Source organism: Halopseudomonas laoshanensis (assembly GCF_008365385.1).
GTDB lineage: Bacteria > Pseudomonadota > Gammaproteobacteria > Pseudomonadales > Pseudomonadaceae > Halopseudomonas > Halopseudomonas laoshanensis.
Map to the genome: position 1 here is coordinate 1 of NZ_QOVF01000001.1, position 57,671 is coordinate 57,671.

Consider the following 57,671-nt stretch of genomic DNA (forward strand, 5'->3'; position numbering starts at 1 on the left):
CCCCTGTGTGTGGCCGTCAGAGCACAGGGATGTGCGATGACGAGCCCCATGGACGGCTTGGAGCGTGCCACGCACAGGGGCAGGGGCGCTGAAACCATGCACGCCGATCCAGAATCACAAGCCACAAGCCACAAGCTACATAGCCAGCCGCATAGACAGGTCCACAGCCTTGATGTCTTTGGTCAGCGTGCCAATGGAGATAAAGTCCACCCCGGTCTCGGCCACGCTGCGCAGGGTCTTTTCGGTAATGCCGCCGGATGCTTCGAGTGACGCACGGCCCGCCGTCTGTGCCACGGCTTCACGCATGTCATCGTGGCTCAGTTCGTCGAGCATGATGATGTCTGCTCCGGCAGAGAGAGCCTGCTGCATTTCATCCAGGCTTTCCACTTCCACTTCTACCGGCTTGCCCGGCGCCATTGAGCGTGCCTGAGCGATGGCCTCGGCGATGCCGCCACAGGCAGCGATATGATTCTCCTTGATCAGGAAAGCGTCAAACAGACCGATGCGATGGTTATGGCAGCCACCGCAGGTGACGGCGTATTTCTGTGCCATGCGCAGGCCGGGCAAGGTTTTGCGGGTGTCCAGCAGCCGCACTGACGTACCTTCCACCAACGATGCGAAGTATTGGCTGCGAGTGGCCGTGGCTGACAATGTCTGAATGAAATTCATGGCGCTGCGTTCGGCCGTAAGCAAGCCGCGGGCGGGGCCACTGAGCTTGCAGAATACCTGGTCGGGTTGCATCTGCTCGCCATCCTTGACCAGCCATTGGGCTGTGATCGCCGGATCCACCTGACGGAACACTTCATCGGCCCAGGCGGTGCCACACAGGGTAGCGGCTTCGCGGGTAAGGATAGTGGCGGTAGCCAGACGGTCTGCAGGGATCAGCGAAGCGGTAATATCACCAGAGCCAACATCTTCTGCCAGTGCTCGGCGCACATCGTCGATGATGGTCTGCTGCAGGGTGTCGAGGGTCAGGTTGGGCATACGGGCTCCGTCGCGGATCGGCATCAGCCGGCGAGTATACCCGATAAGAGAAGAAATACCCGCCCAGGGAGGGCGGGTATCACAGCGTTGGCTTAGTTGTTTTTCAACAGATTGGCCGGGTTGTTGAAGTAGTCCTTGGTCAGCTTGAAGACCACAGGGCTAAGCAACAAGAGTGCAACCAGGTTGGGAATCGCCATCATCGCATTCAGCGTATCGGCGACCAGCCACAGACTGCCCAGATCAATGATCGGCAGCGTGCCTAATGGGATGGCCAGGATCCAGAGTACCCGGAAAGGGATGTTGGATTTCTCGCCAAACAGGAACTGGGTGCATTTTTCACCGTAGAAGCTCCAGCCGATGATGGTGGTGAAAGCAAACACCGCCAGGCCGATACTGACAATATACTGACCCCATCCGCCCGGCAGGCCTTCATTGAACGCCAATGCAGACATGGACGCGCCATTCTCACCGCTCTGCCATGCGCCGGTAACCATAATCACCAGGCCGGTGATGGAGCAGATGATGATGGTGTCGATAAAGGTACCCAGCATCGCGACGGTACCCTGGCGGATCGGGTCCTTGGTTTGCGCGGCGGCGTGGGCGATAGGAGCGCTACCCAGGCCTGCTTCGTTGGAGAACACGCCGCGGGCGATACCAAAACGCATGGCCGCCCAGATGGTTGCGCCGGCAAAGCCGCCAGCGGCCGCGATCGGGTTGAACGCGTGGTAGAAGATCAGGCTGAAAGCTTCCGGCAGGCGATCAGCGTGCATGATCAGAATGATCAGGCCGCCACCCACGTAGAAAATCGCCATGATCGGCACCAGTTTGCCCGCCACGTCACCAATACGCTTGATGCCGCCAATCAGCACCAGTGCAACCAGCACGGCAATAACGATACCGGTTACCAGCGGCTGAATGCCGAAAGTGCTCTGCAGCGCATCGGCTACCGAATTGGACTGGATGGTATTACCGATACCAAACCCGGCGAGCATGCCGAAGATGGCGAAAAGTACACCCAGCCACTTCCATTTAATGCCCAAGCCATTCTTGATGTAATACATGGGGCCGCCAACATGATTGCCGTTGGCGTCTTTTTCGCGGTAATGAACGGCCAGCGTGGCTTCGCAGAACTTGGTGGCCATACCCACCAATGCGATAACCCACATCCAGAACAAAGCGCCCGGTCCACCGAAGAATACGGCGGTGGCAACGCCGGCAATGTTACCGGTCCCGACGGTGGCAGAAAGCGCCGTCATCAACGCGTTAAACGGGCTGATGTCACCTTCTTCGGTGCTTTTCCGGCCACGCCACAGCATCTTGAAGCCGTAGATGAGCTTGCGTTGCGGCGTCAGTTTAAGGCCCAGCGTGAGGTAGAGGCCTGTACCAGCCAGCAGTATCAGCATGGCTGGCCCCCACACCACGCCGTTAATGGCGCTGATTATTCCTATGAGTGATTCCATTTTATTCGGCTCTCCAGCGATTTGTTATAGTCTTGGTTTTTACGGCTGTTGGGTCTGGCGCAAATAGTGAGTCCCAAGATCAGGGTAAACCAGTATTGGCAATTCTGCCTTGATCGGGCTGCGACAGCATGGCGTTCTTGAGCGTTTCTGGCCTGTCTGGGATCGTCTAATTGTTACAGGAATGCGTCTAGGTAAGGATCTTGGCGCCCGATAAGAATGTGAACTTGGTCAAGGAATGAGCGCATAGGAATGTCGGGACGCTAAATGGCTGTATACTGATTTTAAAATTGACGCCATATTCATGACGTGCGGAAGGCAACATCACAGGATGTGAAAGGTGACAGCGTAAAGCCTTGGGAAATACTTTTGAGCTGAGTCCTGTTGGCGTTTTCAAGGCAGTGCCACACTGCCCGGGGAGTATGTATGGCCCGCGATCCTAAAATTGTTCCCATCACCTCCGCCGGTGACATCGGTGCGGGCGGCTTTGATCCGAACAGGCCGTCCAACCTTCCGTCTCCCTTGATGCCGGTGCGCAAGCAGGCGGTCGACTTTCTCAAGTTGAGCCTGACCACCCTGTTTGATAACGCCGATGACAGCCTGTTTGAAATGGCTGATCGTGCTGGTAGCAATAATGAACAAACGCTGTTTTTTGAAGCCATGCGAGCGGTGCGTCTGCAGCGGCACAAGATCACCAAGGATTGTTGCCATGGTTTGATGCGCGAGCTCGAAGCGCTCAATCAGGATGCCGACAAGCCTGTCATTACCTCCATTCATAACTTCGAACTCGACAGCTTGTCGTTGGTACAGCCAGATGAGCTGGAGGAAACGGTTGCGCTCGACAGCATGATTGGCCGTGCGGTAACGCGCAACAAGGCCTCGCTCTCGCATCTGTCAATTCGCTTTAACAGCCTGGTCAAGCGCCGGGTCGATGACCGTGATTTGCCTATCGGTCCAACCATGTTGTCGCAGGTTTTCGTCGAGGCGTTGTCCGAGATGGAGCTCGACATCAAGGTGCGGTTGATTATTTTCAAGCTGTTTGAGCGCTATGTGTTCAATCAGGTGGATGGATTTTATGATGAGGTCAATAAGCAGCTGATCCTTTCCGGCGTGTTGCCGGATCTGAAAAATACTGCGGGTCGTCAGGCTGCTGCACGCATGACGGGGTCAGCCCCTGTGGCGGGCCAGGCTTATCGTCAAGCAGAAGGCGGCCAGCAGGATTTCGCCGAGCATCAGCAAGTGCTCTCCATGTTCAGCGAGCTGATTGGCAACTGGCGCCACGCCAGCGGCGATGCGGCCTTATCTTCCATGGGTTCGCCATCTACCCAAACGCTGCGCAGTAACGAGTTGCTCGGCATGCTGGCTGACCTGTCGAGCCTGGATTTTGCCGATGACGCCAGTCAGCGGCTGGACATGCGCTCGCAGATCAATCAACTGCTGCGGCGCCAACGCGATCAGCATGGCCAATCCCGCTCACTGGAACGGGTGGATGATGACGTCATCAGCCTGGTTTCCATGTTGTTTGATTTCATCCTTGATGACCCCGAGTTGCCTGCTGCAGTCAAAGCGATGATTGGTCGTCTGCAGTTGCCTATCCTGCGCGTGGCCATCGCCGACAAGCGTTTCTTCAGCCAGTCCAGTCATCCAGCGCGGCGTCTACTCAATGAGTTGGCCCGCTCCACCATGGGCTGGAGTGACCAGGACGATTTGCGCCGCGATCAATTGCACGCACTGCTGGAAAGCATCGTGCAACGGCTGCTCGATCAGCCAGAGCCGGATCCCGAGCTATTTGCCTCCCTGCACACTGAGCTGGCGGGCTTCATCAACGTCGAGAAACGTCGCTCGGAACGATTGGAACAGCGCACCCGTGATGCCGAAGAGGGCAGAGCACGCATTGAGTCAGCGCGAACCCAGGTAGCCTTGAGCTTGAATGAGCTGCTGATGGGCAGGACGCTTCCGGTGTTCGCGGTGGATCTGTTGCGCGATACCTGGAGCCAGGTAATGCAGATGACCTGTCTGCGTGAGGGCCATGACTCTGCGGCCTGGCGTGAGGTCAAGCGGACTGCGGAACAGATGCTGGAAAGTATCGAGCCGCTGGGTGACAGCGCACCCGCTGCGCGGGAGGCGCTTAATGCGCGGGTCAGGCAGTCGATTGCTGACGGTTTGCAGTTGATCGGTTTGCGCGCGGAACAAGGCGCGCCTCTGCTGGTAAAAGTGCAGCAGCTGCAACAGTCGCGTTTGACGCCACCCACCCCTGCAGCGCAGCAAACTGCGCCCAGGGTCAGCGCAGCGCCGCAGCCTGAGTTGAATGAAGGTGAGCCCTTGATGGCCGCCGAGGCGCGGCCAGCGCCCTACGATGCCGGGAATGCCCAAGGTGACCATCAACCCGATACTGCGGAGCCGGTTGCCGATATTGCTTCAGTGAATTCTTCGCCGGAGCTGGAGCCATTGCCGGAGGTGCCCACCGTCCGAGTGGAGGCGCCAATTATGCCGGCTGAGGCTTTACCAACCGAGCCCGAGCTGGTTGGCGATCTGCCGGACATAAAAGCGGCTGCCTGGGTTGACGCGCTGCACACCGGGAGTTGGTTTGAATTGATGACCACCGTCGATGCGCCGGCGCAACGCTGCAAGCTGGCGGCTATCATCAGCTTCAGCGGCAAGTACATTTTCGTTAATCGTAGTGGCGTGAAAGTCGTCGAGTACAGTGCTACCAGCCTGGCTCAACAGTACGAGCAGGGGCTGGTGCGCTTGCTGGACGATAACCAGTTGTTTGACCGGGCGCTCGAATCGGTGATCGGCAATCTGCGTCGGCTTCAAGCCAGCAAAAACTGATTCAGCGAGGCTATTCCCCGCAGGGGTGGCCTGCTAGCATAGGGTCTTTCGCGAATCACGAGTCCTATGCAGATTAACGAGCACGATGGCTGGTGCAGTGAGGTCAACCACTGTCCTTCCCCGCATCACAACGACCGGCCCGTGGGCGAGGCGGTTTCGTTGTTGGTGATTCATAACATCAGCTTGCCGCCCGGCGAGTTTGGCGGCGGGCATGTACAGTCTTTCTTCCAGGGGCATCTCGACCCCACAGCGCATCCGTATTTCGCAGAAATCGCTCCGCTGAAAGTGTCCGCGCACTTTCTGATCGAGCGCGACGGTGTTGTCACCCAGTTTGTCTCGTGCTTCAAACGGGCCTGGCACGCCGGGCGCTCGCGTTACGCCGGGCGCGAGGAGTGCAATGACTATTCCATTGGTATCGAACTTGAAGGCACCGATGAGCTTCCCTACACCGCACGTCAGTACGATGCGCTGCAGGCCTTGACCAAGGTGCTGCAGCACGCTTTCCCTGCCATTACGCTTCACCGAATCACCGGCCATGAATTCATCGCGCCCGGACGCAAGACAGACCCGGGTCCGGCGTTTGACTGGCAGCGCTATCTTTGTAGCGTGATCGACGCACCCGGCGCGCCTGGGGGGAGACGAGTATGAATTTTCTGGTATTGCTGCTGGTCGCGCTGATCCTGAAATTTACCCCATGGCGCAAGGGTTTCCCGTTGGACTTGCTGGGTAACTGGGCGCGCCGAGTGGCCGCTGCGCCCGCCCGCCCGAAATGGCAAGCGCTGGGCATGTTGGCTCTGCCGCTTTTACTGGTCGGGTTGCTGCTCTGGCTGGTTGAAGGAATTGGCTATGGGGTGCTGACGCTGCTGGTGCATACCTTTGTGCTGCTGTTATGCGTCGGTCGCAATGATCCCTTGCAGGCGATGACGGCACAGTTCGAGCAGGCCTGGGAGCGCGGCGATCGGGAGGCGGCCAGCCTGGTTGCCGAGCGCGATATGAGCATTCGCGCCGAGAATTCTGTTGAGCTGCTTGTCAGTGTGCGTAAACGCGTAGTCTGGGAGGTCTGCGAGGGTTATCTGGTGCCGGCCTTCTGGTATCTGCTACTGGGTCCGCTCGGTGCTATGGCATATCGGATGCTGCAGCAGTTGAAAAAGCCGGCTGAGCATCCCCTGCGCGCCCTGGCGGTCTCGGTGGTCCATGCTCTGGAATGGCTGCCGGCGCGTTTGATGGTATTGAGTATGGCGCTGGTCGGGCATTTTGAACGCACGCTCGCGGCGCTCGGCGAGGTGCTGCGGAGTTGGGAGGTGTCCGCGGAGCAGGTGACGGGGCAGGGTGCAGAAGCCGCCCTGGACGCCCCGGATACCGAAGTAGAGCACCGGTCCGTGATGCCACCTTTACGCAGATTATTGCAGCGCTGTCTGTTCGTCTGGGCGGTGGCCATTGCTTTTCTCAGCGTGCTCGCCTGAGCGGACGTGCGGATTGGCTTAAAGAACTGCGAAGGTTTGCCGATAGAGTCACTGTGAGACAGTTACTGACGCGATTGGCGGTAGAATGCCAAAGCCCATTACTGGCTAATAAAAATAAATGTATCTGGGTCAGGTCTGCCTTGGCCGTTATGGCCCCGGTACGCGGTTGTGCATGAGGAGAGTCTTGAGTGAATAGTCTGATGGCTCCAGCCATAGCGTTGATGAACCGACTTGGTTACGGCATGAAATTCTGCCTGATCAGTGTGTTGTTTTTTATTCCCCTGGGGATTGTCAGCAGCATGTTGGTGCAGCAGGCTTATGACCGCGTGGAGCTGACCCAGCATGCCTTGGACAGCATGGCTTTGCTGCGCCAGAACACTGCGATTCTGCGCGATGCAGAAGCCTTGCGTGATCTGGACATGATCTACGTGCAGTTGGGCCAGGGCGAGTACGCCCAGGATCTGGAGCAGCGTACTCAAGTTCTGCGCAAGAGTGTGATCGATGGCCTCAACGGTTTGGCTCTTGATGCCGATGATCCTGAAGCCGCCGACCTGCTGGCCAAACGCGACGAGTTGGTTAACGTTTACCAGGGTATCGCTGGCGAATCCGTGCGCAACCGCGGCGCCATGTCTACTCAGGCGTTGGGCGAAGTCAGCTCATTGCTGAGCTTCAGCGCCGCCTATGCCGGGCTCCCTCAGGATTACGACCGCAATATCCGCCAGCTGAGCGATCTGCTGATCAATGTCACGCCGAACATCACCTCGTCACTGGGTAACGGACGCTCGGTGGGTGCTTATTCGATTGGCCTGGGTTATCTGAACTCCGACGCCAGCCGCGACATGGATGATCTGTTCGAAGCCATGCAGCGCCTGCGCAGTGACTATGAGCAGGTGCTTGCGCTGGTTCTGGCAGACAGCAGTCTGACGGGCCTGCAATCCTACTCCCAGGCCAGTCTTGAGAGTCTGGATGAAGCCATCCGCATCTTTGAAGATGACATTATCCTGGCCAACAGTCTGTCTGGAACCTGGTCGGACTATTTCGCTCAGCTCACCAGCGAAATCGACAAAACCTACGCGTTCAATCAGGAGATGCTTGACACCCTGGCCCAGGTGCTTGAGCAGCGTATGGCCGAGAATTTCCGCTCCATGATGGTGTTGATCGTATCGCTGTCGCTGGTCGGGCTGTTGATCATTTATCTGTACGCCGGCTTCTATATGGCCACGCGGCGCACGCTCAAGCGCTTGTCCGTGCTGATGGGCCAGGTGGCCGGTGGCGACATGACCGTGCAGGTCGAAGTTGATAGTCGTGATGAGCTGGGCGCATTGGCCAGTGAGTTCAACGACACCGTTGAGCGTATTCGCGAGCTGATACGTCAGGTCAGCCAGACAGCCGGTGAAGTGCACCAGCAATCCCAGCAGGTAGAAAGTATCTCCAGCGAAAGCAGTCATGCTGTTGCGTCCCAGCGCTCCCAGATCGAGCAAGTGGCCACGGCGATGAACGAAATGTCCGCGACCTCTCAGGAAGTGGCGCGCAGCGCTGCATTGGCAGTGACCAGCGCCGAACAGGTGAATACCGAGACGCTGAATGGTCGCAAGCTGGTGGAAAGCTCAGTGGAAGGTATTGGCAAGCTGGCTGGTGAGATCGAGAATTCGGTCAAGGTGATCAACAAGCTGGCAGATGACAGCAGCTCCATCAGCCGGGTACTGGAAGTGATCAAGGGCGTGGCCGAGCAGACCAATCTGCTGGCGCTGAATGCGGCTATCGAAGCCGCTCGCGCCGGGGAGCAGGGTCGTGGCTTTGCTGTGGTCGCCGACGAAGTGCGCACACTGGCGCGACGTACCCAGCAATCCACCGAAGAAATCGAGCAGATGATTGCCCGCTTGCAGGAAGGTGTCAGTGGTGCGGTCAAGGCCATGGGCGCGAGTCACGGCATGACGGGCTCGACCGTGGAGGCGTCGCTTAAGGTCCAGGAGGCCTTGGGTAACATCCTCAAGTCGGTAACGCAGATTGTTGACCAGAGTCAGCAGATCGCCGCAGCGGCTGAAGAGCAGACGGCCGTCAGCCATGATATTGACCACAATATTGTGCAGATCAACCAGACCGGTGAAAGAACCGCCGAAGGCGCCCGTCAGGCCGAGCAGTCAAGCAACCGTATGGGGCAACTGGTCAAGGATCTGCAGCACATCATCAGCGCATTCCGCGTGTAGCCCTGTACCGGTGCGATCCCCGCGCACCGGTGCTTTCATGCAGATGTAGTATTCACTCAGACGCTTCAGGTGCGGGCTTGGGCTTTGGCGCCCACAGCACCTCGGGGGTTTGCTCCTGGCGGGCAATTGTTCGAGCCATGACGAACAGCAAGTCCGACAGCCGATTCAAATAGATAGGTGCCTGCTCGTTGACGGCCTCATGGTTGGCCAGCGTCAGGTAGCGGCGCTCTGCTCGGCGGCAGACGCTGCGTGCCAGATGCGCGGCGGCAACGCAGCGTGAACCCCCAGGCAGAATAAAGTTTTTCAGTGGTTCGAGGTCGGCATTGAAATGGTCGATCAACTCTTCCAGCGCCAGCACATCTGCCGCATCAATGATTTCGTAGCCGGGCACAGCCAGTTCACCGCCCAGATCGAATAGCCGGTGCTGTATCGGCCCGAGTACTTCGCCGAGCGCGATCAGATGTTGGCCCAGCAGGTCCGCAATCAGCATTCCCAGTTGGCTATTGAGTTCATCCACGCTGCCCATGGCTTCAATACGCGGATGGTCCTTGCCGATGCGACGGCCATCGGCCAGGCCGGTGTCACCGTCGTCGCCGGTCCGGGTATAAAGTTTGCTCAAGCGGTAACCCATGATGGTCTGGTCTCGTTGCGGTAGAGGATAAAGACCCAAATGCTAGCGTGAATGAGCCTGGCGGCATAGCTCGCGCTCAGTCGGGGGGCAGGCCAAGCGTTGCCAGATGTGTTTTTAGCGCGCCATGTAGTTGATCCAGTACCGGCGTGACAAGGCCGGCTTGGCGCGCTACCTCGCAGGCGTAGCCGGTGATGTAGCTGATCTCGGTGCGCCTGCGCGCGTGGATGTCCTGGCGCATGGAGGAGCTGTTCGCTGCAGTTCGGGTGATGACCTGGTCAATGTATTTGCCGAGGTCTGCTCGCGTCCCGCCCGCACCCTGGCGTTCGAGCAGGCTGTGCAGTTCGTCGATCAAGCGAAGGAATTGCGCGCCGGCACGAGTTGGTACCTGGCCATTGTCGCAGTCATACAGCGCCGTGTATGGGTTGATCGCGCAGTTGACCGCCAGCTTTTGCCAGAGGACCGCGAGGATATCGGTTTGCCATTGCCAATTGATATTTTGCTGATCGATGTGTGCTAGCCACTGTGGGCAGTCAGCGCCACGGGGGTCACCGATCTGGGTCTGGCCCTGGCCGGCCCAGATAACATGCTGTGGGGCTGGCATCCAGGCACCGTCGGTTACGCTTGCATAGAGTACTTGTTGCTGCGCGAAAGCCCTCGAGGCCGCTTGCTGGCTGCCCATACCATTTTGCAGAAGGAGGATCGACGCGTTTTGCTGCAAGCGCTGCGTGACGCTTTGCAGCGCGCTCTGAGCAGAATAAGCCTTGGTTGCCAGAATCAAAATATCGATGGGTTCAGTGGGGTCGTCGGCCAGTTGCGCTTGCAGCGCAATGCGCCTGCGTTTACCTGCCTGTTCAAACAGAATACTGCTGCCCGCCGCCTTCCAGGCTCGCAGCGCTTGAGCATCACGCAGAATCAGCCGTACATCGGCGCCGGCCTCGGCAAGCCTGGCAGCCCAGAGCAATCCCAGGCTGCCACCGCCCAACACGTGCAACATGCTCAAGCCTCGGCTGCGGCCCAGCGTACTTCGGTAATCAAATTGGTTTCGTAAGCGCTGCCCAGCTCCGTTTCTACCGTGGCGAGCAGTTCTTCGGCGCTCGGCAGCGGTTGCTTGTTATCAACGGCACAAAGGGCCATGCCTGCGCGCACGCTGAGATAGCCTTCGCTGGTCTTGAACGCCTTGAGATTCAGCCCGTCGTGTAGCCGTTTGAAGCTGTTGGGTTTACAGTCCTGAGGGTCTTCAGCCAGGGTGACAATGGCAAAGTTGGCGTTACCTACACGCGCAATGACGTCGGTGGGGCGCACCAATTGCTGCAAGCGACGGGCAATCCCGCGCAGCAGTTCCTGCTGTACGCTTTCGCCCAACTTGCGACCCAGCTCTTCAAGATTCTGTACGCCGAGTAACAATACACAGCAGATCCCGCCTCGTGAGTCGACATTGCGCAGCACATCGTTCAGCCGTTGCAAGGCGTAGCGGCGGTTGCCAAGTGCAGTGAGGTTGTCTACCAGATTATGTTCTTCCAGCTGCGAATTGTTGTCCGCGAGCATGCGGTTTTCGTCGAGCAGGCGATTGATCAGCTGGGAAATCCGGTCAGCGGCGTAGATGCGCGGGAGCAGTTGTTCGTTCATCGCCGACTTGCTGATGAAGTCATCCACGCCGCGATCAAATGCCTCGCTCAATACGTTGTCCCCCTCGCGCGCGGTCAACAGCACCACATAGGTATAGTGGCCGCTCTGTTCGTCGGCCTGACGAATGCGTGTGGTCAACTGCAGCCCGTCCATTTCGGGCATCAGCCAGTCAGCCACCATGACGCTGGCCGGGCGTTCTTCATGCAATGCCAAGGCGTCCATGGCTGAATTGGCAAAGCGGATATCGGCATAACCAGCGCGCGTCAGGTTATGGCCTATTACCGCACTGCTGAACTTGGTGTCATCCACCACCATGATGCTCAGTTGCGGGTTGGGCATGGCAAGGCTCCAGGTCAGTTGATCAATTACGTTATAATGCCACGAGGATATACTGTTGTTTTGCAATGTATGTCATAAAAATGATGTTTATTTGAGGTATATACATGCCATCTTTTGACGTGGTCTCCGAACTAGACAAGCATGAAGTGACCAACGCGGTCGATAACGCGATGAAAGACCTTGAGCGCCGCTATGACTTGCGCGGCAAGGGTCATTTCGAGTTCAAAGACAAGGAACAGACGGTCCATATGACCGGCGATGCCGAGTTTCAACTGGAACAGATGCTTGAAATTCTCAAGCTCAGTCTGGTCAAGCGCAAGATAGATATCCAGTGTCTGGAAATCAAACCGGCCTTTGCATCAGGCAAGCAGGTCAAGCAGGATGTTGTATTGAAAGAAGGGATCGACAAAGAACTCGCGAAGAAGATCGTTTCTTTGATCAAGGATTCCAAGGCCAAGGTACAGGCCGCTATTCAGGGTGAGCAGGTGCGGGTAACCGGCAAGAAGCGTGATGATTTGCAGGAAGTCATGGCGGTATTACGTGGCGCTGAATTGGACATGCCTCTGCAGTTCAATAATTTTCGCGATTGATATACAAGAGGTTTAGCGGATGGATGATGTGATGGTGCAGTTGGAGGGATTGTCGGAAGCTTGGTTGCCTTTAGTATTGCAATACGGCAGTCAGGTGTTGTTGGCACTGGTGACCTTTGCCATTGGCTGGTGGGTTGTCGGGCGCATTACCTCCGGGGTTCATGTGCTGCTGGAAAAGCGCAATGTGGACCGCACCCTGCACAGCTTTATCGGCACTCTGGTAGGTGTCGGCCTGAAGATTCTGTTGTTGATCAGCGTTGCCGGCATGATCGGTATCGAAACCACCTCCTTCATCGCGTTGATCGGTGCGGCGGGTCTGGCAGTGGGCCTGGCGCTGCAGGGCAGCCTGGCCAACTTCGCGGGCGGCATGCTGATTCTTATCCTCAGGCCGTTCAAGGCCGGCGAGTATATCGAAGCCCAGGGCGTCGGCGGTACGGTGGACAGCATCCAGATCTTTTTCACCATACTCAAGACCGCTGATAACAAGACCATCGTGGTGCCCAACGGCAGCCTGTCCAATGGCAATATCATCAACTACTCGCGTCAGCCGACCCGCCGTGTGGATATCAATATCGGTATCGATTATGGCGATGATGTAAGACAAGCCAGACGCATTCTGCTTGGTCTGGCCGAGGCCGACGAGCGGGTGTTTACCGATCCGGCACCGGTGGTCTGGTTGACCGGTCTGGGTGAAAGCTCAGTCGATCTGTCGCTGCGCATGTGGACCAAGACTGATGACTTCTGGGGTGTATTCTGGGAGCTTCAGGAGCTGGCCAAGGAAGAGTTCGACAAGGCCGGTATTTCCATTCCTTTCCCCCAGCGTACGCTGCATATGGTGGCAGATCCGGCACCGCGGGAAACCGAGAAGCAACCCCAGGCCTAATACCCCGTAGGCAGTTTAAGAAAGCCCGGCATATGCCGGGCTTTTTCGTTTATACGTTGGATAACGCGGCGGATCAGTCGATACCCGGGCGCCGCAGGCGGTCCGGATGCGCCATGCGCAGTAGCATGAACGCCAGCGCAATGGCGGGCAGCCCGGTCAGTGCGGTCAGCATGAAAAAGCCGATCCAGCCTACGTTGGCGGCGAGCAAACCGGTAAAGCCCGCGGCGAACTGGCCGGGCAGGGTCATCAGTGAACTGAACAGCGCATACTGCGTAGCCGTATAGGCGGTATTGGTCAGGCTCGACAGGTAAGCAATGAACACCGAGATGGCCAATCCGCCGGTAATGTTGTCGGCGATGATGGCGACGATCAGGCCGTAGTCCTGCGGGCCGATGTAGGCCAGCCAGGCGAAGGCCAGGTTGGTGAGCGGCGCCATAAAGGCTGTAGCGAGCAGAATCGGCGCGATGCCGAAACGCGCGACCAGCACCCCGCCCATGGCAGCGCCAAACAAGGTCATACCGAGCCCGAAAGCCGCAGCAATATTGGCAATCTGTGCCTTGCTGAAGCCCAGATCCAGGTAGAAGGGGTTAGCCATCACGCCCATAAAGATGTCGCTGATGCGGAAGGTGGCAATAAACGCCAGAATAACCAGCGCTGCCTTGCCATAGCGCTGAAAGAACTCGGCGAAGGGGCAGACCATCGCGCCGATAAACCAGGCTGTCAGGCTCCGGCGCCATCCCGCGTGGCTGGTATGTGCCAGATACTGGCTGACGCGTTCTTCGAACAGCGCGGTGGAGTGGGTCACCTGCACCTTGGGTTCAGCGATCATAAAGGTGGTGATGAAACCCACCCCCATCAGTACCGCCATTACCGCGTAAGCGGTACTCCAGTTTTCCAGCGATGCCAGGTGCAGCGCGCCGGCCCCGGCGGCGAGAATGGCTACGCGGTAACCGGTCACGTAGGTAGCGGCCATCGCGCCTTGCCGGTGTTTGGCCTCGGCCTCGACGCGATAGGCGTCTATCGCCACATCCTGGGAAGCCGAACCAAAGGCGGCCAGCACCGCCCAGAGCGCTACCAAACCCAGATTTTCCCGGGGATCGGTAAAGGCCATGCCCAGCAGCGCGATAGCGATCACAACCTGCGCCAACAGCATCCAGGAGCGTCGACGCCCCAGCCAACGGCTCAGCAGCGGGATGGGTGCGCGGTCGATCAAGGGCGCCCAGAGCACCTTGATCGAATGCGCAATCCCCACCCAGCTCAAAAAGCCGATGGCGGTCAGCTCCACGCCCAGATCACGTAGCCAGGCACTGAAGGTGCCGCCTACCAGCAGCAACGGCAAGCCGGCTGAGAATCCCAGAAACAGCATGCCGATAACACGCGGGTTGAGATAGACGCGTAAACCTTCACGTTCGGACGCTTGAACCGGAGACTGGGATAGAGTCGACGAGGATGCCTGCTCGGCGGGCTGATTGTCGTTCATGCTGCTCCTGTAGGATTGGTCAATCCGGCCACCCGAACCTTTTCATGTCCACACGGCGATTATTGATGATGACACCTTCCGCCATCAGGCGTTGATATTGTTCCTGACCTGAGGGGCTGTCGGCGGAGAGCGACAATTGCCCGACGCTATTGAGAACCCGATGCCAAGGCAGCTCGGTGTCGGCCGGCAACTGACCGAGCCAGCGGCCGGCAAGCCGGGCGCCGCGTCCCATGCCCGCCAACTTCGCCAGTTGGCCATAGCTGGTCACTCTGCCAGGGGGGATGCTCGCCAGCACCTGCCAGAAAACCTCGCGTGTAGCGAGCTTGACCTCTGGTATTCGTTTCTCAGACATGGATAATGTCGCCTTTGTTGTCCAGCCCCTAGTCAAAGGTTTTTTGCGATGTATTGTTTCCGTTTGATTCCCGTTGTGGTCGCTTCGCTGTGCCTGTCCGCCAACGTCCTGGCAGACACCCTCTGGCTCAAGAACGGTGATCGTATCACTGGCACGATCGAGTTGCTCGAAGGCGGCAAGCTGATCATGAAGACCGCCATGGCTGGCAACATCAATGTCGACGTGAAGAATATCAAGACATTTGAATCGGAAAACCCTTTGCTGATCAAGTCCGTGGGTGAGGCTGAGCGGGCGCTGGCGGTAACGGCCGCAGAAGAGGGCGCGATCATGGTCGTTAACGGTGAGCCGGAACCAGTCAGGATGGAGATCAGCTCTATTCAGCAGATGCTTGAGCCGCAGCCGCTGATCGAAGACTGGGTCTGGGAAGGCAACGCCACGGCTGCGCTTGATATCAAGGACACGGATACCGAGCAACGTGATCTGGACATGGCCTTTGACACGCGAGCGCGTCACGGCGACTGGCGCCATGTGCTGGGTGGCGAATTCGAGCGCGATTACCGCGACGATGTGAAAAGCCGTCATCTCTGGCAGACCGACTACGATCTGAGCTGGTTTTTCGACGAAAAGTGGTTCTGGCAAACCAGCGCCAGCTATCAGCGCGATCATGTCAGTGAAGTAAAACGCCGCAAACAGCTGGGTATGGGTCCTGGTTACGAGTGGTGGAATAACGCTCTGGGCCGCTTTGAAACCTCGACACGGATCGACCATGTACGCCTGGAGAATCGTGACGGTACCGAAGACATATTCAACGCCCTGGGCGTCGAATGGGATCTGCGTCGCTTTCTCTACGGCAAGCGCTTCGAATTCCTGCATAACGCTGAAACGCTGATTCCGGATGATCCATCAATCAATTTCGTAGTGGATGCCGAGGTTGGAGTGCGCTACCTGCTGAACAGCTGGGCATCGCTGAGCCTGTTGGCCGAGTGGGACTATCTGGATGGCAACAACGATCAGAGCATCAACGACAAGCGCTATCGCTTTGGTCTGGGGGTTAGCTGGTAAGAAGCAGTCTGATAGATCGGCAGGTAAGAAGGCATCAGCTTCTTACCTGTCGGGGAGTGCGCCGGCTCAGAGACGAATGCCGCCGTCCAGTTCCAGAATCCGACCAGTGTAATAGTCGTTTTCAAACAGATAAGCGGCCGAATGAGCAATCTCTTCTGGCTTGCCCATACGTTTTAGTGGAATACCCGAGGTCATCTTTTCCAGCGCCTCGGGCTTCATTCCGGCCGTCATTTCCGTTTCGATAAAGCCCGGTGCAATTCCCGCTACACGAATGCCGTGGCGTGCCAGCTCCTTGCCCCACACTACGGTCATTGCGGCAACGCCAGCCTTGGCCGCCGAGTAGTTGGACTGGCCGATGTTGCCGGCCCGAGAGATCGAGGAAATATTGATGATCAGGCCTTTGTTGCCCAGCTCGATCATTTTCGCTGCGACTTCACGGGTACCCAGGAACACGCCGGTCAGATTGACATCAATCACCGACTGCCACTGCGCCAGGCTCATTTTCTGTATCTGGCCATCTTTGGCTTTGACCAGCAGCCCATCACGCAGAATCCCGGCGTTGTTGATCAAGCCGTTGATTGCGCCGAAGTCCTCGGCGACCCGGCTGACCATGCTTTCTACCTGCTCCTCATTGGCGACGTTGCAGATATACGAGCGGGCATCACCACCTGCGCTTTTGCATGCCGCGACGGCTTCGTCCAGGCGTTCCTGGTTGAGGTCGACCAGGGCCAGCCGGGCACCTTTGGCTGCCAGGTACTCGGCCATAGAGCGCCCCAGGCCCTGACCGCCGCCGGTAATGATGATCACACTGTCTTTTACTTGCATGCTTGGCACTCCTCGAAGCCAATGGGAAAAATAATCCGGCGCAAGCATGCCCGAGTCATGCGCATTTTAGAATACCCGGTAAGTCGTTCTGGTCATTTTTTGAGCGTAAGGCTTGAACAGAGCCGTGAAACCAACCCTGAACCTTAATCAAAGCTGAAGACCGACATGATGGGTTGAAACCGAACCATGTCGGACCCATATATTAAATTCAAACTTATTATCCGAGGTTTTCATGCCTTTCATTCGCTTGCTGTTACTAGCCGTCCCGTTCATTGAACTGGCTGGTTTGATTATTCTGGGGCAGGCCATTGGCGTTGGCTTAACGCTGTTATGGGTGCTCGGCACCATCGTGCTCGGGATTCTGGTGATCAAGAGCCAGGGCTGGGTGATGGTCCAGCGTCTGCAAGCGCAGATGTCGCAAACCGGCTCGCCGCTGATCGTGCTCAAATCCGGCATGTGGGGCGTGCTGGCGGGTGTCTTGTTGGTTATTCCCGGCGTATTGACTGATGCCGCTGCGCTGGTCTGCCTGGTCCTGGCCTGGCGCCACCGCGGCCAGCCGCTACCAGGTGAGCCTGGCGGCCCCAAGGCCTGGACGCGCGATGGCCACACCGTTATCGAAGGCGAGTGGAAACCGGGTGACGAGGCCGCTCCGCAGCGCGATAAACACATCGACCAACAGTGAAAAAATTTTCGGGGTTCCCTTGAAATTGCTGTTCAGGGCCCCATTAACGCAACACCAGTTTTGACAAGCGCCCGTTTTGGGAGCTGAACGGAACAGTGACGCTGCCTACGGCGCGTCCTTCGGGTCGCAAGACCTGATTTAACTTGAAACCCCGGCTTGCCGGTATTCACATCACATTGGGAGACTCACAACGATGAAAATTCGTCCGTTACACGACCGCGTAGTCGTTCGTCGCAGCGAAGAAGAAACAAAAACCGCTGGTGGTATCGTTCTGCCTGGCTCAGCCGCAGAAAAGCCGAACACCGGGGTAGTGGTAGCCGTGGGTACCGGCCGTCTGCTGGACAACGGTGAAGTGCGTGCGCTGGCTGTGAAAGAGGGTGACAAAGTCGTATTTGGCCCTTACTCCGGCAGCAGCAGCATCAAGATTGACGGCGAAGATCTGCTGATCATGAGCGAGTCCGAAATTTACGGCGTGCTGGAATCCTGATTACAGGCTCACCCGCACTCTCTGTATGAACTGATTAAAGGAAAGCGAAAATGGCTGCTAAAGAAGTTAAATTTGGTATCTCCGGCCGCAACAAGATGCTGGCTGGTGTCAATATCCTCGCCGACGCGGTTAAAGCTACTCTGGGGCCAAAGGGCCGCAACGTACTGATTGAGCGCAGCTACGGCGCGCCGATCATTACCAAGGACGGCGTGACCGTTGCCAAGGAAATCGAGCTGAAAGACAAGTTCGAAAACATGGGCGCACAGCTGGTTAAAGACGTTGCTTCACGTGCCAACGATGACGCTGGTGACGGTACTACTACCGCTACCGTTCTGGCTCAGGCCATCGTCACTGAAGGTCTGAAGTCCGTTGCTGCCGGCATGAATCCAATGGATCTCAAGCGCGGTATCGATAAAGCCACTGCTGCCATCGTGGCCGAGATCAAGACACTGGCCAAGCCCTGTGCTGATTCCCGCGCGATTGCCCAGGTAGGCACCATCTCCGCCAACTCTGACGAATCCATCGGCAAGATCATTGCTGAAGCCATGGATCGAGTTGGCAAGGAAGGCGTTATCACGGTTGAAGAAGGTTCCGGTCTGGACAACGAGCTGTCAGTAGTTGAAGGCATGCAGTTTGACCGCGGCTACCTGTCTCCTTACTTCGTCAACAAGCCTGAGACCATGTCTGCCGAGCTGGATAACCCGTATATCCTGCTGGTTGACAAGAAAATCTCCAACATCCGCGAAATGCTGCCGACTCTGGAGGCCGTTGCCAAAGCTGGCCGTCCGCTGATGATCGTGGCTGAAGATGTTGAAGGCGAAGCGCTGGCCACCCTGGTTGTGAACAACATGCGCGGTATCGTCAAAGTTGCCGCCGTCAAGGCGCCTGGCTTTGGTGATCGTCGCAAGGCCATGCTGCAGGATATCGCTATCCTCACCGGTGGTACCGTAATCAGCGAAGAAGTCGGCCTGAGCCTGGAAAACACCACCCTTGAGCACCTGGGTCAAGCCAAGAGCGTTCAGATCAACAAGGACAATACTACCGTTATCGACGGTGCTGGTGCCAAGGTTGATATCGAATCCCGCGTCGGTCAGATCCGCAAGCAGGTTGAAGACACCACCTCCGATTACGATCGCGAGAAGCTGCAAGAGCGTCTGGCCAAACTGGCTGGCGGTGTTGCGGTTATCAAGGTTGGTGCTGCTACCGAAGTGGAAATGAAAGAGAAGAAGCACCGCGTTGAAGACGCTCTGCACGCTACTCGCGCTGCGGTTGAAGAGGGTGTTGTACCTGGCGGCGGTGTTGCCCTGGTACGTGCTCTGCAGGCCATCGACGGCATGACCGGCGATAACGACGACCAGACCGTTGGTATCAATCTGCTGCGTCGCGCTGTGGAAGCGCCTTTCCGTCAGATCGTCACCAACGCTGGCGACGAAGCCTCTGTTGTGCTGGACAAGGTCAAGGCCGGTCAGGGCAACTACGGTTACAACGCCGCGACTGGCGAATACGGCGACATGATCGAGATGGGTATCCTGGATCCCGCCAAGGTCACTCGCAGTGCCTTGCAGGCAGCAGCTTCGGTTGCCAGCCTAATGATCACTACCGAGGCGATGATTGCCGAGTTGCCGGAAGACAAGCCCGCAATGCCTGATATGGGCGGCATGGGTGGTATGGGTGGCATGGGCGGCATGATGTAATTGCAGCCTCTGTAACCAAAAGCCCGGCTTCGCAAGAAGCCGGGCTTTTTATTGCCTGTCTGTCGAGCTTCAGCTGATGAGGCGGTGCTGGAGAAATGTCTTTGTAAGCGTTTTCCTACAGCTTGCGTAAGCTATATCGGCAATGTGCTGTGCGCGGAATGGCCATTGGCCCTGTTTTTATAGGTAACCTGTTGTTTTCAAAAGGTGTCATATTTTTTACGATTAGTTCCCCTCGGTTTCACTGGGCTTGTGCGGGAAACGTAACCAGATATTATGTGTCCAAGCGTTAAGGAAAACGCCGTTCGGCAGGAAGCTGAACTCAGGGAGGGATCAGGATGATAAAGTCAGGATGACTTGGACAAGGATGCCAAATAAGGAATGAAGAGTGGGCGGGCTATCCCGCCCCTTTTTTTGCCTGAAATTTGTCCACTGCGAAAGGGTTGTCGTCGCTCCCCGATAAAATCTGTTCGATAAAAAAGCCGGCGCATGGCCAGCCTCTCTCTATGAACAAGTTCTTACCTGAACGCCTAGCGCTCCAGATATTGCAACTTGTCTGGTACGCCATCCCATTCTTCGGCATCACTCAGCGCTTCTTTCTTCTCGGCAATGTTCGGCCATACTTCCGCCAGTTCGGCGTTCAGCTCGGTGAACTCCTGCATGTCCTCTGGGACTTCGTCTTCCGAGAAGATTGCATTGGCGGGGCATTCCGGCTCGCAGAGCGCGCAGTCGATGCATTCATCCGGGTGAATTACCAGGAAATTGGGGCCTTCATAAAAGCAGTCGACAGGGCAGACCTCAACGCAATCGGTGTACTTGCATTTGATGCAGTTGTCGGTAACAACAAAAGTCATGGTCGGGTCTCCATCCGAATCAGGCGGTCGCAAATATGGCGCGAAATATGGCGCGTAGTCTAGCAGTTTTTCCAGGCCGGTACAGGCTGGCATTAATAATTGCCGATGTTGTCGGCTGTTAGCAGTGGGTTAATGCAAATAGCTATTATTTACCGATATCACGCATGTTCGGACTTCCATTGATATAACAGTTCGAGGGCCTGGCGGGGCGTTAATTCATCCGGCTTCAAACCGCGCAATATATCCACCATCGGATGCGCAGCGCTGGCGAACAGATCATTTTGCAGGGGAATGTGCCGGGCTTTGCCGCTAGTGCTCGCCTGTTGGCTCAGACTCTGTTGTTCGAGCTGCGCCAGATGTTCGCGAGCGCGGTCGATAACCGGTTTGGGTACGCCGGCAAGTTGTGCCACCTGCAGCCCGTAGCTCTGGCTGGCAGGCCCCGGCAGTACACTGTGCAGGAACACGATGCGTTCATTGTGCTCGGTGGCATTCAGGTGCACGTTGGCGACGCCAGGATCGGTGTCGGCCAGACTGGTCAGTTCGAAATAGTGGGTGGCAAACAGGCTGAAGGCGCGGATCTGACCCAGGTACTCGGCAGCAGACCAGGCCAGCGACAGGCCGTCGAAGGTGCTGGTGCCGCGTCCAACTTCGTCCATCAGTACCAGGCTGGCATCGGTAGCGTTGTGCAGGATATTGGCCGTTTCACTCATCTCGACCATGAAGGTCGAACGCCCGCCGGCCAGGTCGTCACTGGAGCCAATGCGGGTGAAAATGCGATCGACCAGCGACAGCTCCGCTGCCTGAGCGGGCACATAGCTGCCGATATGCGCCAGCAGCACGATCAGTGCGGTCTGGCGCATGTAAGTTGATTTACCGCCCATGTTCGGGCCAGTGATGATTAGCATCCGGGTGTCCGGATCGAGCAGCAGGTCGTTGGCCACAAAGGGACCGTCCAGCACCTGTTCCACTACCGGGTGGCGGCCTTGCTGGATATGCATCTGCGAGCCCTCGATAAACTGCGGGCGGCAATAATCCAGCGTGCTGGCGCGCTCACTCAGGGTCGCCAGCACATCCAGTTCGGCGAGGCTGCTGGCGGTGTCTTGCAGCGCAGCAAGGTCTAGGTTGATACGGTCGATCAGTTCCTCATAAAGCGACTTTTCTCTGGCCAGCGCACGGCTGCGTGCTGATAGGGCCTTATCTTCAAAGGTTTTCAGTTCCGGCGTGATAAAGCGTTCGGCGCCCTTGAGCGTCTGCCGCCGTATGTAGTCCGCCGGGGCCTGGGCCGACTGGCCGCGTGACAGCTCGATAAAGTAGCCGTGCACGCGGTTATAGCCGACCTTCAGGGTGGAGAGACCGGTGCGCTCGCGCTCGCGGTTTTCCAGGTCGATCAGATACTGGCCGGCGTTCTCGCTGATATTTTGCAGTTCATCCAGTTCTGCATCGTAACCGGGCTTGATCACACCGCCATCGCGAATCACTGCCGGCGGGTTTTCTATCACCGCCCGTTCAAGTAGCTCGGCCAGTTCCGGGTAGGTGCCGACCTGCTCAGCCAAGCGGCGCAGGTGCGCGGTGTCCAACGGCTGCAGCGCGGTTTGCAGGCTGGGCAGGGTAGCCAGCGCATCACGCAGGCGGGCCAGGTCACGAGGACGCGCTGAGCGCAGTGCAATGCGCGCCAGTATCCGCTCAATGTCGCCGATGCCCTTGAGCACCGGTTGCAGCTCCTCATGGTAGTGCTGTTCCAGCAGCGTGCTGATGCTGCCCTGGCGCGATTGCAATACTGCCATATCGCGCAGCGGGCGATTCAGCCAGCGGCACAGCAGGCGGCTACCCATTGCGGTGGCGGTGTGGTCCAGTACATCCAGCAAGGTGTTGTCGCGGCCTCCGGACAGGTTGCAATCGATTTCCAGATTGCGTCGGCTGGCGCTGTCGATAATGACGCTGTCTTCGAATCGTTCCAGCGTCAGGGCGCGAATATGCGGCAGGGCGGTGCGCTGGGTTTCCTTGGCGTAGTTCATCAGCGCACCGGCGGCGCCCAGGCCCAGCTTCAGATCCTGACAGCCAAAGCCGACCAGATCCTTGGTACCGAATTGTTGCGTCAGTGATTTGAATGCACTGTCGCGATCAAACTCCCAGGGTGCGCGGCGACGTACCGCGCGGCGGCGCTCGATCGGCGTGTTGCTTTCCCAGTCGTCGGGGATCAGCAATTCAGCAGGCGCCAGACGCTCCAGTTCGCCGAGCAGGGTTTCCCAGCCAGCCAGCTCCATGACGCAGAAACGCCCGCTGTTGATATCCAGCGTGGCCAGGCCAAAGCCGCGTTCGCTGCCGACCAATGCTGCCAGCAGGTTGTCGCGCCGTTCATCGAGCAAGGCTTCATCGCTGACGGTGCCGGGCGTGAGTATGCGAACTACCTGGCGTTCTACCGGTCCCTTGCTGGTGGCCGGATCACCGATCTGTTCGCAGATCGCCACTGATTCGCCCAGCTTGACCAGCCTGGCGAGGTAGCCTTCGGCGGCATGGTAGGGGATACCGGCCATTGGAATGGGTTGCCCACCTGACTGTCCGCGGGCGGTCAGGGTAATATCCAGCAGTCTAGCGGCCTTTTTCGCATCGTCGAAAAACAGCTCGTAGAAATCGCCCATGCGATAGAACAGCAACTGCTCGGGATGATGCTGTTTGAGCCCAAAATATTGTTGCATCATGGGTGTGTGGCTGGCGGATTTCTCGGCGCGGCTCATGCAATTCCCTGGTCTGTGGTGGGCATAGGTATATAGATGGTCGAACAACTGGCCGCCTAGTCTACGCAAAGCGTGGCCAGCTTTTAAGCGCAAAATTACGAGGTAGATGGCATGTCTCAGTATGACCCGTTGATCGACTCCGCTGCGGCCCGCCTGGGTAATGCATTGCGGCGTGAAGGGTTGTTGGTAACGGCGGCGGAATCCTGCACTGGCGGTGGCATCTGTGAGGCCATAACGCGAGTCAGCGGCAGCTCGGCGTGGTTTCACAGCGGCTTTGTCACCTACGCCAATCACAGCAAGGCACGTTGGTTGAACGTCAGCGAAGCAGATCTGGCAGCGCATGGCGCAGTCAGCGAGCCGGTGGTCAGAGCCATGGCCCTGGGCGCGCTGGAGGCGGCTGAGGCTGATCTGGCAGTAGCGGTCAGCGGCATCGCCGGCCCCGATGGCGGCTCGCCCGACAAGCCGGTCGGTACTGTCTGGTTTGCCTGGACGTCAAAGGGCGGCGAGACGCTGAGCCTGTGCAAGCGGTTGCAGGGAAGCCGCCGTGAGGTACGTGCGCAAACCGTACTGCACGCGCTAGAGGGGCTGCTCAAGTTGATCGAACGACGTGCTGTGCGCCAGTCCTCAGGTTAACGAAACAAGGGGTAGGCGGCGGCAAACTTCTGTGGAATAATACTGACCATATATACAGTAGTTTTAGCAGAAGCTATTACCGCAGCTATTACAGACATTATCGTTGACCGAGCGCGCAGGCGCCCGCTACACCAAGAGGATGCACAATGGACGACAACAAGAAGAAGGCGCTTACTGCGGCTTTGAGTCAGATTGAACGTCAGTTTGGCAAGGGCGCGGTGATGCGCATGGGCGACCATGAGCGTATGGCCATTCCGTCGATTTCCACTGGCTCGCTGGGTCTGGATATCGCGTTGGGTCTGGGCGGTTTGCCCAAGGGCCGTGTAGTCGAAATCTACGGCCCGGAATCCTCGGGTAAGACCACGCTGACCTTGTCTGTTATTGCCCAGGCGCAAAAGCAGGGCGCCACCTGCGCCTTCGTCGATGCCGAGCATGCACTCGATCCCGAATACGCGGCCAAGTTGGGCGTCAACGTCGATGACCTGCTGGTTTCCCAGCCGGACACCGGTGAGCAGGCGCTGGAAATTACCGACATGCTGGTACGCTCCAATGCGGTTGACGTGATCATTATCGACTCGGTTGCTGCCCTGGTGCCCAAGGCTGAAATCGAAGGCGAGATGGGTGACCACCACGTTGGCGTGCAGGCTCGTTTGATGTCCCAGGCGCTGCGCAAGATCACCGGTAACATCAAGAATGCCAACTGTCTGGTGATCTTCATTAACCAGATCCGTATGAAGATCGGCGTGATGTTCGGTAATCCGGAGACCACTACCGGTGGTAACGCACTGAAATTCTACTCTTCTGTCCGTCTGGATATCCGCCGCACCGGCGCGGTGAAGGAAGGCGATGAAGTGGTCGGTAGTGAAACCCGCGTCAAGGTGGTCAAGAACAAGGTGGCCCCACCGTTCCGCCAGGCCGAGTTCCAGATTCTGTACGGCTCGGGCATCTACCATAATGCCGAGATCATCGATTTGGGTGTACAGATCGGCGAGATCGAAAAAGCCGGTGCCTGGTACAGCTACAAGGGCAGCAAGATCGGTCAGGGCAAGGCTAACGCCGCCAAGTACATGGAAGAGAATCAGGCGATTGCTGACGAGATCGAGAAGGCCATTCGCGACAAGCTGCTGCCCAAGCCGACCAACCCCAAGGCCGCTGCCGCTGCTGAAGCCAGTGCTGATGCTGCTGCCGAGTAAGCTGCTAAGGCATGTTCGGTCGCACGCAGTTGGAGACGCCTCAGGCAGCACGCCGTACAGCACTGGATTTGCTCGCGCGGCGTGAGCACAGCCGCCGTGAAATGCTGCGCAAATTGCAGCAGCGCGGCGCGTCCCCGGCGGTGTGTGAAGCGACGCTGGATCAGCTTGAGGAAGATGGCCTGCTCAGCGATGAGCGCTTCTGCGAAGCCTACATCCATGCGCGAAGTCAGCGCGGCATAGGACCCCAGCGGTTACGTGAAGAATTGCGTGAGCGTGGGGTCGCCGAGCATCTGGTCGAGCGTTATCTGCAAGCGGTTCAGTGGGATTGGACGGAGAGTGCCGAGCAGGTATTTGCCAAGCGCTTCCCCGAAGGCCCAGCGCAGGACCTTAAGGAACGCGCCAAACAGTTGCGCTTTATGCAGTATCGCGGCTTTCCTGATTTTCCTCTCGATTGATAAAGTCGATCAAAGCCCGTAACCGACCATGGTCTCGCCCGTTGAAGGGAAAGCTCAGACGCGGTAGTGCGCACAACTCCGGTTCTTCCTCCCCGGTCGCGCAAGCGTCCTGATTGAAACTGCCATTGCGTGATAGCGCTGAGAATTCTTGACTGATCTGCGTCATGGCCTGTTCGTTGAGTGGCCGATGCATGCGCAGCAGATAACGTCCCTTGCTCCACCGGGCGGAGTGATAGTTGCTGTAAAAGCGCAATATCTCCTGCATCGCGTCTTGCGGTGAGTGGGCCAGTTTCATCAGGTTGAAGTCGCTTTCATGGATATACTCATGATCGCTCAGCTGTTCGCGGAAGAACTGCAAGAGTCCTTCCCAGTAGGTCCCTTCCTCCACATCCAGCAGCACTATCGGCACCATTGGGCTTTTGCCGGTCTGGACCAGGGTCAGCACCTCCAGCGTTTCATCCAGCGTGCCGAAGCCGCCAGGGCAGAGGATCAGCGCATCGGCCTCCTTGACGAAGAACAGCTTGCGCAAAAAGAAGAACTTGAACGGCAGGTCGTGATCGGTGTTGTGCACCACATCATTCGAGCGTTGCTCAAAGGGCAGGGTGATGTTGAACCCCAAACTGTTATCCAGACCGGCGCCCTGATGTGCGGCGGCCATGATGCCGCCACCAGCGCCGGTAATGGTCATATAGTCGTGCCGAGACAGCATACTGCCCATCTCCCGGGCCAGGGAGTAGATACGGCTGTCAGCGTGGGTACGGGCCGAGCCAAACACAGTGACCTTGCGGCGGCGCTTGAATAGCTCCAGCCGGGCAAAGGCCTGCTCCAGCTCGCGGATGGTTTGCAGCATGATCTTGGCGTCCCAACGGTTGCGGTCGGCCTGTGCCATGCGGATAACGTCGAGAATCATGTCACGGTACAGCGCGGCATTTTCGCTCTTGCCCGCGCTCATCTCGATCAGCTCATCGACCTTCTGCTGAAGGCCGCTGCCGCCGGTTTGCCAATGACGGCTAAGATAATCTACGGGGTCCAGTTCATCGCTCATCTATTGCTCTCTTGTTAGCGGGCATCAAAATGCAATCTGCTCGCCGGGTTCGGGGATATTCGCCTGCCAGCCCAGTCGGGCTTTGATTGCTGCAGCCAGCAGTTGGCTTTTCTCCAGTTCGCCATGTACCAGATAAATCTCCGGACTGCGCTCGAACTGACTGAGCCAGTCTATAAGCTGCGATTGCCCGGCATGTGCGGAAAACCCTCCAAGGGTATGCAGTTGAGCTTTGACAGCCAGGCTCTGATGCACAATGCGCACCTGCTTTTCGCCATCGACCAGTCTGCGTCCCAGCGTGCCCTTTGCTTGAAAGCCGGGGAATACCACATGGCAGTTGTCGCGCCACAGATTGTGTTTGAAATGATGAACGATGCGCCCACCATTGCACATGCCCGCGCCGGCGATAATGATTGCCCCGCTACCAATGCGGTTGATGGCTATCGATTCATCGGGAGTTGGCGTACATCTGAGAATGGGTAACCAGTGTTTCAAATCACCCTTGCCGTGCTGCTCGATGGCGGTTTTATCATCGTGATTGAATTGTTGGTGGTAGCGATCGTAAATTGCAGTAGCGGCGATGGCCATGGGGCTGTCCAGAAACACTACCTGCTGTTTCAGCGAGCCTTCCTGATAGAACTTGCCCAGGTAATACAGCAGCTCTTGGGTGCGCCCTACCGCAAAGGCCGGAAAAAGCACATTGCCGCCGGCCTCGAAAGCGTCTTTGAGTATGCTCTTCAGTTCATCCAGTGTGTCCTCAAGCGGACGGTGGTCACGGTCACCATAAGTTGATTCCATCAGCAGCAGATCGGCTTCGCGGATAACGCTGGGATCGTGCAGCAGCGGTGAACAGCTGTTACCCAGATCGCCGGAAAATACCAGCCGGCGCATCAGGTTGTGCGGCTCATGAATCAGCATTTCGACGATGGCCGACCCGAGAATATGCCCGGCTTCATGGAAGCGCAGCTCTATCCCCTGGGTGATCTCGGTGGGTTGTTCGTGCTCAAGCGTCTGGCACTGACCAAGAATACGGTCGACGTCGGTTTGCGTGTACAGCGGCTCAAGCAATGCCTTGCCTGCGCGCTGACGCCAGCGGTTTTCCCATTCGGTGTCGCGTTCCTGCAAGCCCGCGGCATCCTTGAGCATCAGTTCCAGCAGGGACCGGCTGGCCGGCGTCAGATAAACGGAGCCCCGGTAACCCTCGGCGGCAAGCTTGGGCAGCAAGCCAGAATGGTCCAGATGCGCGTGGGAAATAACCACCGCATCCAGGCTGCTCGGATCGAAGGGAAAGCGGTTGCGGTTGTGTGCTTCGTCGCGGCGAAAGCCCTGCGTCATGCCGCACTCAAGCAACACCTTGCGGCCATTGGCGTCAATCAGGTAACAGGATCCGGTAACTTGCTGTACTGCGCCGTGAAAGGTCAGAAGAGCCATGGGACGCACCTGTGCTATGAAAAGCCCATTATGCCAAGGTCAGGCAAACGGACTTTTGATATGCATCAGTTTATAGCGCCTGGCAGTGCTCCGCCACAAAGCTCTGGGTCAGCACCGGGCGGCTCGAGCCGGTGACCGAAAAATGGTAGGTCAGGGTGGCGCCCATATCCATCAAACGGCGGAAGCGCTGATCGGCACACACGCTGGCCTGTAACTGCGTACGCACCACCAGCGGGTCGCGCTGCAACTGCTCGGCGTAACCCTGGTTGACGGAAAGATGATTGATCAGCTCGGTGCCTTCGCTGCTATAGCCTTCATCGACGATATTGTCGTTGATGGTCCGGGGCGCGCCTTCACTGCTCTGCTCTGCTACCTGCTTGAGGGTATCCTGCAGCCGCGACTCGCGAAGCGAAACGGCGTGACTAGGCAGGGCGATGCATAAAACGACAAGTAAGGACAACCAACGCATGGAATTCTCTCCAACAATAATAGTGTCACGAACTTCGACCATGGCTCCTCGTACTGGTTCGTAATGGTTAACGTTGTTTCGCAACGAGCCGATAGTTGAGCGGTCGATGGACCGTGAGTAAATGGAACGTGAGTAAGTGTGGCAAAATGCCTGTGGTCATCATGACCTGCATTTAACCCAAAGGTTTCCCGTGTCAGCCAAATCCCCCCATGCTGTTGAGCGCCTCAGGGCCGAATTGAAATCCGCATCCACCCGGCCGTTCAAGGCCAGGGGCGCCAAGTTGCGGCGCTGCGTTGGCTGCCTGCAGGCAGCCCATGCGTGCGTCTGTAGCTGGCGGCCGTTACTCGATAGCAAGGTTGGATTCTGCCTGATCATGCATGCGATGGAGCCGCTCAAGCCGACCAACACCGGACGCCTGATCGCCGACTGTATCACCGATACCCATGCCTTTGTCTGGTCGCGTACCAGCGTCGATCCAGCATTGCTTGAATTGCTCGCCGATCCGCAATGGCAGCCCTATGTGGTTTTCCCCGCCGAATACGCGCATAACGGCCAGCCGGTAGCGACCGGTATTGAGCTGCGGGAGGGTAAACGGCCGTTGCTGATTATTCTGGATGCGACCTGGACACAGGCGCGCAAGATGTTCCGCAAGAGCCCCTGGCTGGATGAATTTCCGGTGCTGAGTTTGCAGACCGAGCAGTTGTCGAGATATCGGCTGCGGCGCTCTACCCGTGAAGAACACTTGTGTACCGTTGAAGTGGCGACGGCGTGCCTGGGGCTGGCCGGGGAGGATGGGACGGCGAACCTGCTGAACGACTATTTTGACGTATTTACCGACGCTTATCTGGCATCGCGCGGTAACTGGGGCGTGACCGCTGAGCTGCCGTCACGTCAGCGGCTGGCAAACTACCTGGGCGTATCGGCCGAGGTCAGTGATGGCCCGCAGGCTCCTGCTGCACGGGCGCCAGAGCACGTCGACGCTCCAGGTAAATAGGCACCAGCTGCGCGATCAGCATACCGGCCAGCATCAGGCAGCAACCGATAAAGCCGCGCAGGCTAAGGCTTTCTTCCAGGAACAGCCAACCGGCCAGCGCGGCGAACACCGCTTCCAGGCTGAGAATCACCGCCGCGTGCGAGGCAATGGCATTTTTCTGCGCAACCACTTGCAAGGTAAAGCCCACACCCACCGCCAGCAGGCCCCCATACAGAATGGCCGGACCGGCCAGCACAATGCCGTCCCAGTTAAAGGTTTCAAACAGCAACGCCATGCTCAGGCTGATGACAGCGCAGACGACAAACTGGCAGAAGGCAACGCGCACCGGGTCATAACGGCTAGCCAACGCGCCGACCAGCAGCACGTGCACCGCCCAGCAGGCTGCGCCAGTCAGTTGCAGCCAGTCACCCGGCGCGACGCTGTAATCGGCGTTGACGCTAAGCAGCAACATACCCACCAACGCCAGCAACGCGCCGCCCCACGTGCCCAGACTGGTGCGCATGCCAATAAACAAACCGAAAATGGGGACTAGAATGACGTATAGGCCAGTAATAAAGCCGGCGTTGGTCACCGTGGTGAACATCAGCCCGATCTGTTGCAGGTTGATGCCCAGAGTCAGCATCAAGCCCAGCACCAGGCTACCCAGCAACATGGGTTTGCTAAAGCGGCGTTCGGCATCTTTACCCTGGGGGCTGGCCAGTAACACCAGAGGTAGAATTGCCAGCGCACCCAAGGTGAAGCGCAGCCCGGTGTAAAGAAACGGGCCAACATGGTCCATCGCGACGCTTTGTGCGACGAAAGTCGAACCCCAGATCAGGGCGGTGAGTAACATCAGGGCGTCGGAGCGGTAGGCGCTGGATTTCATGTCGCGTTCACAGGTGAAATAGGGCGGGCAAAAGGGTGAAGCGGCGCAGTATGCCTACACCCCGAGACAGAAAACAGATACAGTTGCGCCTGACCTCATTGCAGTTGCCTGGAACTGACTGTGAACTCGCCTAAAGGCAGAGGTTGACGAAAGAACTTCGCAGCACACAACAATAACATTTGAATCGGGAACGCCAGGTATGGGTCTCTCCTACGACATCTTGATCGCAGACGATCATCCGCTGTTTCGCAGCGCCTTGCGCCAGGCGTTGATCAGCGGCTCCGAGGCGCAGGTAGCCTTGACTGAAGCGGGCAGTATTGCCGAGCTACAAGCCTGCCTGGATCAGCGAAGTGATTGGGATCTGGTGTTGCTGGATCTGAATATGCCCGGTGCCTATGGCTTTTCCGGTCTGGTATTGCTGCGCGGCCAGTACCCGCAGATTCCGGTGGTGGTTATTTCCGCTCAGGAGGAACAACCGGTGGTGCAGCGAGCACGGGATTTCGGCGCCAGTGGCTTTATCCCCAAGTCGTCATCACTCGAAGGCATTCAGGATGCGGTGCGCAATGTGCTTGAAGGCGGCGTCAGTTGGCCCGATGCTTCCCAGAGCGCGGGCTTGATGTCCGAGCAGGAAAAGAACGTCAGCGACCAGTTGGCCAGCCTCACACCGCAGCAATTTCGCGTACTGACCATGGTCTGCGATGGCTTGCTGAACAAGCAGATCGCCTACGACCTCAGTGTTTCCGAAGCAACGGTCAAGGCGCACGTCACGGCCATCTTCCGTAAACTGGGCGTGCGTACACGAACGCAGGCCGCGCTGGTACTGCAACACATGGAACTGACCCGAGCCGGTCATTGATTCAGGTAATGGCATGACCAATCCGTACAAGGGTGTGACCGGTATCAAGCGTATCTGGTATGCCCTTGGTTATTCGCTCGACGGCCTCAAGGCCGCGTACCGTGGCGAGGCTGCCTTTCGCCAACTGGTCTGGCTGGCAGTGATACTCATCCCCCTGGCGCTGGTCCTGCCAGTCAGCTATGTCGGCCGCGCACTCATGGTGGGCAGTGTGTTGCTGTCGCTCATGATCGAACTGCTTAACTCTGCCATTGAGGCGGCCATTGATCGCATCTCCCTCGAGCGTCATCCGTTGTCCAAGGCCTCCAAGGACATGGGCAGCGCAGCGCAGATGCTCGGGTTGATTATGATCGCGGTAGTCTGGTCACTGGTGTTGTTGGAGCCGCAGTGAATGCCATCACGACTTATGTCTAGCGATCACGGGCTGGGCAAGGGCGCGACAGAATGACAGACTCGGTTATCACTGATGTTTATCCGGCTGGGCTGATGATGCGGGCTATCACTCCGGGCTAACAATTCAAGGGTGTGCTGACCAATCATGATGCTTTCAGGCCCACTGGTTGCTTCCATCTTCCTGTTGTATATGGCGTTGCTGTTCGCCATCGCGTTCTGGGGAGATCGCCAGACCAACGAATTCAATCCACGGCTGCGGGTCTGGGTCTACAGCCTGTCGTTGGCCGTTTGGTGTACCAGCTGGACCTTCTTCGGTGCGGTAGGCATGGCCTCCGAACAGCTATGGGGCTTTCTGCCGATCTATATCGGCCCGGTCATCCTGTTTCTGTTCGGCTGGCGGCTGTATGCGCGCATGATCGCCATCAGCAAGCAGGAAAATATCACCTCGATTGCCGACTTTATCGCCTCGCGGTATGGCAAGTCGCAGACCCTGGCCGTTGCGGTCAGCTTGCTCTGTCTGGTCAGCGTTCTGCCCTATATTGCCTTGCAGCTCAAAGGTATCGTGCTTGGCTTCAATCTGCTCAGTGGCAGCGCCGCCAGTGGAGTAGAGCTGGGCGAGGTAGCCGGAGCCGAAGATACCGCGCTGATTGTTACCCTGGTGCTGGCGCTGTTCACCATTCTGTTCGGTACCCGCAGCCTGGATGCTACCGAGCACCATCGCGGCATGATGCTGGCTATCGCCTTCGAGTCGCTGGTCAAGCTGTTCGCGTTTCTTGCCGTGGGTGCCTTCGTGACCTTCAGCCTGTTCGGCGGCGTCGGGGATCTGATTGATCGCGCCAGCAGCAGTGTCGAACTGCACGACTACTGGCAGCGCGATACGCTATTCACCAATCTGCTGTTCCAGTCGTTTATCGCGATACTGGCGTTTCTCTGTCTGCCGCGACAGTTTCAGGTTGCTGTAGTGGAAAATATCCAGCCTGGCGATATGCGCATGGCGCGCTGGGTCTTCCCGGCGTATGTGGTGTTGGCCGGGCTGTTCGTGATTCCCATCAGCCTGGCGGGGCAGATGACTCTGGGCCCGTCGGTATCGGCGGACTCCTATGTCATCAGCATCCCGTTGCTGGAAGGGCATCCATTGCTTGCCCTGCTGGCCTTTATCGGTGGGGCCTCTGCGGCTACCGGTATGGTGATTGTTGCGGCCATTGCGCTCAGTACCATGGTTTCCAACGACGTGGTGCTGCCGCTGTTGCTGCGCAACCGTAATCGGCCGGAGCGCACCTATGAAGAATTTCGCGGCCTGCTGTTGAATGTGCGGCGCACCAGTATTCTGGTGATCCTGCTATTGGCCTATGTGGTCTATCGGCTGATCGGCTCGGCCGGCAGTCTGGCGAGTATCGGTCAGATCGCTTTCGCTGCCATCGCCCAGCTGTCGCCGGCGATGTTCGGCGCGCTGTTCTGGAAGCAGGCCAACCGCAGTGGTGTGTTTGCCGGTTTGCTGGTCGGCATCAGCCTGTGGTTCTACATGTTGATTCTGCCGCTGCTCGGCGGCGAGTTGCAAGGCTGGCCCTTGCTGGACCCGTTATATGCCAGCTCGTTGGGTCTGCCGATCGACAGCCTGACCCTGGGCAGCCTGATTTCCCTGGCAGGCAACGTGGCGGTATTTGTGATGATTTCCTTGCTCAGCCGCACGCGCGTGCTTGAGCACTGGCAGGCCAGCCGCTTCGTCAGCCAGGACTCCCAGCAGTGGCACGACGGACCCAGTCGCGCGCTCCTGCGCGTCACCCTCGAGGACCTGCTGGCGCTGGCCGGACGTTTTGTCGGTGAAGAGCGCGCGCACAAGAGCTTCCTGCGTTTTTCCGAAGCGCTGGGCAAACCCCTGGTGCTGAATCACAACGCCAGCAGTGCCTGGATTACTCACAGCGAGCGCTTGCTCGCCGGGGTACTGGGTGCGTCTTCGGCGCGGGTGGTGGTCAAGGCTGCGATTGAAGGCCGCGATATGCACTTTGATGATGTGGTGCGCATCGTCGATGAAGCCTCGGAGGTATTGCAGTTCAACCGCGGATTGCTGCAGGGTGCGATCGAGAACATCACCCAGGGAATCAGCGTGGTCGACAAGGAGCTGCGTCTGGTGGCTTGGAACCGCCGCTATTTGGAAATGTTCGAGTACCCGGAAGGGCTGATTTTTATCGGTCGGCCCATCGCTGATATCATCCTGCACAACGCCGGCCGCGGCCTGTGCGGCCCCGGTGACCCGCAGGATCATGTGGAAAAGCGCATCAACTGGATGCGCCAGGGCACCGCGCATCGTTCCGAACGTCTGTTCCCCAGTGGCCAGGTGATCGAAATCATCGGCAACCCGATGCCCGGCGGCGGCTTCGTCATGAGTTTTACCGATATTTCCGATTTCCGCCGCGCCGAGCAGGCTCTCAAGGAATCCAACGAAAGCCTGGAGCAGCGCGTAGCCGAGCGTACCAGCGAACTGTCCGAGCTGAACCAGGCGTTGATTCAGGCCAAGGCCCAGACCGAGCGCGCCAGTCAGTCGCAAAGCCGCTTTCTCACCGCGGTCAGCCACGATCTGATGCAACCGATGAACGCTGCTCGACTGTTCTCTGCCTCGCTATCGCACCAGTCGCATCTGCCCTCCGAAGCCGAAGAGCTGGTGCGGCACCTGGACACCTCGCTGCGTTCAGCCGAGGACCTGATTTCGGATCTGCTGGATATCTCGCGCCTGGAAGCCGGGCGTATTCGTCCGGAGTGGACCGACTTCGGCCTGCGCGATCTGCTTGAGCCGTTAAGAATCGAACTTGGCGCGATGGCGGTGGAGCAGGGCGTGGACCTGCGTGTGCATATCAGCAACCTGCGCGTGCGCAGTGACATGCGCCTGCTGCGCCGGGTATTACAGAATTTCCTGACCAACGCCTTCCGCTATGCCGGGCGCTCCAAGGTGGTGCTTGGTGTGCGGCGCATGGGGGATCAGGTGCGCATCGAAGTCTGGGATCAGGGCCCGGGCATTCCCGAGGATAAGCTGCAGGTGATCTTTGAAGAGTTTCAGCGTCTGGACAGCCACCGTACCCAGGCAGAAAAAGGCCTGGGCCTGGGGTTGGCCATTGCTGACGGGCTGTGTCGGGTACTCGGGCATGAGCTGGCGGTACGCTCTTGGCCGGGCGCGGGCAGTGTCTTCAGCGTGACCGTACCGCTGGCGCGGCATAAGCGTCGCACCAGCAGCAAGGCCGGTGGGCAAGTCAGCCCTATCGTCAGCGGCGCGCAGGTGCTGTGTATCGATAATGAACCGAACATCCTCACGGGTATGCAGAGCCTGCTTAGCCGCTGGCAATGCAATGTCGCGGTGGCGCGGGATCGTGATGAGGTTCAGCAGGTCCTGGCTCAGGGCTTTATGCCGCAACTGGTGCTGGTGGATTATCATCTGGACGCAGGCGACACCGGAGTGGAATTGATGCACTGGTTGCGGGTACTCAAAGGCCAGGAGTTCCCGGGCGTGATCATCAGCGCCGATGGACGCAGCGAGCTGGTTACCCAGATCCGGCTGGCCGGGCTGGATTTTCTGCCGAAACCGGTCAAGCCGGCCGCGCTGCGGGCGTTGATCAGCCGCTACGTGGAGCTGCAATAGCAGCACTCTTGGTGCCTAACTGTATCTTGTCGGGCGACGGCAGAGGCTGGTAGCTTAAGCCGCCTCATTGTTCGGGGTTATGTTGCATGTCTTCGCGGTTCAAAACGGCCTTGCTGGGCGCTCGGGATACCATCCCGATGTTGGTCGGCGCGCTGCCGTTCGGCATCATTTTCGGTACGTTGGCGGTCTCGTCGGGCTTGTCGGCGGGCGCCACACTGGCCATGTCTGCCCTGGTATTCGCCGGCTCTGCACAATTCATCGCTATCAGCCTGATCGCCTCGGGCACCGGACTTGTGGTGATTCTGTTGACCACCCTGATCGTCAACCTGCGGCACATGCTCTACAGCGCCAGTATGCTGCCTTATGTCCGTCATCTGCCGCAGCGCTGGCGCGTGCCGCTAGCCTTCTGGCTGACCGACGAAAGTTTCGCCGTGGTGCACCGTTATTATCAGAATGCAACTGTACCGCTGGCCGGCAAACAGTGGTATTTCCTCGGTTCCTGCCTGGCCATGTACAGCAACTGGTTTGCCTGCACGCTGGTCGGCGTGCTGCTGGGCCACGCATTGCCGGGTATGGCGGACTGGGGGCTGGATTTCGCCATGGTCGCGACTTTTATCGGCATCGTCGTGCCCTTGCTGCGCACGCGCCCCATGTTGGTCGCTGCGCTGGTAGCGGCAGTGGTGGCGGTCGCAGCCAATGGCCTGCCGTACAAGCTCGGCCTGATGCTCGCAGCCTTGCTCGGCGTGATCGCGGGCGTTATTGCAGAGCGACTGCAGCCCAAGGTGATCTATCCCGAGCAGGATCAGGGGGTGACCGATGAATCCCTATGAAATCGCTCTGATCGGCGGCATGGCGGTCATCACCTTTGCCATCCGCTACACGCTGTTTGCTGTGGGCCACCGGGTGCGTTTCAGCCCACTGGTAACCCAGGCGTTGAGCTATGTACCGGTGGTGGTGCTCACGGCTATCGTGGCACCCGCCATGCTGATGCCGGACGGCGCCAACCTGGACCTGTCGCTGGATAATGCCTATCTGGTCGGTGGCATTGTGGCGATCGTGATTGCCGCCAAGTGGCGCAATCTGCTGGCCACCATCATCGGCGGCCTGGCGTTCTTCTTTATCTGGCGCTGGCTGTTCGGCTGATTACCAGAAGGTCGCCCGGCCACTGCGCACTGCGCTGATCATCAGCGTCAGCGCGGCCAGGGAAATCAGGGTGGTGAAGCCCAGCACGGTGGTGCCAAAGCCAATGGCATCACTGGTAAAGCCCACACCCAACACTACTGACGCCATGGTCAGATAAGCCATGAGGTAGAAGGCCGAGATGATGCCGCCGCGCTCGGCCGGCGGCGCTACCTGGCTGATCGACGCGATAGCCACAACGCCGGTTGCGCCGGCCCCGGTGGCGGTCGCCAGCGTCGCTAGCCCGAACAGGCCCGGAGAACTGAGCAGTACCGACGCGGCCATGATCATCAAGCCAGCAATCAGGATGCTCGGTCCGGCAATCAGGAGGCGGTTCAAGGGCTGGCGCTGGCAGGCAAACTGACTGAGCCCGGCCATCAATTGCCAGGCCGCGGCGAACAACCCGGCCACCGCCCGGTCGCTGATACCGGTCAGGTTCATGGCCAAGCTTGGCCCCAGAGACGCGTACAGGCTGCCGGTAGACCAGGCCAGGCAAATGGTCGCCGCAGCAAACACGAAGGCACCGAGCAGTTCACGTGGCACTTTAATCGTGGTCGGGCGCCAGGCGCGCAGGCGGAAGTTGCTCTGCCGCTGGCCGATATGGGCGGGCCAGGGGGCGGTCAGCAGTAGGGTGATGGTTCCCAGGCAGAGGGCGACAATCACCATAAACGGCCAGAGGTCCGCGCCGGAACCAAAAAACAGCGCGAGCGAACTGACCGTCGGCCCGGCAAAGGCGCCCAAGGTGAAGAACAACGCAGACAGGGTCGCGGCGCGGGTCCAGTTCTCGTTCGGTTCCAGTTCGACCAGTGCCGCCGACGCCGCCCCGGTGACAATCCCGGTACCGATGCCGGTCAGAATGCGTGCCAGCCCCAGGCCGTATATGTCCTCGGCGAGCATGAAGGCGACGGCCCCGCCCAGAATGAACAGTAGCCCGGGCACCATCATCTGCCGTCGGCCGAGCTTGTCAGACAATGAACCCAGCGTCAGCAAAGTGGTGACCACACCCAGAACATAGATGGAAAACACCGCTGTAAGCGCTGTAGAGGAAAAGCCCCAGCGCGCCTGCCAGAACGAATACAGCGGGGTAGGCAGGTTACTGGCGAAAATGGTGGTGAATATGGCCAGCAGCGCCGCGACCATGGCCAGGCCCCGGCGGTCTTCCTTTGCTGGTGAAGTTGTCGTACCTGTCATGCGCCTGCCCCCGTCTCAATGCGCTGATTATCGCAGAGAGCGGGGCGGCCTGCGCGCTTGATGCACTATCAGCAGCGCTTATGACCCGGGGCCCGACTCGCCGAGTCGGAGCGGCGAACGGCCCAGATCCTTGGTCAGATCCCGTAGCGACAGGGGGTAGCTGCTATCCAGCGCGCGCTTGCGCAAGTCGGTCAACTGGCTCATGTCGCGCGGTTCGGCGGGCCAGGTTTCCACATGTTCAATCAGCTGCGTGCTTTGATCCTGTGGGTTCACCCGGGCCAGGGCAAAGCGAAACGGATGGTAGCCGGTCATGCCCAGGCGCAGGTCAGTCACCACCCACTGGTTGTCGATCAGGTCATAGCGCAGGATGTCGCGGGTAAACCAGCGCAAACGCTCGTGCTGCTCGGACCCCTCCAGCGACGGAGCGGCTTCGGTGTAATGCCGCGGCAAGCGTTCCAGCACCGGCGGTTTATCGTCGAACCAGCTCACCAGACCCTCGTAATAATCATCACCGGCAACCGCCACCACGCGCCAGAGCACCGTGTTAAAGGGGGTAGGGGTAATAAACACCGCTTGCGCATCAATACCGTCGCGCTCCAGCGCCAGTTGTAGATTGTTCTCAGCCATCTGCTTACCGACCAATGTGCTGGCCAGGTATAGAGTGCTGAGGGTCAGCGCCGTGTATTGCAGCGTCAAGCCCTTGCCCTTCAAGCCGATGATCAGCCCGATAACCACTGCGAGCAGCAGGGGCACGGTATAGAGCGGATCGATAATAAAAATGCTCGAGATAGACACCGGCGGCGTGATCATTGGCCAGAACAGCTGCGTGCCGTAGCTGGTAAAGGCGTCGAGCAAGACGTGGGTGACCAGAATCAGCCAGAGGCACAAGCCCAGTCTTACGCCTGAGTAATCCGGATTCGGCCGCCAACGTCGCCAGCCCCAAGCCAGCAACAGACTCAGTGCGGTGAGTACGAACAACGAATGGCTGAAGCCCCGGTGGTAGGTCATGTTGGCCACGGCGTCACCGTAGTTGATCACCACATCCATATCCGGCAACGTGCCCAGCAATGCTCCAGCCACCAGCGCTTTGCGCCCATGCCAACGGCCCAGCATAGCGCCGCCAATCGAGGCGCCGAGCATCGCCTGGGTAATCGAGTCCATCAGGGGTACTCCAAAAAAAGACTCTGCAAAAGAGATTCTGCAAAAAAAGAAAGCCAGCATAAGCTGGCCTTCGGGTTCCTGCAGCAGTAAATCGATTCGATATTTTACCGCTCGATCATGACCGCTTAAAGCGCGTGCTGTTTATCGACCTCGATCGACTTGTCCAACAATTCCAGCAACGCCTTGCGCGTCTTCAGCTTGGTATTGCGGTGTGCGCTCATGTTCAGCTTGGTCAGCTGCGTGGCCATCTCCATTGCCTTGGCTTCCAGCTCTTCGGCAGGCACTACCTTGTCCAGGAAGCCCGCGTGTACGGCATCAGCCGGATCAAACATTTCGGCATTGATCACCGAACGGTTGAACGCGCTGTTGGTCAGCCGCGCACGGGCCAGCTCGATGCCGACGTGATGCATGGTCATGCCGATGGCCACTTCATTCAGGCCGATCTTGAACGGACCCTCAACACCAATACGGTAATCCGCAGACAGCAGAATAAAAGCACCCTTGGCCACCGCATGGCCGGTACAGGCCACCACTACTGGATAAGGATGCGACAGCATCCGCCTCGCCAAGGTCGAGCCCGACGCTACCAGTGCCTTGGCCGCATCCGCACCGGACGTCATCACCTTCAGGTCATACCCACCAGATAAAATCCCCGGCTGGCCGCTGATGACCACCACGGCCTTGTCCTTCTCCGCCTGATCCAGCGCCTCATTGAACGCCTCGATCACCGCTGGGGAAATGGCATTGACCTTACCGTTGCTCAGGCTCAGCCGCGCAACACCATCGGAAAAACTGTAGGAAACCAGCTCGCTCATGGAAGCATCCTCATAGACTATAAACAGCCGGGAACGACCGTATCAGTAGTGCAGTGTACCAATATAAAGATGACCGGCCAGTTCCAGCACACGCCTCCCAACAACCTTGCCAACCTGGCGCCCGGTCAGCGGAAAAAGCGTTTGCCAAAGAGGCCCTATTTCGGTACATTAGCGCGCCTTGGAACCAGCCCCGGCTGGCTTCAAGAATCCGGAGAGGTGTCCGAGTGGCTGAAGGAGCACGCCTGGAAAGTGTGTATACGTTAATAGCGTATCGAGGGTTCGAATCCCTCTCTCTCCGCCAGACAAATTAAAAAGCCCCAGCGCAAGCTGGGGCTTTTTAATTTGTGCGGTGAAAAGACGGACGAGAACCCTCACGGTTCGACGAGCTTGCGCCAGCAGGCGAAGAACGTTGTCGCAGAGCGACAACGGCCCCGTAGGGGTGAGGCGCCCCGCGCCGAATAATCCCTCTCGTGGTCCAGGTCGCACATTGCGAAAGCTGAGCCGGTTGTTATTTTTCTGGGGGAGAGAGAGGGATTCGAACCCCGTACAAATCAATAACCTAACCATATTTCCGATTTGGTACCAAATAAGCCCCCACTCAATTCCCCGGCTTAAATGAACGATTTCCCTCCGCTATCCCCATCATCCGCTTTTCAATCACCGCCCAGTACCAGGTCTACGCCTCAACACTCCACCCAGCTTCTATGCCCCGGTATTAGCCCTTTCGGGCCATATCGGCCGCAGTTCCTGCTGGTATATAAAATCTCGTGTAAGCGGCCAACGGGCACCTACTACCTGATGCATTGGTGCAACCCATCGCATGGTCGTCCGCCTGTACCACCTAAGAGGCGGGACCGAAAAGGCTCATTGCTGGCAAGGAGTTATTCATGAAAATCAAGGGTCGCTATTTTTCCTTGGGCTCGGTAGTCGCTCTTGCGTTGCTTCTCGCCGCAGGCCCTGGCGTTGCGAGTCCGGACAAGGCGAAGCAGAAGGCCTCGCCACCTGAACGACCAAAAGCGATGCGCGAGGTTGTGCTGATGCGCGAGCAGGTTCGGCCGCTTGGGGAATCGATACAGAGCAAGAAGATTCGGGCAGCGAAGAAGCATCCCGGTAAAAAAGGATTCAGGGCCGCGCACGGTCTGCGCGCGGAGCGTCCCGCGCTGTCAAGCAACAGCATTGTGGTGGTGCCTGGCGAATTCGGACCAGTCGTCAAAGAGCGTGTCGTACCACCGGGTAAAGGGAGACCACCTGTAGCGAAAGGGAATCCGAAGGCGGGGAAAGGGAAGCCGAAGGGTAATGACAAGTCAGCCAAATTGGCTCGTTAACACGTCATTTCCGGAAGTTCGTTGAGCCAGTATTCGTATGTCACGGAGAAATCAGACCATGTCCGCAAAACGCTCTCGCACCATTCGCACACTTTCGCTGGTCTTGATATTCATGTTCGCGGGAGGAGCAGCAACGGCCTCGGCCGCCCCGATTCAGGCACTGATTCTTTATGATTCAGAACCCGGCAGCACTTACAACAAGCTCGGCAAGGCCTACGCCATCATGCTGAGCAATCTGCTCGGAGGTTTCGATACAGCCATTGAAATGAAGCCGGTCGAAGAATACGTCGCCGGCCAGATCGACACCAAGGACATCACTTTCTACCTTGGCTCATACTACGATAACGCGCTGCCTGCCGCCTTCCTGACAGACGCAGCCACCACCAACCGCAGCCTGGTGTGGTTCAAGTACAATCTTTGGAGTCTGGCCTGGAATTCATCGTACAATTTCGAGGCGACTCGCGGCTTTCGATTCGACGGGCTGGCCGGCCTGAATGCTGCGCCATCCGCTCAAAATATGGCGCCAGGGTTCTACGACACCATCCTGTATAAACAGCGCAGCATGGTGAAGTATTACGACTACGACATCCTCACCAACACTGTATTTGCCGATCCAGACACGGGTATCACCGCCGTAACCAATCCGACGATCGCCACTACCGTTGTCGAAGTGGAAAACGGCGAGACTGGGCAGCGCCTACCCTACGTGATCCGCTCAGGTAATTTCTGGTATGTCGCGGACATGCCGTTTTCCTACATTGGGCCACGCGACCGCTATCTGGTCATAGCCGACCTTCTACACGATATGTTGGGTGTGAACACGCCCACCGAGCGGCTCGCCATGATTCGACTGGAAGACGTTGGCGCGCTGACCAATGCCAGCGTGATGCAAACCCTGACGGACTATCTCTTTAGTCAGCAGATTGAATTTTCGATCGCGGCAATACCCCGTTATCGTGATCCACTGGGTCAATGGAATGGCGGTGTGCCACAGGAAATTCCCTTCGCCCTGGCCACCCAATTTCGCCAGGGACTCACCTATGCGCTTCAGCGTGGCGGCAGCGTTGTTTTGCACGGCTATACCCACCAATACGGCAACGCCATTAACCCATGGACGGGCGTCAGCGGAGACGATTTCGAGTTCTGGGACATCGTCAATAATCGGCCCGTTGTTGGCGATTCCACCGAGTGGGTGCTCGGCCGGGTTGATGCAGGCATTGCTGAGTTCGGGGCCTTCGGCATTCAACCCTATGCCTGGGAAACCCCGCACTATCACGCCTCAGCGACCGCTAACCGGGCCTTTCCGCAGCGCTTTGATACCACGTACAACCGGGTCGTGTATTACACCTCGGATGTGCCGGACTTCGCTGGCGTAAATGGCGATCCCGATTTCGCTGTGGGGCAGTTTTTTCCCTACATCATTCATCGCGACTACTACGGGCAGCGCATCCTGCCTGAGAACCTGGGCAACATCGAATACGACATCAGCGATGTCGATCCGGCCTCCTACTTTGACTACACCTGGCAAGACCTCCTGCTGAATGCCGAATACGCACTCGTAGTCCGCAATGGCGTTGCGTCGTTCTTCTTCCACCCGTTCTGGCTTGAGCCAAGCCTGGGCACCCCTGGCCTTGCCGATCTTCAGAATCTTGTGGATGGCATCAACCAGTTAGGTTTTACCTGGGTGGATGGCAGTGAGCTGACTCCAACCGAATAAAGAGGCACACAGCACTTAACGAAAGAATTCAACTCAAGGGAAGGGGTCAGAATGAAAACAATACTCGTGATTGCTGGAACCAGACCGGAGGTCATCAAGCTGGCCCCGGTCTATACCCAGGCGGTAAAAAGATTTGGCGCGGAGGCCGTGGAGTGGGTCAATAGTGGGCAACATACGACGCTGGCGGATCTAGCGCTCGAAGCATTCGGAATACAACCGGGAACGGTGCTCGAGAGTATGACCGCGGACGGATCGCTGGGCGTACTCAGCTGCAACCTGATCAGCGAACTTGATCGTCTGTTCGCCAGCGTCACCCCTGAGGCAGTCGTGGTTCAAGGTGATACCACGACTGCGTTCGCAGGCGCACTCGTCGCTTTCTACCATCGTATTCCCTGCGTGCATGTCGAGGCAGGCTTGCGCTCATTCGACTGCACCAATCCGTTCCCGGAAGAAGCCAACCGCCGGATGATCAGCAGCCTCGCGAGCATCCATTGCGCGCCCACGCCGCGGGCTGCGGAAAACCTGCGGCGCGAAGGCGTGGCCGAAGAACGCATCCTGGTGACGGGCAACACGGTCGTCGACGCGGTCAATCACGTTCGCGAAAAGCTGTTACAAGCGCCTCAACCGGCAGACGGACAGCGTCGAATTCTCGTGACCATGCACCGGCGGGAAGCCTGGGGCGACGAGATGGAAAAAATGTGCGTCGCACTGCGTGAGCTTGCCGACAGCCGGCCCAACGTCGAGATTGATTTTCCCGTTCATTTGAACCCGCGTGTGTGTGAGCCCGTGCATCGTCTTCTCGGCAATCACCCGCGGATCCACCTGTTGGCGCCGCTGGATTATCTCGGGCTGCAGAAGATGCTGAGCCAAAGCTATCTGGTACTCACCGACTCCGGCGGCATACAGGAAGAGGCGCCCAGCTATGGTGTGCCTGTGCTGGTGCTGCGCCGTCTGACCGAGAGACCGGAAGCTGTCGAGCAGGGCTATGCGCAAGTGACTGGCACGGATCCGGCAACCCTGGTTCGTGCGGCGCAACGGTTGATCGACGACCCTGAAGCCTATCGCTCGATGGTCGCGCCTGCCAATCCCTTCGGCGACGGTCACGCTGCGGCCCGCATTGTTCAGGCGATGTCAGAGCTTTTATCGAGGCAGTCGGTCAAGAGTGAGCATTCATCTCTTGCTGCAGTCATGGAGTAAGGGCAATGGACTGGGTCGATAGCATTGCCATTTACTGGTTCCTGGTCAAACTGCTGCTCATCACCACTGCGGTGCTGATTGCCATCAGTAGTTTCGATGACCTGTTTATCGATATCTGCTATTGGTGCCGACGTATTTATCAGCGCCTGGCCGGCGTGTCAGCAACTGAAACTCCATCGCTTGAAGTACTGCGAGCCGCTGAGGAGCGTCCCATTGCTATCATGGTGCCGGCCTGGCAGGAGGCCGACGTCATCGCGCAGATGTTGCACAACGCTCTGACGGTTTTCGACTATAAGCGCTTCCATATCTTTGTCGGCACTTACCCCAATGATTACGACACACAGCGGGAAGTCGACGCGGTGGCGGCCGCCAATCCAACCATCCACAAGGTCGTGGGCGCCCGTTCCGGACCCACTTGCAAAGCGGACTGCCTGAACGAGGTGATCGCGTCGATTCTAGAATTCGAGGCGAAGCAGGGGGTCGAGTTCGCCGCGTTCGTGCTCCAGGATTCAGAAGATGTGGTCCACCCGCTGGAGCTGCGGCTGTTCAACTATATGGTCGCTCGCTACGACCTCGTGCAGATTCCGGTCTTGCCGCTGCCCAGGCCCTGGAAGGAATTTACCGGCGGCCATTACAAGGATGAATTTACCGAATGCCATACCAAAGACGTTCCTGTGCGGGCCGCGCTGACGGGCATAGTACCTAGCGCCGGTGTGGGCACCGCCTTCAGCCGGAACGCCATCCTGGCACTGCATCGCGAACGCGACGGTGAAGTATTCAATCCCGGGAGCCTTACCGAAGACTACGACATCAGCCTGAGGCTGCGCGAGCTGGGCATGCGCCAGGTGTTTGTGCGGGTGCGGGTTCCCACTGACTCCAAAGAGCCGGGCCATGCCGACGAATACATCGCCGTGCGGGAGTATTTTCCCAACAGCTTCCGGGCCGCCTACCGGCAAAAGGCGCGCTGGATACTCGGCATCGCGCTGCAGGGCTGGTCAAACGTGGGTTGGAAAGGCGACCTGGCGACCAAGTACATCCTGTTTCGCGACCGCAAGTCATTGGTCACATCGCAGATAGGCTTCCTGGCCTACTTTGTGGTGTTTAACGTGGTGCTGATGGAGCTTGCCCACTTGCTGCTCTCCGACAGCTACTGGTTCCCACAACTGGTGCCGGTAGATAGCTGGCTGTGGTGGTTGATGATCATCAACGCGCTACTGCTGGGTAATCGAATCTTGCACAGAGCTCTGTTCATGACCCACTACTACGGCTGGCGCCAGGGACTGCTCTCGGCACCACGGCAGATCTGGGCCAACGTGGTCAACTTTTATGCCTGCAACCGTGCATTGCGCCAGTTTGCCGGGCATCTAGTCTACGGCCGTCATCTGGGTTGGGACAAAACCCAGCACGCATTCCCCGTAGCGCCACACATGGCGCTTGCGCGCAGGCGACGCCTTGGTGAGCTGTTGCTGGATCTCGAGGCTATTGCCTCCGAACAGTTGCACCACGTGCTTGCCGAGCAGCGTTCGGACCCGCGTCCCCTGGGCGACCTGCTGCTGGCCCGCGGTTGGCTGAACGAGCAAACATTGAAACAGGCCTTACATATGCAGCAAGGATTCGACCAGGCGGCCTAAGCGATAGCCGGACATGAACGCTCAACCAGGACGGTGCATTATGCGAAGAGGCTTTCCTGCCACCGCTCGACCTCAGGACAGGCGCGGCTTTTTCACCCGGCTGCAGATACTGACGCCCATCGTGACAACAGTCGCATTCAGCCTTTTCTCCGCGGGCTCGTTAGCTGACGTAACGACTGGAGATGATCGCCAGGAGGCGCCCAAGGTCGGCAGTCAAAGTTGGCTCGAGCAGGAACTGGCTAACTTTCGCAAGTATCCCTTCATGGAACGAGCCGAGCGGCTGATCGGGTCTGGGCAACCGGTAGCGGCAGCAAAAGAATTGACGCGAATCCTGGCACTGGACCCCGAGGATGTTGATGCACGGCTACGTCTGATCGTACTGTTGCTGGGGCCGCTTGATGAGCCGCAGGCCGCAGCGGAGCATGCGGCCAAACTGATCGAGCATGGTCGCGAACGGGGGCTTGGCTACCATTACCGGGCCCTGGCCAACCTGCGCCTGGGAGACGCTGACTCGGCGGCTGCAGATTGGATGCGCTCGCTCGAAACCCGGGAATTGAGAGAAGACCTTCAGCGCGCGATTCGTGGTCAACTGGCGGATCTGGCAATCCAGCGGGGTGATTTTGCGGCCGTTCCGCGGTTGCTCACAGAAGATGCCGCCGACCAATCCTTTGAAGACCGCTTACGCCTGGTACAGGCCTACATCAAACTGGATCGTCCGAAGGAGGCGACGCAGCTGCTTATGCGCGTGGATGGCGTGCCGCCTGAAGGATGGTTCCCGATAGCGCAGTATCACGTGGAGATGGGCCAGCCAACACTGGCCATCGTGACTATCAATCGCGGGCTGGAGAGAGTGGAATCAGCACCCCTTCGGCGAGAACTGGCGACGTCTCTGGGTTATCTGCACATGCAGCGCGGCGAGCCGCAGCTAGGCGCGCAGGCTTTCGCCCTGGCGGTGGAAGAGGGGGAGCCTGATCCGGACCTGTATCTGGCCTGGGCCCAGGCACTCTCGGAGGCCCAGCTCGCCGCGCAGGCGCTGGCTGCGATCGAGTCGGTGGAGCAGACATCGCCGTATGGTCACCGGCTGCACGCCTATTTACTCGCAGAACTGGGCAGAACCGACGACGCGGCGGGTGTATTACAGCGGTTGCTGGACGACCCATCGCAACAGGAAAATCGAGGCGCAATTGCCCTGGAAATCGCCGAGCTATACGCCCAGGCAGGGGATCTCGAGGCTCAGATGACAGCCCTGGAGCACGCTGTGGCCCTGGCACCCAAACATGCTCCGTCCTTGCGCGCGCTGGCTGAGCGGCAAGTTGGCGCCGACCGACTGGCGGCAGCATCGGACACTCTCAGAGCCCTTATCGCGGTAGAAGACCAGCCTGAAAACCGACTCAGGCTGGTAGAGGTGTTAGTGGCGTCGGGAGAGCAAAAGGCGGCTTTGACCGAGCTGCGGCAACTGGTCGAAAAGCTGCCTTCGGGGCATGCGGCGCGGATACGCGTATTGCGCCAATGGGCTAGCCTGGCTGAAGCCCAGCAACAATGGGACGAAGCCGCTCGGGCCTGGGAAGGCCTTTATGTCGCGGACAGCAAAAGATCGCCCGAGTACCTGTTGCACGCAGGCCGCGCGGCGCGTCTGGGCGGTAACCCGTTAGGGGCGCGACAGATTCTGGCAAAACTGGATGTTGATGCGCAGGACCCGAACATTCGCGCCCTGTTCTATGACGAACAGGCTCAGTTGGCCCAGATGGAAGGCGAGCACATGACAGCCGCGCAGTGGCAGCAGCAAGCCGTGAACGCTCAACCCACCGCGGCACGTCACTATCATATGGCACAAGTCTGGAAGACCCTGGGTGATCCTGAACTCGCACGCAGGGCGCTTGAACAGGCCATCATACTGGCGCCGAAAAATGCCGAGTATCACGCCAGCCTCGGGTATGACTATCTGGAAGGAGGAGACGACCGCCGGGCCGCAGAGTATTTCGAGACCGCATTGAGGCTCGACCCAGACCGGCTGCCGTTGTATGAGGAATTGGGCTACGTCTATCGCCGCCTCGGTCGCAATGAAGACGAAGCAGAGCTGCTCGGTGAACTCATTCATCGGCAGGCTGCGAGCGGTCAGCGCCGCAGCGCCCTGGCGAGAGGCGCTGGCTCGAATTCAGAGAGCGTGATGAGGTTCCAATTGGAGCAGGTACAGGCGTTGAGGCGGGCGGGGAAACTGGACCAAGCCCTGGTCGCGCTTGACTCTATTGATGACCTGCAACTCTATGGCACCAAACTCAAAGTCGAGCTCCTCAAGGAGTCGGGGCGCTCCGAAGACGCGGTGCAGGAGTTGTCCCGGCTGCTGGATAACCCGTCACAGCTTGAAGAGCCTGGGGCGATAGCGCTGGAGATTGCCGAAATGCATGCCCAGGCGGGTGATAGAGCAGCCCAACTGGCGGCGCTAGAGCGTGCAGTTGTGATCGCGCCAGATTACCCACCCGCGCTACAGGCGGTGGTGGAACGCCAGGTGGGCGCAGGAGACCTGCTTGCGGCGGCAAACACCCAGCGTCGCCTGGTCGCTTTGGAGGGTAATACAGCCACCCGTACTCGGCTCGTGGAGATACTACTGGCCGCAGACGAGAATGCGTCGGCATTGGTCGAGTTGCGGCAACTCGTGGAAGCCCTTTTGCCGGATCATCCCGATCTGCCCAAAGTGATGCGGCAATGGGCAAACGTTGCCGCAGCCGAGGGGGTTCTGGCTGCCGAGGCGCAGACCTGGGAGGCACTGTACCAGGCCGATGAAACCCGCCCGGCAGAACTGATGCTGCACGCGGGTCGCGCAGCGCGCATTACCGGCCAGCACGAGAAGGCAACTCGGGTACTGGCCCAGGTACCAGAAGACGCATTGACGCTCTCCGACCAAGCGTTGCTGTATGAAGAGCGCGCGCTGCTTGCCTCGCGGGATGGAGACATCCAGCGGGCGGCGGAGGCACAGCGCAGGTCCTTACGGGCAGAACCCGCGGCGGAGCGACACTACAGATTGGCTCAGTACCTGCTTGAACTCGGTGAACAGGGCGATGCGCGCAGCGAATTCCAGCAGGCCGTGAGGCTTGAGCCGGATAATCCAGAGTTCCAGGCGAGCCTGGGTTATGCCTATCTGAGGACGGGCGATGATGACCTCGCCGCGGGCCATTTTCAGGCAGCTCTGGCTGCTGACGAAAAGCGGCTGCCCTTGTATGAGGAACTCGGCTATACCTATCGTCGACTTGGCCAGGATGAGGCTGCGGCCAAGGCATTCCGCCAGCGCATTGACCTGACGCAAACCTGGGCGGGCACCGCGCCTGAAGGCTCTCAAGATGAAGGCTATCAAGGCCAAGGCTCCGCCAGCACCGGTACCGATGAGAGTGGCTATGCCTGGCGCCAGGAAGTGCAGCAGCTAGAGGACCGGCTGCGGATCAATACGGGTGTGTTCGTGCGGCGCATGAACGGTGGCGATAGTGACTCGGACCAGGACGCTTCCGTCGGGCTCAGCGGGTTTCAGAGTCAAGCCGGGATAGACATCGCCTACCGGCTGGATAACGTCTCTGATGGCCGCTATGCAGAGGTTTACGGGCGCAGCATCTGGGCATTCGAGGACGATACGCTGTCGCCAGTGGGCAGCGAAACCCAAGGGGGTGTCGGCCTACGGGTGAAGCCCTTTGCGCCGGTCAATTTTTTACTCTCAGGCGAGCGGCTGGTCGCGCTGGGTAGCGACGCTAGAAACGACTGGATGGTGCGTGCCAGCGCATCCTTCGGCCGCGGTTTAGCCTACGCTCCAGCCCAGAAGTACCAGCACTATCGCTCCGTGTATCTGGATGCGGCCAAGGTGGTGGAAGACAAGGCTGAGTTCCTGGTGGCGGAATGGCGCGAGGGTGTTGCCAAGCAGATAGGGCAGGGCCTGCATCTGGTGCCCTACGGTGTCGCCGCCGCCAGCTACACGGATGACGCTGAAACCGAGCGCCGCTATGAGGCAGGCGTCGGCGTTGCCTTGCGCGGCTGGTTTGGCGGTAACGCCTACCACACGCATAGCAGCAATTTTGAGGTGGGGGTGGAGTTCCGAGGAATGGTGGGTGGCAATACAGACGAAGATTCGGGTCTCGTCGTGCGTCTGCAATACGGATTCTGACGTGATGATGAGTATAGGCCGGTGAAACAACTCTACTTTTGGCTGTTGCTGGCCATATCCCTGCCAGCGCAAGCCAGCGAATGCACCGGTGCGCCCTTCAGCGCCAGCTTTCTCCAGCCCCTGACCTCCGATCTTGAGCGCTCAGCGGACTCCTGGGAGGCAACATTGCAGAGCATTGCCGGTGTCGGGATAGACACCCTTTACCTGCAGTGGAGCGTCTACGGTGAGCTGGACCTGAGCCGCGAGCCAGGTATCAGCTTTCTGAGTATTTGGCTTGATCAGGCGCACGCCAACGGTCTGCGGGTCAATTTAGGCCTGGTTGCCGATGCCGACTTCGGCAGCCGGATCACCGATCCCGCAGACGCATTGGCAGCCTACCTCGCAGGCCTTCGCGAACGCTCGTTAGCGGCAGCGGATCGACTCAAAGCAAGATTAGGTGATCATCCAGCATTCGTGGGCTGGTATCTCTCCGAAGAAATCGACGATCGTTCCTGGACGCATCCCTGGCAAGTGGACCTGCTGCGCGAGCATCTAAGCAGTTTGACCAGCTTGCTCGCGGAGTTGAGCCCGGAAAAGCCGGTGAGCATTTCGACCTACGTAAGTGGTGCGCAGCCGCCGGCTCAGTTCGAGAGGCTGTGGCGGGCACTCTGGAGCGCCGCGCCTCAGTTACACGTCCTTCTGCAGGACGGGGCTGGCGTTGGGACAGTAGCGCGCCCTGACTTCAATGAATACGCGCTCCGAGTTAACAATATTGCCGCAAGAACAAACCGCTATTGGGGCATTATCGTGGAACTATTCTCGCAGCAAAGCGGGCCGCCGCTGGACGACGCGCCCTTCAGCGCTCAGGCCGCGCCCATCAACCGCATGCTGCAACAATTGGCAGCCGTCGAAGCACTCGACCCCGGCCCAAATGAGGTCATTGCGTTCTCGGTCCCGGAATATCTGCTGGACCCCGCCAAGCCGGGCCAGGCCGAACTGCTCAACGAATATCGACGCCGCTACTGCGGCCCTTGATGTCGTGGGGCAGGTCGTGGGGCAGGCTACCCAGTGTTACCCGGCGCGGTAGGCCTCAGCGTGCTCATGGATTTTGCTCACGGCCTGTGCGCGGTTCGACACATCCAGTTTCCTGAAAATGCGCTTGAGGTGATTTTTTACCGTGAACGGGCTGATATTGAGAATCACACCAATAACTTCATTGGTTTTCCCGACTCTTACCCAATCCATGATTTCCTTTTCGCGGAGGGATAAGCCGAACTCGACATAAGACATTTCCACTCCGTTAACGCTGCCGTGGGGTCGAAAAGGGGGCAGCTGTCGCAAAGCGGTGTCTATGTAGGGCAGCAGCAGCTTGAAATAAAGTTGAGCCGACCGCGGTAGGCAGAGAGCCTGGTTAAATACCACGTAGAGTATCTGATCTCGCTCCCGCTCATCCTTGATGCCATGGATGAGGGCCGAGCGCATACGTTTGAAGTGCGCAGTCACCGAATCCGGGGTGTCGAGCTTGCCAAGGTCCAGGTCAAAGCCCGTTTCGGTTTGTATCTCGAACAGCTCATGCCCACCCTTTTCCCAGAGCGCTAGAAGATTGCGCCGCAGGGGCATCATGTTGGCGTTGACCACGTTCGAGGTACGCATTTCCAGAATCGCGGAAATGATATCGACCTCAAGCGCATTCTTTCCGGCCCCTCGCCACGACGCGAGGAGGATTTGATGTGGTAGATAGGTTTGCAGATCTCCCTGTAGCCAGTGGAAGAGATCGGCATGAGTGTGGATGTGCAGGGACCCCTGGATGACTTTTATGAACCGATTGTGCTCGGTATAAAGGGCATTGGGCGTCTTCAGATTCAAGAAGTGAGTCATCTTCGTCATATCAATTATCCGTGTGAGAAGTCCATGCTCCGGATTAAGAGATCTATGCTGACTAGACACCGACTACTTTACTGTCCCTAGACTTCCAGTATAGCCATGATGTTTTTACCCGCCTTGCTGAAAGTGTCTCTGTTGGGTTGCTATTAGCGGGCTTGTTTTATGTTCCGCAAAGGGTTGCCGAACCGCTCAATATATTCCCGTCCAATCTCTTTCGAGCCCAGATAATTGAGATGGTTCTCATCGCGATACAGCGGCAGGCCATTCAATACGGTCTGGCAACGGAGCGGGTCGCAGATGACTTTTCTCGGGTCTATCCAGTTGATGTCAGGGAAGCGCTGTTGCGCGGTTTGTTTGAAGCGCAGAAAGTTGCTCATTTTCAGCCTGGCGTCTGCGGCGTCGATGGAGCAATCGTCCATATTCTTCAGCAGGCATTCCGCGTACGAGGAGGAGGGCAGCTCCGGCACGTCTTCAAGCATGACGATGGTATGGCCCTGGGCGTCGAGCCAGGCCAGGGTGTCGATGAAGTAGGTCTGATACAACTCGCTTTGCAGATAAGAGTTCCACCATGCATTGACGAACACGGTCATCGGGCGTTGCTGCAGATAATCAGCCAGGGCAGTGTTCCGCTCGACCTTCTCCGGATCGACAAATGCGGCCGCGGAGTGTTCCGGTATCACGAAAGGGGTAGAGGCCCGGGTCACCACTAGTAGAGAGTGGTCCTCGCCGATGAGTTGCTCCACGAAGCCAAGCAGGGCAATGGCGTGGGAGTCACCGATCAACATGCTGTCTGGCTGGCCGTCTTGCGGCTTGGCGCCGAACAGGCAGGCGTCGCTGGTGTTGAATTGCGCGGGTTCGGCCTTGAAGCAGCGCTTGTAGAGGTCGGCAGCGTTATTCTGGGCAATGATGCGGTAGAGCTCACGCCGCTCTTCGGAAAAGCGGAAGCTCAAGTCATCGGCTATGCGAATGGTCGACTGGATAGCCCAGATGACCAGCGCCGGGGCCAGAATGAATATCAGAAAGGACTTTTTCAAGTTCCACGGGCGGTGCCGATAGCGGTTCTCGACAAAGCGGAAGCTTAACCAGGACAGCACCACGACGATGGCTATCAGCAGCAGACGGTTAGTCCAGGTGAGCTCGATCAACTGATAATGCAGTAGCGCCACGGGCGGCCAGTGCCACAGATACAGGGAATAGGAAATGCCCCCCAGAAAAACCATGACTGGCAAGCTGAGTACGCGAGCAGTGAGAGTGCGGCTCTGATGCAATCCGGCGTAGATCACCAGGGCAGTGCCCAGCGTAGGCCAAAGGGCGTTGTAGCCGGGGAAATGGTCATGCTTGGTGAGCACTATCGCGGTAACGCAGATCATCGCGAGGCCGAGGGCCGCTAGCAGCTCGGCACTGAGCCGTCCGAGGACTGGAAGCTGACGGCTGAACAGCGCCACGCCGGTGCCGAGCATGAATTCAAACAGCCTGGCCGGCAGCAGGTAATAGGCGGCGGCTGGATAGGCGTCAGCCAAATACACCGACAGCGCGAAAGTGGCGACCAGCATAATGCGGAAAGGCCAGTGCCCATCACGGCCTTTGCCAAATCGGTAGGCCAGGTACAGCGCCAGCGGCCATATCAGGTAGAACTGCTCCTCAACGGCCAGGGACCAGGTATGCAGCAGCGACAGCGAGCGGCTTTCCGGTGCGAAGTACTGAGAGAGCTCCTGAAAATAGTAAATGTTGCTCAAGCCGACCAGAGACGCCAGCCAACTCTTGGCAAACAGGTAGTAGGCATCGCCAAGGTAGAAAGGCGAGATCATCAAGAAGGTGACGCTGGACACCAGCAGGAACAGGGGTACCAACCGACGGATGCGACGGGCGTAGAAGTCGCGGAAACTGAAGGTCGCGTTCTCGAAGTTGCGTTGCAGAAGTTGGGTGATGACGTAGCCAGAGATGACGAAGAACACATCCACGCCAATAAAGCCGCCGCTGATTCCCGGGACTTCGTAGTGGTAGAGAATCACCAGGACGACGGCCAGTGCGCGTAAGCCTTCAATATCAGCGCGGTAGCCCGAAGCGATCTTCAAGTCAATTCCCCTAGAATTAGCAGACCGGGGGAGATTATATGGGCGCGGGCAGCGCAGACAAGCTGTTTGCAGCAGGTCCGGCTCTGATTAGGCCGGCCGCCTCCTGGTAACGAGTGGCAAGCTGAGCGCGCTCAGCGGCGGACCCATACCTCCACCCGGCCGTTGCGCTGGGCGCCAGTAGCACCCCCCGCCGAACCCACCGGCATATAGTGGCCGTAGCCAGTGTGCCCGTGCACCTGAGTGCCGAGTTGCCGTAGGGCCTTGCTGGCTGACAGGGCGCGCAGTTCGGAGATCATCTGGGCGCGCAGTTCGTCGCTTTGCTGGTCGGCAAAACCAATCAGCATCAGGTCCTTACCCGTTTTGCCGGTGTCCTTGAGGTAATGCTGAATGCGCAGCAAGTCGCGGTTGGCTTTGTTGTCCAGCTTGGTGCGGCCTTCGGCAAAACGGAAGTTCACCGAGAGGCGCTGATAGCGTTCGGTCAGGCGTTTGAACGTCGCCGGCACGCTGGCGTCCTGCACCGGGTCGACTGCAAAGGGGTTCTGGGAAAAGAAACCGGACTGGGCCACGATATCCTGCCCGGCTTGGCTTTGTGCGTAGTTGATAAAGGCCTGGGCCAGAGGTTTGCCGGTGGTTCCTGGGGTGTACAGGTAGAGCCGACGGGACAGCGGATAGTCTTCAGTCGCAACGGAAAGCTCACTGGGCTTGAGCGCCGGCGCGCTTCCATCGGAAATTGCCAGCAATTTGCTGCTGCGTACCGAGGCGAAACCGGCAAAGCCGATGCCTGCGGGATTCAGACTGACGTCGTCGGATAACTGGTCATTGGACTCGTAGCGTCGGGCTTCACCAGTCAGCGTATATTTGCCAGCCAGAACCAGCTCCTTGAAGGTGTCCCAGGTCCCAGAGCGGTCGTCGCGAGCGTATACCTGAATTGGCAGGTCAGGGCCGCCAAGCGCCGACCAGTTGGTGATCTCGCCGGCAAAAATCCTGGCCAGCGTTTCTATATTGAGCTGGTTAACCGGATTGGATGGGTGCACCAGAATCGCCAGGCCATCAATGGCAATCACGTGTTCGCTATCGGCGCTGGTCATGTCTGCGCGTGCCGCCATCGCGGCAACTTCCTTGGCGGTGATACGGCGTGAGGCCGCCCAGGTATCGGCCTGGTTGGCCATCATCGAGGTAAAGCCAGTGCTGGTACCGTGAGCGGCCACCAGCACGGTCAGCGGCTTGCCGTCACGCACGACTGTCAGTACAGCTTCATTCTCATTCCCCGTGGCGCTGGCGCTGACCCGTTCTCCGGTAAGCTGTTCCAGAAAGCCGGTCATCAACATGGGTGCCAGTGTGGCGCCAATGGTGTTGGACCCGTGGATTTCCAGGTCGTGGGCGGCTGCCACACCGGGCAGAAAAGCCAGAGCAAACCCCAGGCGGAACAGCAGTCGACGGAAAACTGATGGCATCGGTAACCTCATTACAATCTGGCAGGTAGGTTTTGACCCGCCAGAGTGAGGCAGTTAGATGACATTCAGATGACTGGACCCGCCTGGATCGCGTTGTCGATTCAGCCGTCTATTGCGAGCTTGATGATCACCCCTTCATCCGCCGCAATGCGGCCCTGACATACGTCGGGATAAATCTCAGCCAAGCCCGACAGGCCCTGCAGCGTTTTTACCTTCAGCCATTGGCGGCTCCAATGGGCGGCATCGTGCATGAAACGCTGGCTGCGCTCGGCAAAGCCCTGGGGGCCCCAGTCCTGCATGCGCTGCTGAATGTGCCCGGGAGCAAAGAAGAACTCGCTGCGCTCTGCGCTGATGCCTGAAGCGGTCTGGGTTTCATCCCAATGGGTCAGGCCGACGTTGATGCAATAAGTCAGGTTCTCGCCCAGGTGCTTGCTCAGTTCTTTCAACACGCTGCTGTTGCCTGACATGTCGACAATGACGCTGGGAATGTTTTTGTTGATGCTGCTCAGCTGCTGGTAATCCACAACATCGTGATAAATGTCGAGACTCTTGACCAGGGCTGTGTTGCGCGCCGAGGTCACGGCAATGGTGGCCGGGGCGTCGGGATCTTTGAACAGCGCATAACCAAGGCCAGCACTGGTTTTGCTTGAGGCGCTAAGGATGATGATCTGCTCGGCACCACGCCAGTTTTTATCCTTGAGCGCATCCCACAGGCAGAACGAGGTGATATGCAGCGGCCAGAGCAACATGCGCTCGGGCTCAGTGCTGGCGTCGTAGTCTGGCTCGTGCAGCACCCGGCTGTAGGTGTTGTAGCCCGGCGGCAGTTTGGCCCGATGCGCGCTCCCATCGATCAGGCGCTGGGCGGATATCTTGGTCGGTTGCATGATTAACTGCGTGGCCGGCGGGAAGTAACCAAACAGCCGCTCACCCACCGGTAATGCTTCACAGCGCGATTCGGTTACGTTGGCAAAGCCCCACACGGGGATCACACCCCAGCCTTGGGTTAGCTCGCCTGCTGGCGGAAAGAACTGCCAATAACCGAGTTTGTCGCCAGCGGCGGCATAGGTGATGTTGTTGGCGGTAAAGGAAAAGCTATCGACCGCGAGCCGAACCTCGCCTTCTGCCAAGGTCGGGCGTTGCTCAACTGGGCTCAGTGTAACCAGACGCTGGGTCATAAAGTCGTTTTTGCGTATCTGAAATTGCTGCATGCTGTCACTCCTTTCGGTTAGTTGATTTCCGCAAGAAAGCGCTGAATCTTCATCATTGCAGGGCCAGAGTTGGCGCGCATACGCGCAAGAACCGCCTGCTTCGCTTCATCGTCCTTGGCGGCGTTCTTGACCAGCTTGCCCATGCCGTCGAGGCGGTTGGCCAGCAGCCAGTTGCGCAGATCTTCCACTTTCGACCACTGGTACTGGTTCATCATCAGCGCCGCCATCATGCGAATCCAATCGGTATCGTGATTGGGTAGCGGCACTACCGAGCAGATGCGGTTCTTCTCCGCCTCATTGCTGTAGTTGGCTTCCACGTGGGCGATAAAGGCCGCACTGAATACCGGTTGATAGGACCGAACCGTTTGCGGCGTGATTAGGTCGCCCTGGAAGACCTTCTTGATCGCCAGGTTGGTGATGGCGCTGGCCGAGCAGTCGATGTGCAGGTTGTTGGTTGAGGTCGGGATGCTGCCCTGTTCCAGCAGGATCTGATCCGCCTGCAGATGCAGCACGCGGCCCTTGCGCACCACATTCTTGATACGGCGTAACTGTTCAAGCTCCAACTGGCTGACCGTTGCGCCGTGGAACATGGTCGGCTTGACGTTCTTGTCTATCCGCAGCAGCACACCAGCGCTTTCCAGACTGTCGAATAGCTCGGGTACGGATTCGGCCGTGGCAATGGCTTCAAACTGGGCGGCCATCGAGCCGATGGTGCTGCTGAAAAACTCGTCTGTTGGCTGGGTATTGCGCCGATCGAGCAGCCAGGCATCGCGGGACACTATCCAGCAGATGCGATCCGGGTCTACCTGGTTTTCCAGCAGCCACAGGCAGGCATCGATACCGGTCTTGCCGCCGCCAATCACCACATAGTGGTCGGCGGGCTGCTTGACCTTGGGCAGGTTGTTCAGCGGCATGAACTGCACGCCTGCATCAATCTTGAAACTCGGCGTATGCGTAGCCGGCACGCTGGTTTTCAGGTAGGTCGCGTCGACGGTTTTGCGGGTATTGGCGCGGTAGCGCTGCCCAGTCAGCGCGTGCTCGAATACGCCGTCGCCCAGGTAGGTGCACATCGGGAAGTACTGCACACGGCCGGTCGGTAAAAACTGCTGGCGCATGACCTGATCAAAGTAGGCCAGCACTTCGGCGCCAGAGGCCAGATCGCCCAAACCCTTGTTCAGGCCCACTTCGTCCTTGAGCCCCTTGCTCAGCTCCCGCGAGCTGACGCCATAAAAGGCCGAGGGCTGATGCAAGGTTACAAAAGGGTAGGCAACGTTCCAGTGTCCGCCGGGCTGTTGATGTTGATCGACAATGATCACGCTTGCGTCCGATTCAGTCAGTAGAGTATCTGCGAAGGCCATGCCTACCGCGCCGCTGCCGACTATCAGGTAATCCGCTTCGAGTTGCTGTTCGTTCATGCCTTTGCCCCTGCTGATTGTCATTGTAACGTTGATCAATAATTCGCCATAACAGCGTTATGTTGATCGATAGTATAACGCTGTTATGCAAAGTCAAGTACAATCGCTCCATGAACGAATCGCAAAGCAACATCCTCAAAGCCGCCTCCGAGCTTTTCTT

The 57,671-nt window shown here is 58.3% G+C and carries 48 protein-coding genes and 1 tRNA gene (1 of these 49 running past the window's edge); 27 read left to right on the forward strand and 22 right to left on the reverse strand.

The window, feature by feature from the left end:
• Positions 1 to 135 precede the first annotated feature (135 nt).
• Positions 136 to 984 (reverse strand): carboxylating nicotinate-nucleotide diphosphorylase, encoded by an 849-nt coding sequence (nadC, locus tag DT594_RS00005; RefSeq protein ID WP_149330813.1) that lies wholly within the window; start codon positions 982 to 984, stop codon positions 136 to 138.
• Positions 985 to 1,076: 92 nt separating this feature from the next.
• The gene (locus DT594_RS00010; protein WP_149330814.1) at positions 1,077 to 2,444 is read right to left on the reverse strand and encodes an alanine/glycine:cation symporter family protein; all 1,368 of its coding nucleotides are present in this window, start codon (positions 2,442 to 2,444) and stop codon (positions 1,077 to 1,079) included.
• Positions 2,445 to 2,867: 423 nt separating this feature from the next.
• Between DT594_RS00010 and DT594_RS00015 the strand changes: the two genes are divergently transcribed.
• The 4 genes from DT594_RS00015 to DT594_RS00030 all read left to right on the forward strand — a co-directional run bounded on the left by DT594_RS00015 (position 2,868) and on the right by DT594_RS00030 (position 8,943).
• Complete coding sequence (locus DT594_RS00015) at positions 2,868 to 5,273, forward strand: DUF1631 domain-containing protein (protein WP_149330815.1); 2,406 nt, start codon at positions 2,868 to 2,870, stop codon at positions 5,271 to 5,273.
• A 66-nt stretch (positions 5,274 to 5,339) separates the two neighbouring features.
• Positions 5,340 to 5,921: a 1,6-anhydro-N-acetylmuramyl-L-alanine amidase AmpD gene (gene ampD, locus DT594_RS00020; protein WP_149330816.1), complete on the forward strand. Its 582-nt coding sequence runs from the start codon at positions 5,340 to 5,342 to the stop codon at positions 5,919 to 5,921.
• On the forward strand, positions 5,918 to 6,736 hold the full coding sequence (gene ampE / locus DT594_RS00025) for a regulatory signaling modulator protein AmpE (protein WP_149330817.1): 819 nt from the start codon (positions 5,918 to 5,920) through the stop codon (positions 6,734 to 6,736). Before ampD ends, ampE begins: the two co-directional genes overlap by 4 nt.
• A 188-nt stretch (positions 6,737 to 6,924) precedes the next feature.
• Complete coding sequence (locus tag DT594_RS00030; protein WP_149330818.1) at positions 6,925 to 8,943, forward strand: methyl-accepting chemotaxis protein; 2,019 nt, start codon at positions 6,925 to 6,927, stop codon at positions 8,941 to 8,943.
• A gap of 52 nt (positions 8,944 to 8,995) precedes the next feature.
• Here the strand turns inward: DT594_RS00030 and DT594_RS00035 are convergent, their stop codons facing one another.
• From DT594_RS00035 to DT594_RS00045, 3 genes are all read right to left on the reverse strand, one after another.
• Complete coding sequence (locus DT594_RS00035) at positions 8,996 to 9,574, reverse strand: cob(I)yrinic acid a,c-diamide adenosyltransferase (protein WP_149330819.1); 579 nt, start codon at positions 9,572 to 9,574, stop codon at positions 8,996 to 8,998.
• A gap of 76 nt (positions 9,575 to 9,650) precedes the next feature.
• Positions 9,651 to 10,568: a 2-dehydropantoate 2-reductase gene (locus DT594_RS00040; protein WP_149330820.1), complete on the reverse strand. Its 918-nt coding sequence runs from the start codon at positions 10,566 to 10,568 to the stop codon at positions 9,651 to 9,653.
• A gap of 2 nt (positions 10,569 to 10,570) precedes the next feature.
• On the reverse strand, positions 10,571 to 11,539 hold the full coding sequence (locus DT594_RS00045) for a response regulator (protein WP_149330821.1): 969 nt from the start codon (positions 11,537 to 11,539) through the stop codon (positions 10,571 to 10,573).
• 104 nt (positions 11,540 to 11,643) lie between these two features.
• On the opposite strand from DT594_RS00045, the gene DT594_RS00050 reads away from it, so the two are divergent.
• A complete protein-coding gene (locus DT594_RS00050; RefSeq protein WP_096347456.1) occupies positions 11,644 to 12,129 on the forward strand; it encodes a YajQ family cyclic di-GMP-binding protein in 486 nt (161 codons plus the stop codon).
• A gap of 19 nt (positions 12,130 to 12,148) precedes the next feature.
• A complete protein-coding gene (locus DT594_RS00055; RefSeq protein ID WP_149330822.1) occupies positions 12,149 to 13,012 on the forward strand; it encodes a mechanosensitive ion channel family protein in 864 nt (287 codons plus the stop codon).
• A 73-nt stretch (positions 13,013 to 13,085) separates the two neighbouring features.
• On the opposite strand, the gene DT594_RS00060 is transcribed toward DT594_RS00055, so the two are convergent.
• Together DT594_RS00060 and DT594_RS00065 are read right to left on the reverse strand one after the other, a co-directional pair.
• Entirely contained in the window at positions 13,086 to 14,492 is a 1,407-nt protein-coding gene (locus DT594_RS00060) for an AmpG family muropeptide MFS transporter (RefSeq protein WP_149330823.1), read from the reverse strand.
• 19 nt (positions 14,493 to 14,511) lie between these two features.
• The gene (locus DT594_RS00065; protein ID WP_096347458.1) at positions 14,512 to 14,844 is read right to left on the reverse strand and encodes an MGMT family protein; all 333 of its coding nucleotides are present in this window, start codon (positions 14,842 to 14,844) and stop codon (positions 14,512 to 14,514) included.
• Positions 14,845 to 14,892: 48 nt separating this feature from the next.
• Between DT594_RS00065 and DT594_RS00070 the strand changes: the two genes are divergently transcribed.
• Positions 14,893 to 15,906, forward strand: a complete 1,014-nt coding sequence (locus DT594_RS00070; RefSeq protein ID WP_149330824.1) for a DUF481 domain-containing protein — start codon at positions 14,893 to 14,895, stop codon at positions 15,904 to 15,906.
• Between the two features lie 66 nt (positions 15,907 to 15,972).
• On the opposite strand, the gene DT594_RS00075 is transcribed toward DT594_RS00070, so the two are convergent.
• The gene (locus DT594_RS00075; protein WP_149330825.1) at positions 15,973 to 16,731 is read right to left on the reverse strand and encodes an SDR family oxidoreductase; all 759 of its coding nucleotides are present in this window, start codon (positions 16,729 to 16,731) and stop codon (positions 15,973 to 15,975) included.
• 232 nt (positions 16,732 to 16,963) lie between these two features.
• Here DT594_RS00075 and DT594_RS00080 point away from each other — a divergent pair, with 232 nt between their 5' ends.
• The 3 genes from DT594_RS00080 to groL all read left to right on the forward strand — a co-directional run bounded on the left by DT594_RS00080 (position 16,964) and on the right by groL (position 19,594).
• Positions 16,964 to 17,413 carry an FxsA family protein gene (locus DT594_RS00080; protein ID WP_149330826.1) on the forward strand — a complete coding sequence of 150 codons (450 nt, stop codon included), beginning with the start codon at positions 16,964 to 16,966 and terminating at the stop codon, positions 17,411 to 17,413.
• A gap of 193 nt (positions 17,414 to 17,606) precedes the next feature.
• On the forward strand, positions 17,607 to 17,900 hold the full coding sequence (locus tag DT594_RS00085) for a co-chaperone GroES (protein WP_022964075.1): 294 nt from the start codon (positions 17,607 to 17,609) through the stop codon (positions 17,898 to 17,900).
• Positions 17,901 to 17,950: 50 nt separating this feature from the next.
• Complete coding sequence (gene groL, locus DT594_RS00090) at positions 17,951 to 19,594, forward strand: chaperonin GroEL (RefSeq protein WP_149330827.1); 1,644 nt, start codon at positions 17,951 to 17,953, stop codon at positions 19,592 to 19,594.
• 527 nt (positions 19,595 to 20,121) lie between these two features.
• Here groL and fdxA read toward each other — a convergent pair.
• Both fdxA and mutS read right to left on the reverse strand, forming a co-directional pair.
• Complete coding sequence (fdxA, locus tag DT594_RS00095; RefSeq protein ID WP_096347463.1) at positions 20,122 to 20,445, reverse strand: ferredoxin FdxA; 324 nt, start codon at positions 20,443 to 20,445, stop codon at positions 20,122 to 20,124.
• 158 nt (positions 20,446 to 20,603) lie between these two features.
• Positions 20,604 to 23,180: a DNA mismatch repair protein MutS gene (mutS, locus tag DT594_RS00100; protein ID WP_246164516.1), complete on the reverse strand. Its 2,577-nt coding sequence runs from the start codon at positions 23,178 to 23,180 to the stop codon at positions 20,604 to 20,606.
• Between the two features lie 111 nt (positions 23,181 to 23,291).
• On the opposite strand from mutS, the gene DT594_RS00105 reads away from it, so the two are divergent.
• The 3 genes from DT594_RS00105 (at position 23,292) to DT594_RS00115 (ending at position 25,461) form a co-directional block, all read left to right on the forward strand.
• Positions 23,292 to 23,813, forward strand: a complete 522-nt coding sequence (locus DT594_RS00105; RefSeq protein ID WP_149330828.1) for a CinA family protein — start codon at positions 23,292 to 23,294, stop codon at positions 23,811 to 23,813.
• A 146-nt stretch (positions 23,814 to 23,959) separates the two neighbouring features.
• The gene (recA, locus tag DT594_RS00110) at positions 23,960 to 25,006 is read left to right on the forward strand and encodes a recombinase RecA (protein WP_149330829.1); all 1,047 of its coding nucleotides are present in this window, start codon (positions 23,960 to 23,962) and stop codon (positions 25,004 to 25,006) included.
• Positions 25,007 to 25,017: 11 nt separating this feature from the next.
• Positions 25,018 to 25,461 (forward strand): regulatory protein RecX, encoded by a 444-nt coding sequence (locus DT594_RS00115; protein ID WP_149330830.1) that lies wholly within the window; start codon positions 25,018 to 25,020, stop codon positions 25,459 to 25,461.
• On the opposite strand, the gene DT594_RS00120 is transcribed toward DT594_RS00115, so the two are convergent.
• The 3 genes from DT594_RS00120 to DT594_RS00130 form a co-directional block, all read right to left on the reverse strand.
• On the reverse strand, positions 25,421 to 26,506 hold the full coding sequence (locus DT594_RS00120; protein WP_149330831.1) for an LOG family protein: 1,086 nt from the start codon (positions 26,504 to 26,506) through the stop codon (positions 25,421 to 25,423). The two genes, DT594_RS00115 and DT594_RS00120, sit on opposite strands and share 41 nt — an antisense overlap.
• Positions 26,507 to 26,530: 24 nt before the next feature.
• Entirely contained in the window at positions 26,531 to 27,934 is a 1,404-nt protein-coding gene (locus tag DT594_RS00125; RefSeq protein ID WP_149330832.1) for an MBL fold metallo-hydrolase RNA specificity domain-containing protein, read from the reverse strand.
• Positions 27,935 to 28,004: 70 nt separating this feature from the next.
• Positions 28,005 to 28,403 (reverse strand): PA3611 family quorum-sensing-regulated virulence factor, encoded by a 399-nt coding sequence (locus DT594_RS00130; RefSeq protein WP_178091350.1) that lies wholly within the window; start codon positions 28,401 to 28,403, stop codon positions 28,005 to 28,007.
• A 190-nt stretch (positions 28,404 to 28,593) separates the two neighbouring features.
• Here DT594_RS00130 and DT594_RS00135 point away from each other — a divergent pair, with 190 nt between their 5' ends.
• A complete protein-coding gene (locus tag DT594_RS00135) occupies positions 28,594 to 29,397 on the forward strand; it encodes a tRNA-uridine aminocarboxypropyltransferase (protein ID WP_149330834.1) in 804 nt (267 codons plus the stop codon).
• Here DT594_RS00135 and DT594_RS00140 read toward each other — a convergent pair.
• Positions 29,333 to 30,262 carry a DMT family transporter gene (locus DT594_RS00140; protein WP_149330835.1) on the reverse strand — a complete coding sequence of 310 codons (930 nt, stop codon included), beginning with the start codon at positions 30,260 to 30,262 and terminating at the stop codon, positions 29,333 to 29,335. The genes DT594_RS00135 and DT594_RS00140 overlap by 65 nt on opposite strands.
• A gap of 199 nt (positions 30,263 to 30,461) precedes the next feature.
• Between DT594_RS00140 and DT594_RS00145 the strand changes: the two genes are divergently transcribed.
• The 5 genes from DT594_RS00145 (at position 30,462) to DT594_RS00165 (ending at position 36,279) form a co-directional block, all read left to right on the forward strand.
• Positions 30,462 to 31,118: a response regulator transcription factor gene (locus DT594_RS00145; RefSeq protein WP_149330836.1), complete on the forward strand. Its 657-nt coding sequence runs from the start codon at positions 30,462 to 30,464 to the stop codon at positions 31,116 to 31,118.
• A gap of 13 nt (positions 31,119 to 31,131) precedes the next feature.
• On the forward strand, positions 31,132 to 31,506 hold the full coding sequence (locus DT594_RS00150) for a diacylglycerol kinase (RefSeq protein WP_149330837.1): 375 nt from the start codon (positions 31,132 to 31,134) through the stop codon (positions 31,504 to 31,506).
• Between the two features lie 147 nt (positions 31,507 to 31,653).
• Positions 31,654 to 35,136, forward strand: coding sequence for a hybrid sensor histidine kinase/response regulator (locus DT594_RS00155; protein WP_149330838.1), 3,483 nt, complete (start codon positions 31,654 to 31,656; stop codon positions 35,134 to 35,136).
• Positions 35,137 to 35,222: 86 nt separating this feature from the next.
• The gene (locus tag DT594_RS00160) at positions 35,223 to 35,966 is read left to right on the forward strand and encodes an AzlC family ABC transporter permease (protein WP_149330839.1); all 744 of its coding nucleotides are present in this window, start codon (positions 35,223 to 35,225) and stop codon (positions 35,964 to 35,966) included.
• Positions 35,953 to 36,279, forward strand: a complete 327-nt coding sequence (locus tag DT594_RS00165) for an AzlD domain-containing protein (protein WP_096347475.1) — start codon at positions 35,953 to 35,955, stop codon at positions 36,277 to 36,279. The genes DT594_RS00160 and DT594_RS00165 overlap by 14 nt, the downstream gene beginning before the upstream one ends.
• Here DT594_RS00165 and DT594_RS00170 read toward each other — a convergent pair whose 3' ends face one another.
• The 3 genes from DT594_RS00170 to DT594_RS00180 all read right to left on the reverse strand — a co-directional run bounded on the left by DT594_RS00170 (position 36,280) and on the right by DT594_RS00180 (position 39,482).
• On the reverse strand, positions 36,280 to 37,506 hold the full coding sequence (locus tag DT594_RS00170) for an MFS transporter (protein ID WP_149330840.1): 1,227 nt from the start codon (positions 37,504 to 37,506) through the stop codon (positions 36,280 to 36,282). It abuts the gene before it with no gap.
• 78 nt (positions 37,507 to 37,584) lie between these two features.
• Positions 37,585 to 38,667 carry a metal-dependent hydrolase gene (locus DT594_RS00175; RefSeq protein WP_149330841.1) on the reverse strand — a complete coding sequence of 361 codons (1,083 nt, stop codon included), beginning with the start codon at positions 38,665 to 38,667 and terminating at the stop codon, positions 37,585 to 37,587.
• Between the two features lie 125 nt (positions 38,668 to 38,792).
• The gene (locus tag DT594_RS00180) at positions 38,793 to 39,482 is read right to left on the reverse strand and encodes a crotonase/enoyl-CoA hydratase family protein (protein ID WP_096347478.1); all 690 of its coding nucleotides are present in this window, start codon (positions 39,480 to 39,482) and stop codon (positions 38,793 to 38,795) included.
• A 210-nt stretch (positions 39,483 to 39,692) separates the two neighbouring features.
• Between DT594_RS00180 and DT594_RS00185 the strand changes: the two genes are divergently transcribed.
• From DT594_RS00185 to DT594_RS00215, 7 genes are all read left to right on the forward strand, one after another.
• A tRNA-Ser gene (locus DT594_RS00185) sits at positions 39,693 to 39,783 on the forward strand.
• Positions 39,784 to 40,369: 586 nt separating this feature from the next.
• Entirely contained in the window at positions 40,370 to 40,807 is a 438-nt protein-coding gene (locus tag DT594_RS00190) for a hypothetical protein (protein ID WP_149330842.1), read from the forward strand.
• Positions 40,808 to 40,865: 58 nt separating this feature from the next.
• Positions 40,866 to 42,524, forward strand: coding sequence for a DUF2334 domain-containing protein (locus DT594_RS00195; RefSeq protein ID WP_149330843.1), 1,659 nt, complete (start codon positions 40,866 to 40,868; stop codon positions 42,522 to 42,524).
• 51 nt (positions 42,525 to 42,575) lie between these two features.
• Positions 42,576 to 43,721 (forward strand): non-hydrolyzing UDP-N-acetylglucosamine 2-epimerase, encoded by a 1,146-nt coding sequence (gene wecB / locus DT594_RS00200; RefSeq protein WP_149330844.1) that lies wholly within the window; start codon positions 42,576 to 42,578, stop codon positions 43,719 to 43,721.
• A gap of 5 nt (positions 43,722 to 43,726) precedes the next feature.
• The gene (locus DT594_RS00205; RefSeq protein ID WP_149330845.1) at positions 43,727 to 45,352 is read left to right on the forward strand and encodes a glycosyl transferase family protein; all 1,626 of its coding nucleotides are present in this window, start codon (positions 43,727 to 43,729) and stop codon (positions 45,350 to 45,352) included.
• 40 nt (positions 45,353 to 45,392) lie between these two features.
• Positions 45,393 to 49,496, forward strand: coding sequence for an NfrA family protein (locus DT594_RS00210; RefSeq protein WP_178091352.1), 4,104 nt, complete (start codon positions 45,393 to 45,395; stop codon positions 49,494 to 49,496).
• A gap of 21 nt (positions 49,497 to 49,517) precedes the next feature.
• Positions 49,518 to 50,510 carry a DUF4434 domain-containing protein gene (locus tag DT594_RS00215; protein ID WP_149330847.1) on the forward strand — a complete coding sequence of 331 codons (993 nt, stop codon included), beginning with the start codon at positions 49,518 to 49,520 and terminating at the stop codon, positions 50,508 to 50,510.
• 36 nt (positions 50,511 to 50,546) lie between these two features.
• On the opposite strand, the gene epsA is transcribed toward DT594_RS00215, so the two are convergent.
• From epsA to DT594_RS00240, 5 genes are all read right to left on the reverse strand, one after another.
• Complete coding sequence (gene epsA, locus DT594_RS00220) at positions 50,547 to 51,362, reverse strand: XrtB/PEP-CTERM-associated transcriptional regulator EpsA (protein WP_149330848.1); 816 nt, start codon at positions 51,360 to 51,362, stop codon at positions 50,547 to 50,549.
• A gap of 143 nt (positions 51,363 to 51,505) precedes the next feature.
• On the reverse strand, positions 51,506 to 53,434 hold the full coding sequence (locus tag DT594_RS00225; RefSeq protein WP_149330849.1) for an acyltransferase family protein: 1,929 nt from the start codon (positions 53,432 to 53,434) through the stop codon (positions 51,506 to 51,508).
• A gap of 131 nt (positions 53,435 to 53,565) precedes the next feature.
• Positions 53,566 to 54,888 carry a substrate-binding domain-containing protein gene (locus DT594_RS00230; protein ID WP_149330850.1) on the reverse strand — a complete coding sequence of 441 codons (1,323 nt, stop codon included), beginning with the start codon at positions 54,886 to 54,888 and terminating at the stop codon, positions 53,566 to 53,568.
• Between the two features lie 101 nt (positions 54,889 to 54,989).
• Positions 54,990 to 56,096: a DUF2855 family protein gene (locus DT594_RS00235; protein ID WP_149330851.1), complete on the reverse strand. Its 1,107-nt coding sequence runs from the start codon at positions 56,094 to 56,096 to the stop codon at positions 54,990 to 54,992.
• A gap of 17 nt (positions 56,097 to 56,113) precedes the next feature.
• On the reverse strand, positions 56,114 to 57,511 hold the full coding sequence (locus tag DT594_RS00240) for an NAD(P)-binding protein (protein WP_149330852.1): 1,398 nt from the start codon (positions 57,509 to 57,511) through the stop codon (positions 56,114 to 56,116).
• A gap of 110 nt (positions 57,512 to 57,621) precedes the next feature.
• Between DT594_RS00240 and DT594_RS00245 the strand changes: the two genes are divergently transcribed.
• Positions 57,622 to 57,671, forward strand: the beginning of a protein-coding gene (locus tag DT594_RS00245) for a TetR/AcrR family transcriptional regulator (RefSeq protein ID WP_178091354.1). The gene runs 547 nt beyond the window's last position; the window shows 50 of its 597 coding nt (coding positions 1-50); its start codon is at positions 57,622 to 57,624; its stop codon lies off the right edge, out of view.

Bases quoted from the DNA above. Each gene is read 5' to 3' on its own strand.
- epsA (WP_149330848.1), bottom strand. From the start codon at position 51,362: ATGACGAAGATGACTCACTTCTTGAATCTGAAGACGCCCAATGCCCTT.
- ampE (WP_149330817.1), top strand. From the start codon at position 5,918: ATGAATTTTCTGGTATTGCTGCTGGTCGCGCTGATCCTGAAATTTACC.
- DT594_RS00190 (WP_149330842.1), top strand. From the start codon at position 40,370: ATGAAAATCAAGGGTCGCTATTTTTCCTTGGGCTCGGTAGTCGCTCTT.
- DT594_RS00125 (WP_149330832.1), bottom strand. From the start codon at position 27,934: ATGGCTCTTCTGACCTTTCACGGCGCAGTACAGCAAGTTACCGGATCC.
- DT594_RS00140 (WP_149330835.1), bottom strand. From the start codon at position 30,262: ATGAAATCCAGCGCCTACCGCTCCGACGCCCTGATGTTACTCACCGCC.
- DT594_RS00210 (WP_178091352.1), top strand. From the start codon at position 45,393: ATGCGAAGAGGCTTTCCTGCCACCGCTCGACCTCAGGACAGGCGCGGC.
- DT594_RS00240 (WP_149330852.1), bottom strand. From the start codon at position 57,511: ATGAACGAACAGCAACTCGAAGCGGATTACCTGATAGTCGGCAGCGGC.
- DT594_RS00230 (WP_149330850.1), bottom strand. From the start codon at position 54,888: ATGCCATCAGTTTTCCGTCGACTGCTGTTCCGCCTGGGGTTTGCTCTG.
- DT594_RS00130 (WP_178091350.1), bottom strand. From the start codon at position 28,403: ATGCGTTGGTTGTCCTTACTTGTCGTTTTATGCATCGCCCTGCCTAGT.
- DT594_RS00055 (WP_149330822.1), top strand. From the start codon at position 12,149: ATGGATGATGTGATGGTGCAGTTGGAGGGATTGTCGGAAGCTTGGTTG.
- DT594_RS00065 (WP_096347458.1), bottom strand. From the start codon at position 14,844: ATGTCTGAGAAACGAATACCAGAGGTCAAGCTCGCTACACGCGAGGTT.
- DT594_RS00045 (WP_149330821.1), bottom strand. From the start codon at position 11,539: ATGCCCAACCCGCAACTGAGCATCATGGTGGTGGATGACACCAAGTTC.
- DT594_RS00165 (WP_096347475.1), top strand. From the start codon at position 35,953: ATGAATCCCTATGAAATCGCTCTGATCGGCGGCATGGCGGTCATCACC.
- DT594_RS00085 (WP_022964075.1), top strand. From the start codon at position 17,607: ATGAAAATTCGTCCGTTACACGACCGCGTAGTCGTTCGTCGCAGCGAA.
- DT594_RS00235 (WP_149330851.1), bottom strand. From the start codon at position 56,096: ATGCAGCAATTTCAGATACGCAAAAACGACTTTATGACCCAGCGTCTG.
- DT594_RS00175 (WP_149330841.1), bottom strand. From the start codon at position 38,667: ATGGACTCGATTACCCAGGCGATGCTCGGCGCCTCGATTGGCGGCGCT.
- DT594_RS00035 (WP_149330819.1), bottom strand. From the start codon at position 9,574: ATGGGTTACCGCTTGAGCAAACTTTATACCCGGACCGGCGACGACGGT.
- DT594_RS00115 (WP_149330830.1), top strand. From the start codon at position 25,018: ATGTTCGGTCGCACGCAGTTGGAGACGCCTCAGGCAGCACGCCGTACA.
- DT594_RS00195 (WP_149330843.1), top strand. From the start codon at position 40,866: ATGTCCGCAAAACGCTCTCGCACCATTCGCACACTTTCGCTGGTCTTG.
- DT594_RS00015 (WP_149330815.1), top strand. From the start codon at position 2,868: ATGGCCCGCGATCCTAAAATTGTTCCCATCACCTCCGCCGGTGACATC.
- DT594_RS00180 (WP_096347478.1), bottom strand. From the start codon at position 39,482: ATGAGCGAGCTGGTTTCCTACAGTTTTTCCGATGGTGTTGCGCGGCTG.
- DT594_RS00010 (WP_149330814.1), bottom strand. From the start codon at position 2,444: ATGGAATCACTCATAGGAATAATCAGCGCCATTAACGGCGTGGTGTGG.
- DT594_RS00070 (WP_149330824.1), top strand. From the start codon at position 14,893: ATGTATTGTTTCCGTTTGATTCCCGTTGTGGTCGCTTCGCTGTGCCTG.
- nadC (WP_149330813.1), bottom strand. From the start codon at position 984: ATGCCCAACCTGACCCTCGACACCCTGCAGCAGACCATCATCGACGAT.
- DT594_RS00205 (WP_149330845.1), top strand. From the start codon at position 43,727: ATGGACTGGGTCGATAGCATTGCCATTTACTGGTTCCTGGTCAAACTG.
- groL (WP_149330827.1), top strand. From the start codon at position 17,951: ATGGCTGCTAAAGAAGTTAAATTTGGTATCTCCGGCCGCAACAAGATG.
- DT594_RS00080 (WP_149330826.1), top strand. From the start codon at position 16,964: ATGCCTTTCATTCGCTTGCTGTTACTAGCCGTCCCGTTCATTGAACTG.
- recA (WP_149330829.1), top strand. From the start codon at position 23,960: ATGGACGACAACAAGAAGAAGGCGCTTACTGCGGCTTTGAGTCAGATT.
- DT594_RS00075 (WP_149330825.1), bottom strand. From the start codon at position 16,731: ATGCAAGTAAAAGACAGTGTGATCATCATTACCGGCGGCGGTCAGGGC.
- DT594_RS00050 (WP_096347456.1), top strand. From the start codon at position 11,644: ATGCCATCTTTTGACGTGGTCTCCGAACTAGACAAGCATGAAGTGACC.
- DT594_RS00060 (WP_149330823.1), bottom strand. From the start codon at position 14,492: ATGAACGACAATCAGCCCGCCGAGCAGGCATCCTCGTCGACTCTATCC.
- DT594_RS00150 (WP_149330837.1), top strand. From the start codon at position 31,132: ATGACCAATCCGTACAAGGGTGTGACCGGTATCAAGCGTATCTGGTAT.
- fdxA (WP_096347463.1), bottom strand. From the start codon at position 20,445: ATGACTTTTGTTGTTACCGACAACTGCATCAAATGCAAGTACACCGAT.
- DT594_RS00155 (WP_149330838.1), top strand. From the start codon at position 31,654: ATGATGCTTTCAGGCCCACTGGTTGCTTCCATCTTCCTGTTGTATATG.
- DT594_RS00170 (WP_149330840.1), bottom strand. From the start codon at position 37,506: ATGACAGGTACGACAACTTCACCAGCAAAGGAAGACCGCCGGGGCCTG.
- DT594_RS00040 (WP_149330820.1), bottom strand. From the start codon at position 10,568: ATGTTGCACGTGTTGGGCGGTGGCAGCCTGGGATTGCTCTGGGCTGCC.
- wecB (WP_149330844.1), top strand. From the start codon at position 42,576: ATGAAAACAATACTCGTGATTGCTGGAACCAGACCGGAGGTCATCAAG.
- DT594_RS00145 (WP_149330836.1), top strand. From the start codon at position 30,462: ATGGGTCTCTCCTACGACATCTTGATCGCAGACGATCATCCGCTGTTT.
- DT594_RS00120 (WP_149330831.1), bottom strand. From the start codon at position 26,506: ATGAGCGATGAACTGGACCCCGTAGATTATCTTAGCCGTCATTGGCAA.
- mutS (WP_246164516.1), bottom strand. From the start codon at position 23,180: ATGAGCCGCGCCGAGAAATCCGCCAGCCACACACCCATGATGCAACAA.
- DT594_RS00160 (WP_149330839.1), top strand. From the start codon at position 35,223: ATGTCTTCGCGGTTCAAAACGGCCTTGCTGGGCGCTCGGGATACCATC.
- ampD (WP_149330816.1), top strand. From the start codon at position 5,340: ATGCAGATTAACGAGCACGATGGCTGGTGCAGTGAGGTCAACCACTGT.
- DT594_RS00105 (WP_149330828.1), top strand. From the start codon at position 23,292: ATGTCTCAGTATGACCCGTTGATCGACTCCGCTGCGGCCCGCCTGGGT.